The organism is Sediminibacterium sp. FW305-C-49 (assembly GCF_058231085.1).
This window is the reverse complement of sequence record NZ_JBIQXS010000001.1, coordinates 1,622,380-1,680,050: the sequence shown is the minus strand read 5'-3', so window position 1 is coordinate 1,680,050 and position 57,671 is coordinate 1,622,380. Positions and strand designations below refer to the sequence as shown.

The window sequence follows — 57,671 nt, the reverse complement described above, 5'->3', positions numbered from 1 at the left end:
GCCAAACTCTTTATCGTAGATAAATAAACCCTGTCTGTCGATTTCTGCAATACCCTCCTTCGTCATATAAGGTTTAATGGTCTCATAATGTTCTTTCAGTTTCTCCAGCTCCCATTTTTCCATAGGTGCGCCTGCATCGCCATCTTCACAGCAGCCACCCTTACACCTGGTAAGATCGCACACAAACTGCTCTTCTATGACTTCATCGCTGATGAGTTTATTGTCAATCGCTATCATGGCAACGAAGATAATCAGATTTGACGGCTCGTTCGCAGGTTGTGCGTACAAAGATTTTCATAGAATTAACGGCCTTTTGCGTAACAAAATGCCGCATGCTGCGTAAGTATAGTATACTGGTTACCGAAGGGTAGTTCAGTGTTTGCCTGAGAGCCGCCCATTCCTGGGCGGCTATATTATTGTTTCCACCTGAAGGTATTGATCAGGTGTTTCATGTCCTGTAGAATAAAACGGTTCACAATACCGAGTGAGTCGGCATTGGGTGTAGCGTCAAAATACATGGCTCCCCGAAGAAAATGTTTGCTGGAGTCGGTAAGGTAAAACTGGTTGGCCGTGGCCACATCTCCGCCAACGGCAAAAAACATCCCGCTGATACCATTGGGTGTCACCATCAGTGAATCATCTATAGAATAGGCTTTAGCAGAATGTTTACCCGTGAGAACAAATGCATGTTTCACTAGTGTATCAAAACGGCTTTTGCCAATGGCTTTGTAACTGATATATATTCTTCCTTTAAACTCAGGGAACTCAACATTGATCCACCAGGGATTCTCTGTTGTTTCACCAAAAAAAGTACTGTCTTTTACAATCTGGGCATATTGCGGGTACTCAAATGAATATGGATAACCCGGCTGATCGAATAGCTGGTATTTTTTTTCGGGAAAATAAATCTTGTAATATCCTTTGGGTTTGGGAGTGAAACTACTGTTGCAGGATTGTAATAAAAATGCCAGGGCAAAAAAACCGTGGACCATAGACCATAGACCATGGTCCATGGTTATTCTGCTGTCTCTTCTCATAATTCAAAGCTACACCTTAGCAGCTTACCGGGGTTTTATAGAAACCTTAATTTTCTGTATCCTGTTCTTTTCTACTTCCAGTACCGTGAACTCAAAATCGCCTGTAACGACCACCTGTGCGGGTTTGGGAATATCACCTGCTATTTCGAGTACCAAGCCAGCCAGTGAGTCACTTTCCCCTTTTACTTCATCGAACGTATCGCCTGGTATATCCATTACTTTACAAACATCATGAATCATGGTTCTACCTTCGAAGATGTAGTTGTTATCATCAATTTTTTTATACCCGCTGTCTTCTTCATCGAATTCGTCTTTTATTTCCCCGATTACTTCTTCAAGAATATCTTCAAGTGTTACAATTCCACTGGTTCCGCCAAATTCATCTACCACAACGGCAAAATGTATTCTCTTTTGCTGAAACTCCTGTAAAAGATCTTCTATCGGTTTTTGTTCATGAACAAAATAAGGTGGACGTAATAAACTATGCCATTTGAATGCATCATTTTCATTGATGTAAGGCAGGAGATCTTTTGTATGAATCATACCCACTACTTCATCGAGGTCTTCTTTATATACCGGAAACCTGCTGTAATTTAATTCTCTGATGGTTTCAATAAGTTCATTAAATGAAGTGTTGTATTCAATTCCACTTACATCCATCCTTGTTTTCATGATCTGTTTTACAGAGATATTACTGAACTTGACAATACCTTTTAAAATATTCTTTTCATTCTCTGAGGCAGTTTCATTGGTAGTAAGGTCAATGGCATGATCAAGTTCTTCCAGGCTATAAGAGCTACCAGATTTATTGGTGAGTTTTTTCTCAATAATATCGGAGTATTTTACCAGTCTTTTACTCAACCCTGCGAACGTATAAGCGACCCCTTGTACCACGCCACCAAAATCTTTTGCAAAACGAATATTGTTTTGTGTGGCCAGTACTTTAGGCATTACTTCTCCGAACAATACCAGCAGGAAACTCACTGCGAGCACTTTGATTAAAAATTCTACCCAACCTGCATTGAACTGTTCAAAATTGAACATATTATCGATCAGCAGGTTCGATATGATAATGATGGATATATTGATAAAACTATTGGCAATAAGTAAAGAGGCCAGTAATGTTTTTGGTTCTTCCAGCAGGTCTACAATTCGTTTATATGCGGGCTGCTGTTTCGATTTCAGCAGGTTGATATCTTTATAGGTAAGTGAAAAAAAAGCAACTTCGGAGCCCGAGAGTACAAAAGAAAGAAATAGCAATACCAGTAAAATCATCACCAGCACTGTTGTGCCTTCCGGATGAAGTGCCGACAAGAAATAAGTATTCAGTAAATTGATGAATGCCGGATGGTGATCCAAAGCGGGTGGTTTAAGTTTACAATCAGCAGCCGGAGCTGCTCTTTACTTCATCGCAAAAATATCAATTCCATACAATCAAAATGGAAGTGATTCTCCGGGATCTGCAAGTGGAGGAGCATCATCGCCGGTATAGCCTTCCAGACCCTCAGCTCCGCCATTGGGTACATGACCATCACCACGTTTATCGAGCATAATCAGGTTATCACCCACTACTTCGGTTGCAAATTTTTTATTGCCTTCCTTATCTTCCCAGCTACGGGTACGTAAACGACCCTCCACATAAATAAGACTCCCTTTGTGCAGGTATTTCTGTGCCAGTTCTGCCAGACCTCTCCACAATACCACCGTATGCCATTCTGTTTGAGAAACCAGTTTCCCTGATCTGTCTTTATACGTTTCTGTAGTAGCCAGCGGAAATTTGGCTACGGCAATATTGCCTTCCAGGTGTTGGACATCAGGGTCTTTTCCGAGATTACCAATCAGCATTACTCTGTTTACACCTCTCATACAATTGTTTTTTTGTTCGTCGCAGATTAATCACTCTTAAAAATAACTTTTTTTAAGCAACAAAAGAACGAGGTTCAAAAATTTAAGATTTAGCCCTGCCAGACTGGTATTGGGTAATAAAACGTGGGAAAGCCAACCCGGATAGTCCTTTCGGGGTTTGCCATTCGCCGGTTGATAGAAGCGGGGCCGGAACTTTCTTCAATACTATCCTGATAAAACACCCGCTGATCTGTTGATGTGTCAACTGCTGAACCAGAGAGGGAGAAATTTCCAGCACAGTTAATTGCCGAATGGCCAGTTGCTCTTTTAACCAGTCTGTTACCAAAGCAGGTGTCCATTGCTGGGATTTATCTGTTTCTACCAGGTAAAATTCAAAAAGTCCCTGCCATATATCTTTACCCGTTCTCTGACGTACCCAGGTTTTCCCTTCAAACTCAAAAATAAAATAACTGAAATGCCTGTTTCTTCTTGTCAGCACTTTTTCCTTTACAGGTAGCCGGTTTACCATGCCGGTCTGAAAGGCCGAGCAATTTGTCTGCAGCGGACAATGCGAACAAGCCGGTACGGCTGGTTTACAAACGGTAGCACCGAAATCCATAATCGCCTGGTTATACTCACCCGGTGCCTTTTTATCCAGCACCTGTTGAGCCAGTGCTGAAAATACCTGTTTACCTGCTGTACTATCGATAGGCGTGTCGATTCCGTAAAAACGGGAAAGCACGCGAAACACATTACCGTCTACAACGGCATAAGGTAGATTGTAGGCAAAAGAAGCAATAGCCGCTGCTGTATAAGGACCAACACCCTTTAATTGTATAATATCATCGTACTCCTCCGGAAAAACACCTTTATATTTTTGTACAATTTCCCGGGCGGTAATTAACAGATTCCGGCATCTATTATAATAACCCAGTCCTTCCCATAATTTAAACACTTCCTGGTCGGGTGCTGTGGCCAGTTTAAACACAGTAGGATATTTTTTAATGAATCGCTTATAATAATTCCAGCCCTGCTCAACCCTTGTTTGTTGCAGTATTATTTCACTTAACCAGATACGATAAGGGTTTTTCTCCCCTTTCCAGGGCATTTCGCGGTTGTTTTCACTACGGTTCCACTGTAGTAATTTTCTGGTAAACTGTCTATTCATGTAGGTAACAAAGATTCTGAAAAGAGCGTTTGGCTGAAAATAAAGTTATTAAATGATACATTTAATTTATATGTGTACTACTGGTTCTGGGAATTACATTTTTGAATCATTTATCTATCAATCAGTAACGTCTATAAAAATTAAACAATCTTTCTTGCAAATACCAGTTTTTTTATCTTATTTTAAGTCTGATTCATTAAACAATTCTATTTCCAATGAGAAAGTCAGACCTCATCAACCAGATTTCCGATAAAACGGGTATACCGAAAGTGGATGTGCTGGTTACCTTAGAAACCATGTTTAAAGAGGTAAAAGAGAGCCTTTCGAATGGCCAGAACATTTATATCCGTGGCTTTGGCAGCTTTATTACCAAAAAACGTGCAGCCAAAATCGGGCGTAATATCAAGAAGAATATTGCTGTAGAAATACCAGAACATTATATCCCTGCGTTCAAGCCGGCAAAAGAATTTGTCAGTGAAGTAAAAAGCAAGCGGAAGTCGGACTAACTTCGCCGAAATTTTCCGACTTGTGAAAAAACAGCAATTATTGTTAACCGGCGGCGGTTTAGTCTTATTTATTTTACTCTATTTTGTAAGTCCTACTGTAGCCCCTGATAAAAAACATGTTCATGCCGAAGGTGATACTTCACATACACATGAAAATCAACCTATTAAGTTTGAAGACCTGCTTGTAAAAGCCAAAGAAAAGATCAGTCCTGAGCAGGTTGTCCGCATCAGTGCCCTCGAAAATGCGGTGGTAAGAGGCGATATAAAAGAGCAACAAATACATGTTTACCACCAGTTGGCCAGGTTCTGGGCCGATTCGGCACGCATCTTCGAACCCTATGCCTGGTACACCGGCGAAGCTGCCAAGTTGGAAAATTCTGAAAAAAGCCTCACCTTTGCCGCCCATCTGTTTTTAAATAATCTGATGACAGAAGGTGAGCCCGCCATGCAAAACTGGCTGGCAACACAAGCAAAAGTTCTTTTTGATAAGGCCCTTGTACTGAATCCGGCAAACGATTCAAGCAAAGTTGGTTTGGGTGCCTGCTACCTGTTTGGCAATATTTCAGATAACCCGATGGAGGGTATTATGAGTATCAGATCGGTAGTAGAAAAAAATCCTGATAACATCTTTGGTCAGATGATGCTGGGTTTGGGCGGAAAGAAAAGCGGACAATATGATAAAGCCATCGAACGCTTTTTGATTGTACTTAAGAAGGATCCGGAAAACCTGGATGCTATTTTCAATCTGGCAGAATGTTATGACATCCATAACGAGAAAGCCAATGCCATTAAATGGTATGAAATAGCCAGAGAGAAAGTTCCGGTACCAGCAGCAAAAGAAGCACTGTCTAAAAGAATAGCTGAATTGAAACGATAAATTTATTTTTTAACTGTATAAAATTACTTTGGTATGCCTTGTGGTAAGAAGAGAAAGCGTCATAAGATCGCTACACACAAACGTAAAAAGCGTCTGAGAAAGAATCGTCATAAGAAGAAGAACAAATAGTTCCTTCTATCGACCTTAATAGAAAACGGGTCTGGTCTGGCTATGCGCAGTTCCAGACCCGTTTAACACTTATCTGGAAGCAGCCTTACCTTCCGAACAGCAACTTTACCTTTTCCTTCCTTTGGCTGCTCCATCAGATGTTGTGGATGCTGATATACCGAATACCGGTAGGTGATTTTGTATTTAAAAGTTGCACTTTGTGAACAAAGAACTGATTATTAATGCCGCTCCAACAGGCGTGGAAATAGCCTTATTGGAAGACAAGAAACTGGTGGAGCTGCACAATGAAAAAACCGATGCCAACTTTGCAGTGGGCGATCTGTATCTGGGTAAAGTAAAAAAACTGATCCCCGGTCTCAACGCTGCATTTGTAGATGTAGGCTTCGAAAAAGATGCGTTCCTGCATTACACGGATCTGAGTCCGTATGCCCGTTCCATCATTAAGTTTACCCAAATTGCCATGAGCGATAAAGGTGAACAGGCTTTCGACTTTGCTCGGTTTCAGTCTGAACCTGAAATTGTAAAGACAGGGAAAATCAATGAAGTACTGAATGGTAAACCACATGTACTTGTTCAGATTTTAAAAGAACCCATCGCTGCAAAAGGACCAAGACTTAGTTGCGAACTTTCTTTACCCGGAAGATTTGTAGTGGTCACCCCATTTAACGAGATTGTTGCCGTATCCAAAAAAATTCATTCTTCAGAAGAGCGCAAGCGTTTACATAAAATTGTAGAAGCGATACGCCCGAAGAATTTTGGTGTAATTGTTCGTACTGCTGCCGAAGGAAAGAGTACAGCCGAACTACACCAGGATATGTTATCGCTGGTAGAAACATGGAAAACCATTCAGCATAACCTCAAAGGTGCTGTGGCGCCTGTAAGGATCATGAGTGAAGAAACCAAAACCACCAGTATCCTGCGTGATTTACTGAGTGCCGATTTCAATCGCATCGTCGTGAATGACAAAAACCTGTTCCAGGTTACGCAATCGTACATTCAAAGAATTGCTCCGGATAAAACAGATATTGTTTCACTTTATCACAACGGCCTTCCCATCTTCGATCAGTTTGGCGTAACCAAACAGGTAAAATCTTCTTTTGGCAAAACTGTAAATCTTCCCAGCGGTGCTTATCTTATTATTGAGCACACTGAAGCATTGCATGTAGTGGATGTGAACAGCGGTTATAAGAGCGTAAGCAATAACCAGGAAGACAATGCGCTTGAAACCAATCTCGAAGCGGCAGAAGAAATTGCACGTCAATTAAGGCTGCGTGATATCGGTGGAATTATCGTGGTAGATTTTATCGACATGAAACTGCCCGATAACAAACGTAAGGTGCAGGAAGCCATGGAGCAATTCATGAAAGCCGATCGTGCAAAACATTCTGTATTACCTATTTCAAAATTCGGATTGCTGCAGATTACACGTCAGCGGATGCGTCCGGAAGTAAATATCAACACGGCAGAAAGTTGTCCGGCCTGTAATGGTACCGGGAAGATCACATCAACACTGTTGCTTGAAGATGAAATTGAAAAGAAATTACATTACCTCGTTAGCCACTCTCACAAGAACCTGACGATTGTTGTACACCCCATCGTTCACTCTTATCTCACCAAAGGTCTTTTCTCATCCATCATTAAAAAGTGGAAAAAGAAGCATAAAGTAAAACTGAAGGCACAGGCCAACACCAATTACCATCTCACAGAATTCAAATTCTTTGATGAGAGAGAAGAGGAAATAAAATTTTAAACGTGAATAGTGAATGGTCAATGGTGAATATACTATTGATCATTCACCATTAACCATTCACGTTCTTCCTTAATCATCATTTCTTGATGATCCGTTTAAAAAGATCAATACATATTGAATAAGTGTAGCTACTGATGCCAGTGCAGCTACTACATAGGTCATAGCTGCCCATTTAAGTGCGTCCTTTGCACCTTCCTGTTCACGTTGCACCAGAACATTTCTGTTACTTAACCAGACCAGGGCACGGTTGCTCGCATCAAATTCTACCGGTAAGGTAATCACAGAAAATAAAGTGGTGAGTCCAAATAAGATAATACCACCCAATAACAGCATAGGAAATGTATTCACTAATATGACGCCCGCTAATAATACCCATTGTACAATGGAACTACTGAACTGAACAAAAGGTACCAGGCGACTACGCATCATTAACCAGTTGTATGCTGTGGCATGTTGAACTGCGTGACCACATTCATGGGCCGCCACCGCTGCCGAAGCGATGCTGGTGCCGCTGTAGACTTCCGGACTTAAATTGACTGTTTTATTGGCTGGGTTATAGTGGTCGGACAGAAAACCGTCAACAGATATAACTTTTACATCATATATTCCGTTGTCGTGGAGCATTTTTTCGGCAATTTCCTTACCGCTCAAACCGTTCGAAATGGGCAACTGGCTATAATGGGTGAATTTGGCCTTTAACCTGGAGGATACCAGGAAGCTGATACCCAGAAAAATCAAAGACACTAAAATGATCGACATATCCATAGTTATATTTTAGGAAAAAGCTGCAAATAGCCTACCAAACCTAAAAATGACAATTTCCCTACCCCGGGCAGCTATTTTCTGCCAAAAAGACCCCCTTTTTATGACAAAATTCCCATCCCGGTACCAATGGGTCGAATGGCTATGATTAACAATATGTTAAAGCGTTTTACGAAGACAATCGTATATTAAATAATTATGCACAGATGCAAAATTTATTTTGCCATGTGGCCCGGTTTTGTAACTTAGTGCTAGAATTTAATGGGTTAGTAAGTAAACGGGGTCAACAGCAATGTTGACCCTTTTACATGCCCGCCAGTATTGCATTTCAGCGATTTTCCCTTTTTTATTTACGGCTTTTCTTTCCCCTTAAAAAGGATGTTTTCACGCTTTATTTTTTGTTGCGTAAGCACATGATTTTTTTCATGAAAAGAACTCATCAAATCAACATTATCTTTAGCAAATGAGTAAAATAAAAACTGCTTTTTTCTGTAGCAACTGTGGATATGAAAGTGCAAAATGGATCGGAAAATGTCCTTCCTGTTCTCAATGGAATACTTTCACAGAAGAAGTGTTGGACAAAGGAAATAAAACAGCAGAAAAATGGGATGATTATAAACAGGAGAAAAGAACTGCAAGAACAATTTCACTCAATGAAGTAATTACCACCGAAGAAAAAAGAATCAGGAGCCAGGATACTGAACTCGATCGGGTGCTGGGTGGAGGTATTGTTCCGGGTAGTATTATTCTTGTAGCAGGTGAACCCGGTATTGGTAAGAGTACACTTTTCCTGCAAAATGGTTTACTGATGAAACAGCTCACCGTTTTGTACATCAGCGGTGAAGAAAGTGAGCAACAGATAAAAATGCGCGCCGACCGTTTGAAGATTCAAAACGAAAATTTTTACCTGCTCACTGAAACTTCCACACAAACCATTTTCCAGGAAATTAAAAAACTGAAACCACAACTGGTGATCGTTGATTCGATCCAGACACTTCAGTCGAATATCATCGATTCTTCTGCCGGAACTGTTTCCCAGATCCGCGAATGTGCTGCAGAATTTCAGCGCTTTGCCAAAGAAACCAACACGCCTGTTTTCCTCATTGGTCATATTACCAAAGACGGAGCCATTGCAGGGCCCAAAGTGCTGGAACACATGGTAGACACGGTTTTGCAGTTTGAGGGCGATCGGCATTATGCTTACCGAATTCTCCGCACACTCAAAAATCGTTTTGGCAGTACAGCAGAATTGGGTATTTATGAAATGACGGGTGATGGTATGCGCATCGTATCAAATCCGTCAGAAATTCTGATTGCGCAAAGAGAGGAACAGTTAAGTGGTAGTGCCATTGCTGCCACACTCGAAGGTATGCGTCCGCTATTGATTGAAGTGCAGGCATTGGTTACACAAAGTGTATATGGAACTCCGCAGCGTACTGTAACTGGTTTTGATCTAAGACGTTTACAACTCCTGCTAGCCGTGCTCGAAAAACGTGGCGGTTTTCAGTTCGGTATGAAAGATGTGTTTGTAAATATAGCGGGTGGCATAAAAGTAGAAGACCCGTCTATTGATCTTGCTGTGATTTGTGCTTTACTTTCTTCTTATGAAGATATTCCCCTTCCACCACATGTTTGCTTTGCCGGCGAAGTAGGATTGAATGGTGAGATCAGGGCCGTCAACAAAATTGAACAGCGTATTGCAGAAGCAGAGAAACTTGGTTTCGAAAAAATCTTTGTCTCCAAATACAACAAGAAAAGTTTTAATCCGCAAGCTTACAAGATACAGGTGCTTGCGTTAAGCAGGGTTGATGAAGTGTATCAGCAGCTTTTTTAATAGTATGCAGTGGTAGAATGTGAATGGTGAATGGTCAATCGTCAATCGTAATAATCAGGGCACAGCATAAAACGACGATTCACGATTGACCATTAACGATTGACTGATTTCATAAAATTTGCGGGAAATACGCAGGCATCTGCATTTAGTTTCGCCTTGTGGGCGGTATGATACAATCATTATTACAGCTTTTTTATCCGCATCAATGTCTGGGTTGCGGGAGCGATTTTTTGCGTTTAAACCACTTATTATGCAGCCGGTGCATCCATCAATTACCCGAAACCGGCTTTTTTGAACGGGGCAATAACCCTGTGGAAAAGGTTTTTTATGGCAGAATAAGGCTGGAACAGGCGGCTGCGCTCTATTATTTTACCAAAAATTCGCTAGTTCAGAAGTTGATGGTACAACTGAAATACCGTGGTAACCGGGATGCAGGCCTTTTTTTAGGCCGGATGATCGGGCACTCCCTTCGTAATTCGGGCCGATTCACAGATATCGATTTCCTTATTCCTTTGCCCCTGAACCCCAAAAAACAATTTAAAAGAGGTTATAATCAGGCCGAACTGATCTGTTATGGTATTAATGAAGTATGTGGTTTCCCTTTGTTAACCAATACAGTAGTCAGAAAACAGTTTACCGAAAGCCAGACTTCCCAAAACCGCCTAGCCCGCTGGTTAAATATGGAAGGGGTTTTTGAAGTCAGGCATCCGGAGCATCTGGTCAACAAACATATTTTATTGGTAGACGATGTAGTTACCACCGGGGCAACCCTTGAAGCCTGCGGTTCGTATATTCTGGCAGTTCCGGGAACAAGGCTTAGTATTGCCGCTGCGGCTTATACCATTTAAGCTGGCCTGTTCACCTAAAATGCGGAACAATTTGCTGAATTATCTGTTAATTTGAAAAAACTGAACCAATGAAATCCCTTTTAACACTTCTAGCAGTTGTGCTACTTTCGTCTTTTAGTTTACCCGACAATGGCAGCATCCACTCCTTTAAAGTAAAATCAATTGAAGGTGGGACCATCGATTTTTCTAAATTCAAAGGCAAGAAGATATTGATCGTGAATACCGCTTCAAAATGTGGTTACACTCCTCAATACGAAGCACTCCAAAAAGTATACGACGAGTATAAAGACAAATTAGTCATCGTAGGTTTCCCCGCCAATAATTTTGGTGGACAGGAGCCTGGCAGTGATGGCGATATCCAGGAATTCTGCAAAGCACGTTTTGGTGTGAAATTTCCGCTGGCGAGTAAAGTGAGCGTTAAAGGCGAAGACATGGCTCCTATTTATCAGTGGCTGACCAGTAAAGCAAAAAATGGTGTGCTGGACGCAGAAATCAAATGGAACTTTAATAAGTTTCTGTTAGATGAAAATGGTAAAATGATTGCTTATTTTGAAAGTAAGGTGAAACCTGACAGCGAGGATATTTTGAAATTTGTAAAATAAGTCGCCTAAATAAAAAAAAGATTCCGGCTATAATACAGCCGGAATCTTTTTTTATAGAATGTACCAGATAGCGTTCTACTTAAAAGCAATTTGTAACTTGTCTGCTTCAAGCATATTATTTACAACTTCTCTAAATTGAGCATATTCATTTACAGATACCTGCTCTTTTAAATACCTGACTTCACGCGTTGCTATAATCTTATCTCCTTTTATTTCAAAACTTAACGTATAACTTAATGCATCGCATTTATAGGCTAGATTTTTGGGTGTTTCCACTAATTTTTTTCCAGCCGGAAGGGTAAGGGTAATAACTTCCTTATCATAAGGTGTAGCACTGAAGCTCCACAAATTAAGAGGAAATATTCTTTTTTCAGCTGCTACTACTGCCGCCGATGAATAAGCATCTACCCATGGAAATTTCAGGATCAGCATTCCAGCAACTTCTGAAGTAAGTTTTTCAATGCTAAACTGATAAGACATTTCGATGGTATCTTTCAGGTTATCCAGATTGGTCATATTCACATCTAAAAGTTTTACATTTTTCCCGAATTCATTACTAAGACGTTCCGTAAACTGTTTATCGCTGTCAGTTTTACTCATATCTCTATAATTACCTCTTGTATAAGAAGACTCTGCACCTGCAATTTTATAAACACGTTTTACCAGAGCAGTACCATCTTTAAACTGAATAGTAGCAATCCTGTCAATCGTATTACCTGTTCGATTTGCCGTATTGAGTTTAACCAGTTCACTTTTAGATTCATTTCCCTTCAGAATATAAAGTGCATTGGCGTTAACAATATTATTCGACATACTTCCGAATGGCAGGTGATTATCGGTTAGTTCTATCAGGTACATTTTACCATTAATATTGAGTTGAGCGATACAATGGTTAAAACCAATAGTGGGTAAAACGAGTTTGTTGTCTCCCTCATCACGCGTATCTACCAATACCAGGTTTGCGTTCAGTCCTGCTTCACGACACATACTCATAAACAATACTGCCAGGTCTTTGCAATCGCCCAAGCGACTGTTAAGGGTTGTACTTGCTCTTTGAGGAGTAAGTGCACTATGCAGAAAGGGAACATCACTATAATTAAAATTCTTTTCAATGAATTCGTAAAAAATCTTTGCCTTTGTTAATTCGTCTGCTTTTTCTTTCCCTTTGAGTAGTTCTTTTACCTTTTCCATGATTGCATAATCAGCCTTGGTTTTAATAGTACTAAGGTCATAATACCAATTATTAATATAAGACCAGTCAGGAATAGAGCTCACCACAATACGTTCAGCGATATCGTAAAATGCGGGCATATTCGACTCAGACTCAATAGCAGGATTGTTGTTTTTTTCCCACTGATACATTTTGTAGCCGGGTTCTACCGCAGTAATAAGGGGTTTAAGACTGCTGTTCACTGCTTTATAGTTAAATTTCTTACTATCCGGTATAATCATGCTAAATGAAGATATGAGAACAGGATACCAGGTATTCATGCTGAAATCCTGCCAGAAATGTTCAGCTAATTTTCCCGTTACTGCATTCTCCAGTTTATAACTAATATATATGGCATCACCAATTTCAAGAGAAGAGAATACAATCTGATCACCATTTCTATCTGCCTGTACCCGACTGCCATCCTTTTTTAAAATGTCTGCATACTGAAAAATCAGCCTCTGGCTATAACTATTATACGATAATGTGAGTTCTTTCCAGCTATCTATGCCCGACTGATTCAATACTTTGATCAGGTATTGATGACGCTCTTCAGAAGCACCGTTCTCGGGATATATTACTTCCTGTAATTCTTTCAGTAAATAAATACTGTTAGCAGAAGGATAATCAGTGGCGCCTGGCGATGTTTTATACAGCGCCTGGATATCTCTTTCTTTAAAATATACAAATGGATCTTTTTTCCCTTCCAGTTCAACCAGTTTACGGCGTGAAGTGTAGTTACTAGGCTCATAACTGATTGATTTACGAAATGCACTGATAGCTACCTGATTTTTACCGGCTGCATTCTCAATCATTCCTAATGTATTATAGAATCCACCTACATAGGGGGCTAGTTTAATAGCTTTTTCCTGCCATTCTCTGGCCTTTACATAATCCTGCATCTCGTAATATTTCTCAGCCATTTTTACATATAACCTTATACTGAATGGTTTTTTATCGATCAATGACTTAATTAACCGAATCGCTTCCTCTTTCTCCCCTAGTTGCATTTTATCATTGATAAGTGTTTCATAAAGTGATTCGTTATAATGATCGGTGAGAAAAGACGCCAATAGAGAATCAGCAGCTGCTTTATTCTTCTGTACATTAACCAGGACATTATATTTCCAATTAACAAAATCAGCATTATCCGGATATAGTTGATATGCTTTCTCCAGTGTCTTCAACACAGCTTCCAGGTCATTTTTTTTGATCAGTATTTCTACGGTTTTATAATACGTGTTTGCATTGGCGCCATAGAGATCAATTCTTTTCTGGAGGTATTGCCTCGCCTTATCATATTCCTCTTTTTCAAAAGCTTCTGAGTAGAATAATTGAAGTCCGTATAAACTTTCAGGATCATTTGCTTTGATGGATTCTATCTCCCGTGTAAAATCAGTATTATTATTATCTCTGTTATAATTATTCGTCAATAATTCCGACACAATCGTACTCTGAGGAAATTGTTGTTTCAGTTCTTTTGCGATCTGTGTAGACTCGTAACGTTTATCGTTATGTTTATATATATACGCCAGCATAAGCTGATCAGTAAAACTTAATTTTCCCTGTTGCTGTTTTTGTTCGAAAAAAGTTTCTGCAAAAAAGGGATACCGGGTAACTGAATATGGCGCAGCCTTATTATAGGGCATCGGTTGATGGCTTCCTGAAAGATTTGTGATCAACTGATCATTCATATCTGCAAAGCGCAACATAAAGTTGGCGCTGCTAATTTCACTTGCACCAATTTGCACCAGAATACGATTGGTTCCTTTTTGCAGCTTCACGCCTGCCGCATACACATCTAAATCAGTATTTCTTTCTTCTTCCTCACTTACCACCAGATAATCATTGATCCATACTTTTACCGATCCGGATACCCCTAATAACATTTTCACTTCCTGATCTTTATCACTCTGAATAAAGCTTTGTGAATAAATGACAGCATTGGTTACATCAAAGTGATAGATCAGATCCAACCACCTGTCGTTACGTGCATCGGGAATATTGAACCAATATACCGGTGCACCTGTATTATTTTTAAACTCATAGGTTAACTCAGGATGACTGAGTGCACCATAATCTTTATTAAAACCACTGGCTGAAGTATTATCGAAACTTCCCACACTTGTCCAGTTACGTATATCTGCGAAACTGCTGTACTTTTTTTTGGCCGTAGAAAAATCCTGACGATAGGCTGCTGTTTGTGCCATATTGTCTGTAGCCATTGCTTTTATCGACAATGGTGCTTTTGGGTCGTCTACCATGTACTGCATTATTTTATTACGCAGCGCCATAGACGTTTGGTTATACACATTAAACAACCCTGTATTCCATAGTGCATAAACATAAGGATAAGGTTGCGGTGCATTTTTGAAGAAACGGTCAAAGTGCTGAAGTGCTTCATCATAGTGCTCATTACTCAGTTCCATGATGGTGTACAACAATTCAGCCTGCCCCTCATTATTCTTCGACTTGATCATCGCCTCCAGTTTCGATTTTGTCTCTTCGCGTTTGTTTTGGTTCAACAATGCGATAATAGCATCTACATCCTGGGCATAACTCACTGAACTAACCAGTAACAAAAAAAATATAATCCTTCTTAGCATAAATGAAAAAAATGTTTAATTGTAAAATAAAGTAAATCAGTTTAAAAACACCGCTTCGTTGTATTGATTTTTTTTCATATTCAAATACTTTTCTTAATCATTAAACAATAGTCACTTGTGTATTTTACGATCAGGATAATTTTCTGCAACTCAATACATGGAAATATTAATGCACACTCCTTTTACAGATTATTGTTAAAAACTCATTTCCTTACCCTATCGATCTTTCCATTTTATTGACACAGTTACCTTACTTTCGTTTTCTCCATGCAGTTTAAAGACATTATAGGACAAGAGGCTGTTAAGCAGCACCTGGCAGAAATGGTTCAGCAAAACCGTTTGAGCCATGCATTGCTTTTTTTGGGCAAGGAAGGCAGTGGCGCTTTGCCTTTGGCACTGGCTTTTGCACAGCTGGTGGTTTGTCAGCCCGCTGCCTCAGCACCTGTGGCCGATTTGTTCGGAGGGTTCACACCCATGCAATCCGGGCCCGCCTATATTGCACCTGAGGAAATCAGTACACAAGCTTCATTCGGAAGAGCTGAACAACTCATTCATCCTGATCTGCATTTTTCGTACCCCGTGATTCCGCGTAAGGCCGGAGATAAACCCATCAGCACCGATTACATCAGTGAATGGCGTGAATTTATTCAGCAATACCCTTACGGTAATGTGTATGACTGGTTACAGTTTATCGGAGCGGAAAACAAGCAGGGTAATATAACCGCACATGAGTGTAATGATATCATTCATAAACTAAGTCTGAAGAGTTTTGAGAGTGAGTATAAAGTACTGGTGCTATGGATGCCGGAATACCTGGGTAAGGAAGGCAATAAACTGCTTAAACTGATTGAAGAACCTCCTCCTAATACACTTTTTATATTGGTGGCCGAAAATGATGAGCAGATTCTTCCTACCATCCTCAGTCGCTGTCAACTGGTGAAGATTCCGGTGCCTGATGATAAAGAAATTGAAGAGGCGCTGGTTAACAGGGCCAAAGCCAGTCCGGAAACAGCCCGTCAGATAGCTGCCATTGCTGAGGGTAATTACCGGGAAGCACTTCAGTTATTACAACATGCTGAAGAAGACTGGCAAAGCCTGTTGCGTGAATGGCTGAATGCCACTTTAAAGGGCGGACCATTGGCCCAAATCAAGTTCACGGCGGAAATCAGTGATCTGGGTAGGGAAAAGCAAAAGCAATTTCTTCGCTATTTCAACCACCTGCTGGAAACCAGCGTCAGGATCAGGGTTTTGGGTTCTGACAGGGTGCATGCCGGCGACCAGGAACGCGATTTTGCGGTGAGACTCAACAAAATAGCTTCTGTTAGTCAGCAACAGGCCATTATTGAAGAATTGGACAGGGCCGCCTATTATATTGAACGGAATGCCAATGCCAAAATGTTGTTCCAGGCCCTTACTTTGAAACTCTACCACATCATTCAGAACAAAACCCTAATTTTGAACGGATAGTTCCACCTGAGGCGGGATTAGAGAAAAATGAGGGGTAAGGTATGTGGGGTTGATTTGTTATTGCTTAGTGCTATTCATTATACTTATGGCAAGGCTCATGTTTCGTTACCAAAATACATCATCGTAACACACTGATCATCAGCGATCGGAACGTTGAAGTGAGTGACACAACCATAGCCACATAGCAATACTACAGCCTGTACACAATAATCTTTCCCTGTTTTAGTTATTAACCTGATAATGTATTAACGATATGGGATGTGGATCTTGTGGCACGGGTAAACCGAACGGATGTAAAAGTAATGGCGGTTGCAGCACAGGTGGCTGTAACAGGCTGAATGTACACGACTGGCTGCTAAACCTGCCTTTCAGCGATCCTGAGAGTTCCTGTAAAGTGGTAGAAGTAAGCTTTAAACAGGGTAGTCGAAAAGAATTTTTCCGGAATACCACCCTTCAGTTTTTTGAAAAAGGCGATTATGTAACTGTTGAAGGCGTAAGCGGTTTCGATGTAGGTGAAATTAGTCTTACCGGCGAACTGGTCCGTATTCAGATGAAGAAAAAGGGTGTTGATGAAGGCAATCCGGAAATGAAGAAAATCTTACGCCGCAGTACGGAAAGAGATATTGAAAGTTTTAACATCAGTAAAGCGCGCGAAAAAGAAATGCTGGCCCGTAGCCGTGCGATGGCCCGTGTAATGAACCTCCAGATGAAACTGAGTGAAGTGGAAGTACAGGCTGATGGTAAAAAAGCTACCTTCTTTTATACTGCCGATGACCGCGTTGATTTTCGTGAACTCATCAAACAATATGCTTCCGATTTTAAAGTAAAAGTAGAAATGCGTCAGATTGGTATTCGCCAGGAAGCTGCGAAAGTTGGTGGTATAGGTAGTTGTGGGCGCGAACTCTGTTGCAGCACATGGTTACACGACTTCAAAAGTGTGAATACCACTGCGGCACGTTACCAGAACTTATCCATCAACCAGACCAAATTAAGTGGCCAGTGTGGTCGTTTGAAATGTTGTTTAAATTATGAGCTAGACACTTATCTTGATGCACTTCAGCATTTTCCTGATTATGCCGATCAATTAGACACGGCTATGGGAACCGCCTACCTCATTAAAAAAGATATTTTCAAAAACCTGATGTGGTATGTGTTACCGAATAACACTAAACATTACCCTCTTACCATACAGCGAGTAAAAGAAATAAAAAGATTAAATCAGCAGGGACAAAAAGTTGACGAGCTTCAGCCGGTTGAAGTAACCAGCAGTAAACCTAAAGAAGTGGAGCCTGCTTTTGTAGATGTTGTTGGGCAAATTAGTCTGCGTAGTCTGGAACGTAATGATAAAAGAAGAAAGGATCAGCAGCGTAATGAGAGAAGAGGTGGGGCTGATCAGAGCAATAGACCGCAGGGAAACAGACCACAGCACCCACCGGGTCAAAGACCCCAGGGAAACAAAGACCAATCAGGTGGCAGGCCATCACAGCAGCAAGGGCCCAGAAATCAGGGTCAGAGGCCACAAGGACAAAGACCTCAAGGAAATAACAGACCGCAGGGAAATAGACCAGCTCAGGGAAACAGACCACAGGGAAATAGAGAACAAGCTGGTGAACAAGGAAACAAACCTCAGGAGTAAAATCTCTTCCTAAATAAAAGCAAAAAGCTACCTGATATTGGTAGCTTTTTGCTTTTATCTACTTTCAGTTAATAAAGTTGTGCCATTTCTTTTGCCGTAAACTCCATCAGCGTTTTTATATGTGACGGTGAAAGATCAAATTTCAGTCCAGCTGCAGCATATAGTTCAGGAAGTGTACGGGTTCCGCCCAAAGACAACGCATTAATATAATTATTGAGTGCCTGTTGCGGGTTTTCCTGGTATTGCATCCACAAACCAATGGCACCTAACTGCGCAATTCCATATTCAATATAATAGAAGGGCACTTCAAAGAGGTGTAACTGTCTTTGCCAACCTATTTCGCGGAACATATCCAAGCCCGTATAATCAATACTGTTCGTAGAAAACTCCTGCAATATTTCCATCCACTTAGCAGTTCGATCGGCTACAGTATGTGATGGATTTTCATAAACCCAGTGCTGAAACTTATCTATAATAGCAATCCAGGGAAAAATGGTAATGGTTCTTTCAAGTTGATGTTCTTTCGCTCTTTTCAAATCCTCTTCATTATCAAAAAACGCCTGCCAGTGGTTCATGCTAAACAATTCCATAGCCATGCTTGCCACTTCTGCAATTTCCATGGGATATTCTTTAAAAGCACTCAACTCTAATTCATGTGCCAGAAAGGAATGAATGGCATGTCCGCCTTCATGTACCATGGTGGTTACATCGCTCATTTGTCCGGCTGCATTCATAAAAATAAAAGGTGCCCCACTTTCTGTAAGCGGGCAATTATATCCACCTGGTGCTTTACCTTTCCTGCTCTCCAGATCAAAATGACCAAGGTCATTCATCTTGCGCAAACAATCTGCAAAGAAGGGATTCAGTTGTTCAAAACAAGTCACCGATTTTTCATATAAATCTTTTCCGTTGCTGAAAGGCTTAAGCGGTTCAATTCCTGCCGGCTCTGCTTCAGTATCCCATGGGCGAAGTGTATCGAGTTGTAATTTTTGTTTTTTGCGTTGATAGATTTTTTCAATCAATGGTAATACGTGCAGTTTTACGGCTTCGTGAAACTGGTAGCAATCTTCTTTGCTATAATCAAACCTCCCTAGTTCCACAAACTTATAATCGCGATAATTTTCAAAGCCCGCATTCTTTGCTACCTGGTGTCTTTTTTCAATCAGCTTGCTAAAGAGTTCATGCATGGCGTCTTTGTCCTGTAGTCTTCGCTCCTGTATTTTCCGGTACACTTGCTCACGCAGCGAGCGATCATGACTTTCAAGAAATTTAGCTGCCTGTTGAAGGGTATATTCCTGTCCGTCCACTTCTACCGTCATTTTTCCTGCGATAGCCCCGTATTGTTGCTGCATAACACTCAGCTCAGCCTGCAGGGGAATATTGGCTTCACGAAACAAATCAATATTCTTTTTTACACTACGCAGGTAAGTGAAATATTTGGTTTGGTCCAACGACGTTGTATAAGGGCTATCAACCAATTTACGGTTCAATTGATCGGCATATGGCTGTAATTTGGGCTGTATTTCCATACAGAAATAGGTGAACGCTTCTTCCAGTTTTGGATCAGTGGTATCACAGGTCATACGTATCTGTCGCCAGCTGGCGTCTTCACTTATAACGGCTTCTATTTCACTCATATCTTTCAGCCATTGTTCCAGGTTTTCTTTGCTGTCAATGGAACGATCCAGCAGGTTTTTAAAAAAAGGCTCGAGCAAATCCCAGGTGGTCACTACAAAATCCTTTGGAAGAAACCGACGTTCCAGCTTTTTGATATCCGCACTTAAAGTCATATACATTGATTTTTACAGGGCAAAAGTACCTGCAAAACTTCTTGAAAGCTTTAAAACTTTCCAAAAGTTCAGGGGCGGGGCATTTATCGTATTTTTGCAGACTCAACGAAAGGAACTTTTTGTGAACGATATCATACAATTATTACCTGATAATATTGCCAACCAGATAGCAGCGGGTGAAGTGATTCAACGACCCGCCAGTGCTGTAAAGGAATTATTGGAAAATGCGGTAGATGCCGGTGCTACCGAGATTAAACTGATCGTTTCAGATGCCGGTAAGGCGATGGTACAGGTGATTGATAATGGTAAAGGCATGAGCGATACCGATGCCCGTATGGCTTTCGAACGGCATGCCACCAGCAAAATCAGGCAGATTGAAGATTTATTCCGCATAAAAACCATGGGCTTTCGCGGAGAAGCACTTGCTTCGGTAGCTGCAGTAGCTCAGGTAGAAATGAAGACCCGGAGGGCCGATGATGAGCTGGGTACCTATATTGAAATTGAAAACAGTAAAGTTGTTAAACAGGAAGCCTGCTCCTCTCCTGTCGGTACCAGCATCAGTATGAAAAACCTGTTTTTCAATGTGCCTGCCAGACGCAATTTTCTGAAAAGCAATGCGGCCGAACTCAGGCATATCATGGACGAGTTTATTCGTGTATCGATGGCTTTCCCTGATATTTTCTTTTCATTGACCAGTAACGGGCAGGAAGTATTTCATCTCGAACCGGGCACCCTCAAACAAAGGATTGTTCAGATACTGGGAAATAATTACAATGCCAAACTGGTACATGTAGCGGAGAAAACCGACTACATGAATATTTATGGTTTTGTAGGCAAACCCGAAACAGCCCGCAAGACCAGGGGCGATCAGTATTTTTTTGTAAACAGCCGTTTCATTAAAAGCGCCTACCTGAATCATGCAGTGAATGCTGCTTTTGATGAGATGATTCCGAAAGATAGTTTTCCGGGGTATGTTTTGTTTATTGATCTCGACCCTTCGCAGGTAGACATCAACGTACATCCTACCAAACAGGAAATTAAATTTGAAGATGAGAAAATCATTTATGCATTTGTACAGGCAGCAGTAAAACATGCGCTTGCTCAATTCAGCATAGCACCTTCATTGGATTTTACACTGAATGCCGATATACAGGGACTTGATGCAGTTTCAAAACCTTTTACGACCGACAAGAAAGATGCTGTTGCCTCTTCCAGCCTGTACCAGACTTTTACCCAAAAAAATCAGGCTCATTTTATTGAACGGGAAAATAAAGGTGAATTAAAGCACTGGAAAAGTTTTTTTGAAACCCAGCAAGAAGGATCTGTTCCTGCAAAAACAGTCGAAGAATATACAGGTTCATTGTTGCATACACCAATTGCGCGTATGCAAACGATACAAGTATTGCCTGATACTACATTATTACAGCTTCATCATACCTATATCATAGCATCAACCAATAGCGGTTTTATATTGGTGCATCAACAACTGGCACACGAAAGAATACTCTACGACAAATACAGTGTAGCAGCACATGGTCAGCAAATGCCTACACAGAAAAGTCTTTTCCCTGTAACGCTGGAATTACCTGCTGCAGATGCTGCTTTACTGACCGATCTTTTACCAGATCTTAGTAGTATTGGCTACCAGGTTGAGCCTTTTGGTAATAATAGTTTTGTGATCCAGGGTATTCCAGCCGACATTACCGCAGGGAATGAGAAACATGCCATTGAACTACTCATCGAGCAGTTCAAACATTTCAGCACCGATATTAAATTCAGTAAAAGAGAAAAGCTGGTTCGCTGTATGGCCCGTCAGCAGGCTATTAAAGCCGGACAACCACTTTCGCAAAAAGAGATGCTGGTTTTGATTGATGAACTTTTCGCCTGTACTTCTTCAAATGTTACACCCAACGGCGCTCCTACTTACCTGGAATTTAAAGAAGATTATCTTGACAGGATGTTTGGTAAATAGTTACATCCAGGTTTCCTGTGTTGATTCTGTTCTGAATAAAGCGTAGTTACTGATATCGAGTGCTTGCTCGTATGATATATAAGGTATTTCGAATTGCCCCCCGGCGGTATGCAGGAATAAAGTAGCCAATCCTTTTTTACGTTGATAGATAGACCTCCTGATCTGTATATACTGAATGTTCTTCCAGTTCAATACAGCTTCTCCTTTTCCCCATGTACTTTTATACTGTTGTAACCCTTCGGTTGTAGCCCAAAAACGAAAATTCCGGCAATACAATAACTGTAACCCCAGGCTATAGGGCAACCAGATAAACACCAGTAATGCATACCATTGCCAAACCAACGCTAAACATCCTGCTACAACAATTAAAATAGGTAACGTAATAAACAATGTTTTCCGATATGCATATGAGCGATGTATTTTCTGTCCAACAGCTCCAGTTTCTGCTGGTAATAATGGCTGATATACAGGAACAATTTGCCTGATCTGGTCAACATCTGTTATCGGTAATTCAATCAGTACTTTTTTCTTTGTTTCATCCGTGCCTGCGACTTTAAGGTTTAATAATGCAAGACCAATCAGCCTGCGAATAAAATTACTTCTCCACCTGATCATCTGTATCCTTCTGAATGGAATCATTTTTTGTCGTACCTGCAATAATCCCCATCGGATATAATAACCCTTCCGGTCCATTCGAACGGTATAATCATAAAACCGAAGAAACATCCGGATACAGGAAATAATGATAGTTATTACCGTTACTATAATAAATAAAGTAGTCAGCAATTGCCAGGTGTACTTCATTGTTTCCCCATAAGAAACCACATTATTTAACAGCGGTGTATTTTCCAATAATGGTTTTACGTCTTCATATCTGCCAACAAGAAAAGCCAGTACAACAGCTATTGTTTCAATATGATTGGCAGATAAGCTGAGTTTCAGAAGTCCCAGCAAGTCTAACCTGCTTATCAATTTTGTAGCAGGCTTTGTTTCCGTTTCTGTTACTGCTTCGCTTTCATCTACCTGGTTCAATATTAGTGTCCGCAAGGCTATTGCATCAGAACTGGGTATAGCGTAAATAGTTACTTCTGCTCCTTCTTTCCCGGCAGTATCAATTATAAGCTTATGCGTTAGTGTTACCGAATGCAAGAAACTCTGTTCAAGATGCACGGCCTGAATTCTTTCAAGGGGAACAGTAATAGCTGTTTTGTAAAAAAACCCTTTTCGTACAATCAGTTGTCTATCTTTAATACTAAACCTGAAATAGAGATAATCCAGCACTGTACGTATCAATACAAACAGCAGTATAGCACCACCTGCGATTAACCATTTCAATCCCGGGCTCCCTTTTTTTCCTCCTAAAAGCAACGCAATCAATGCAGGCCATATTACTGTAATAACCGTACGAAAGATTTTAAAAAACATCATCACCAATGCCAGCGGTGATTGTCGCTGTGGTGTTTCAAATGTTTTCATTGGTACGTAACGCCTGAATTTGTTGAATAACGAGTTCTTTTAACTGTTCGGCTTCAGTTTGCGGTAAACCCTGTATAGTTATATCTTTCCCTTCTGAGGCGGCCGTGTACAGACTAAGTGTTGCCAGTCCGAACTTTCTTTCGATTGGTCCCATGTTTACAACACAGTGCTGTAAGCGATTAAAGGGCACCATATGCAGGTTTTGAAATATCCACCCTGTTTTATACAGAATATCTTTTTCCCTTACCGCATATTGCTTTCTTTTAAATGAGCCTGTACCAATTATTACAGTAGCCAGCAAAAGCAATAAGTAAATGCCTGATGCAATTGAAATAGCGATGGGGTTTTGCAGTTTTTTACTCAATACAAAAATGGTTATAAGAATTCCCAATACGATCACAAACAGGAGGAGCCAACTGATCCTTAATACTTTCAGGTAATCAGGATGAATGGGTTTAAAGGGTATAGTCTGCACTTCCGGTAAACCCTCAGTGTTGATAGGCAGGTTAGAGAATGACATATTTAAAATTAAGCTATTTCTAAATATGTCGCGATAAAGAACGAAATCTTACTGAATAGGAAAAGTACAAATTAAATGATACTCCATTAAATTCTTTCCGCTGCTCTTAACCATCGTTCTGGAATATCATTGTTGGAAGCTATATGGTAGTCGCGGTAACTACAAGCTACATATTTACCATCGTGCAACTGCATCCACCAGCGCCCGGTTTTCTTACTTTGAAGAAAAACGGTCTCCACTTCTGCAAAAGCCATGGTAAACTCATTAAACGAATTTCGATCTTCCAATGATGCTTCCAGTTTTCCTTTCTGGATACCATCCATGATGTACCAGATCATATGGGATATCTGTTTGGCTGTTAGCGCATGTACATCCTGTTGTGGAATATAGCCGTAAATACCAATGGTTGAACAGGTACTGCTCATTCCGGCATATTGCATGAGCGTACAGGCTTCTTCGCCATTAAATCCATTGGGAGTAATATGATTGGCAGGTGCATGTGCATTTTGAATGCCTGCAATATCGAAACTAAATAATTCACTATTTCTGATTGCGGGTTCCATTTCGCTTATATCTTCTTTTACTTTTCCTACACGGTAACAATCAAAACGGAGTTTATCAATGGTCTCCAGCATTTGCGGGTGCATAAAATAGCTTTGAAAACCGATATGGTTATAATGTTTCAGGTGATTAGGCATTCCGGTAAACATGTCTACAAGGAAATTATCGGCTGGTAACACACTATCCATATCCATATCAATCCTTGCATCCACACAGACAGCGTCAATAATTTTTCCATCAATGGTATGTGCCTGGTATTGAGCCGTGGTTACATCATGCGAGCCTCCGAGAATCAGTACTTTTTTTCCCAACAGCAATAACTCGTGTACCACCATTCTCAATGCCGCATAGCTATCCTGCATGGTAGCGCCGCATTTTACATTACCCAGGTCGGCTACAGCCACTTCTGTATGCCAGTGATATAATTTATAAAATTCAGAGCGAACTGCATCAGGACCATCGGTATTCACGAATTGTATACCGGCTCCCCGCATTTCGCCGCAACCTACCAATACCAAGTCTGCATGATCAATATCGGGAAAGGCTTCATCATACACTGCAATATGTTTACCTAGTTGGGTGTCTTTAAAGCCTTCATCATTGGACAATTGAGCAATATTCACCGGCTCCAGAAAATCTATAATCGTTTGTAGCGACATGCGTAGTTTTTTCAGAGCAATAACGTTAATTAGCACTGAAAATTGTGTTCGAGAAAAGTCAAAAAGACTGGAAGTCAGGAAGTCCGAAAGTAGGCTAGTCGGTGTATTTATAACCTACACCTCGTACTGAATGAAAATAACGGGGGTTACGACTGTCTTCTTCAAAATATTTCCGGAAACTCAGGATGAAATTATCAATGGTTCTTGTAGTGGGATACACGTTATAACCCCAAACTACCTGTAGAATTTTTTCTCGGGTTACCACATCCCCTTTATTCTCGATGAGTAGTTTTAGCAACATGGCTTCTTTCTTACTCAATTCTATATGCTGCCCATTCCAGCTAATGGCATCCTGTGCCTTAAAATCAATTTTATTCTCACCAAATTCATAGCTGTCACCTACGGTTTCTTTTTCCAGCATTTTCTTGTTCTTCTCAATCAGTTTTTCTACCCGCAACAACAGTTCTTCCAGGTTAAAGGGCTTGGTCAGGTAATCATCTGCCCCTTTTTTAAGTCCGAGTACACGATCGGTACTACTGTTCTTTGCACTTAAAATAAGAATGGGCACTTCATTATTATTTACGCGGATGCTTTCTGTTACAGCTATTCCATCTACTTCAGGCAGCATAATATCCAGTACAATGAGGTCAAAATATTCGTTTGCTACTTTTTTCAGCGCTTCAGTCCCATTAAATGCCGAACTCACCTCATAGCCCTCCATTTCGAGATTTAGCTTTAACGCCTCATGAAGATTCTCCTCGTCTTCTACCAGTAATATTGTTGCCTTGGAATTTGTCATACCTGTTCTAATGTGACCACAAAATTACTACCCTGTGGCTGATTATCTGTCACAGAAATGTAGCCATTATGGCTTTTTACGATCCGGCTGCAGAGATAAAGCCCCAAACCAGTGCCTTTTGCGCTGCGTGTATTTTCATTGCCTATCCGGTAAAATTTGTCAAAAATTTTTCTTTTTTCTTCTTCAGCAATACCAATACCCTCATCTGTTACAGTTAACTGTAGTTCCTTTCCGTCTGCCCGCAATCCGATTTTAATCAGACTTTCTTTGGGTGAATATTTCATGGCATTTTCCAATAGGTTATTCACCAACATTTGCAATAATAATTGCTCTCCATTCAGGTAAAGGCCTTCTGTTATATTTTCCTCAATTGCTCTTTGCGGGAAGCGATTTCTGAAATCATCAATACATCCTTCCACCAGATCTGAGAAATTAATCTCTTCTTTATTGGTTGCATATGCACCCGCTTCCAATTGTGCAGCCAACAGAATATTATTACACAACATATTCAGTCTGTTGGCTTCCTGCAATGTGTTGGCTATCAATTTTTGCTGTTTGTCTTCTTCCAGTTTTCTTTTTTGCAGGGTTTCAAGATTGAGTCTTGTAATGGCTATCGGTGTCTTCAATTCATGTGTTACCGCCATCATGAAATTCTGTTGTTGCTGCGACAGCAACAACTGTCTGCGTGTGGCCCTGAAAACAAATACAGCACCTACCAATATCAGTGCAAGAAATGTAACACCTTCTCCTATGTACTGAGCAGTTTTTCTTTTTTTTGCCGCTTCTATCTGTGCAACTTTCTCAACATATAGAGGATCATCTTTAACGAGTTCAAGTAAACGTACGTTGGTAATATTACTGTTCTGCTTTTCAAGTGCAATAAACCACCAGATTAATGCGGCAACTATATATGACAGTAGTATCCAATAAACTACTGTTACAACAGTAAGCTTTTTACTGGTTTTTGCATTCATGGTTGTACTTTTTCTACACGAATACCTGCACTCAATACATAACCCAATGGGTCTTCCCGCATCGCCTGTTGCAGTTTAAAGGTATATGTACCTTTTTTTAAACGAATGGGGGCCTGGGTAATACGGGCTCTTCTGTCGAATATATCATCCATACCAGTCCCCAGCCAACCTTTGGTGTTATCGGCCAGACTAATATCCAGCAACTGGGTTTTGGGTGTATCGTTGGGTGACTGCGTTGTGATATTTAACCAGATATTATTATAACGGTAAGCATCTGTATGTCTGATCACTACATAAATATTGTAGAAGGAGCTGGTATCAGATATGTCGAATTTTATCAATGGCTCCCGGGTTACAGGCCATTCATGACTTGCAAATCTTTCTGCTCTTTCAAACACATTATTGGTTCCACAGGCTACCAGAAAAATACTTAGAAATAATAGTATATAATATGCCGGCTTCACTTGTTAAGATTAAAACTTGATTAATACTGGTGACGAGTGTTTATTACAACACATTTAATATCTGCTCTTTGGCTTTTTCAAGTTCATCTTTCATCAGGATGACTGTTTGCTGTATCTGTGAATCATAGGCTTTTGAACCCATGGTATTGATTTCACGTCCAAATTCCTGCAAGATAAAAGAGAGTTTTTTCCCTTTACCCGCTTCTTTATCTGCAAGGATAGAGCGGAAATAATCGCAGTGATTTTTTAAACGCACCTGTTCTTCACTGATATCTATTTTTTCAATGTAATAAATCAGTTCCTGCTCCATACGGTTGGGATCGTAATTTTCTTTACCTACATTCTCTTCCAATATTTTTACGATACCTTCTTTAATCTTTGTTCTGCGTAATGGTTCCAGTTCGGCAATCGTTTTTTGATGTGCTTCAATATTACCTAAACGCAATAACAGATCTGATTCAAGTGAACGGCCTTCATCTTTTCTGTGTTCATTCAACTCATTGATGGCTGCTTTCAAAACTGCTTCAAACCCCTTCCATTCTTCATTACTCAACATTTCTGTTGACGGAGTGATCACATCCGGTAATTTCAGAATCGTACTGAGGATATCTCCTTTTTGTAGTTGTAACTCATCTGCCAGTTCTGCAACAGGCTGGTAATAGGCTTTTGCGAGTTCTTTATTAATAGAAACAGGTTTGCTGGCTCCGTTTTGTTTAATGGTAATAACACATTCTACACTTCCTCTTTGTAATCCTTCGTTCAACAGGTTCCTGATTTCAAACTCAAATGGTTTTAAAAGTGCAGGAATATTCAAACGCAAATCAAACTGTTTGCCATTTAAGGAACGAGCTTCTACCAGGTAGGTTTTATCGCCAATGGTTTGTTCCGATCTTCCATAACCTGTCATTGAATATAGCATAGTCATTCTGTTGGATGGTAAAAGTAGTTGAAATGGATGAAAACTGAGCAGGAGAGCCCACACAGCTTCTCTTGAGGAGAAAATTGAATCAGAGGAAAATTAAACAATTATTTATTGACAAGATTTGGTATCGAAAAAACGATTAAGCCGTTAAAAATCAATACCTACCCATTTACGCTTACTCTTAGCGTATTTTTCAAAATTGAATTTATAGAGCTTGCCGGGTCTGTGTGGTACATCCTGTTCCATTTCATTGATATCGATCAACAGATCCATGGAGGCAAATTTTTTACGGAAGTTTCTCCGGTCTAAGCTTACACCCAATATGGCTTCGTATAAGTTTTGCAATTCACGTAAAGAAAATTTTTCTGGCAACAGGTTAAACCCCAGTGGATGTTCCTGTATTCTTTTCTGTAACCATGTATGACATTCATCCACAATCAATTTATGATCGAATGCCATTTCCTTAATGGTGTTTACATTATACCAGTCAAGGTCGTTGTCGTGTATTATTAATTCGTGATGGTTAATATTTAAGAGTGAACAGTAAGCAATGGTAACGACTCTTCCTCCAGGGTGACGTCCTGGTCCACCAAAAACTTTTACCTGCTCCAGAAAAACATCACTCATTCCGGTTCTTTGTTTCAGTATACGATATGCAGCTTCATTCAGGTCTTCATTATCCTGCACTATATCGCCGAGTAAGGAGTATTGGCCATTATAAATTTCAAGATCACTTTTAATCAGGAGTACCTTCAGCTTGTTTTCTTCAAACCCAAAAATCACACAGTCAACAGTCAGCGGTACTTTAGGATATGTTTGTACCAGTTGAACTGCATCTTTTACCATATGGTTTGTCGGGGCCACGGCAGCGCTTGTTTTCTTCATTGGAGTGCTCTTCAATTTTCGGCGTCCCAGTCGCCTTTCTAAGGGTGGGGCAAGATACAAAGTTTACAAATAAGCTGTATCGGTCAACAAATCAAACCCTTTTATCCGATTAGCAATTAACTTTATCTTGTAAAATAGCGCTATGTATTCTTCCGACTTAACACGTCAGTTACAAAATCTTACTACTGATCTATTAAAAGAATTGAGTCTTCCCGGGTCACCTGTTTTAGCTGAGCATATGAGTCAATTAAAACAGGTTTTACAGTTTCATGAGTATCGCTATTATGTATTGAACGACCCCTTGATTGCCGATCAGGAATATGATCTGTTGTATAAAAAGCTGGAAAAAGCGGAGAAAGATCAACCTGAACTGGTAACACCCGATTCCCCCACCCAACGTGTAGGCAACAGCCTTAACAGCCAGTTTGTAACAGTAAGTCACCTGGTCCCAATGCTGAGTTTAGACAACAGCTATAATGCAGAGGACCTGATTGATTTTGACCGGAAAGCAAGGGAATTAACTGGTTTGGATGAGATAGAATACTGTATAGAGCCCAAATTCGACGGGGCCAGTATTTCTTTGATCTATGAAAACGACCAGTTGGTTCGTGCGGCTACCAGAGGTGACGGTGTGGAAGGGGAAGAAATCACCAATAATATCCGGCAGATACGTTCCATACCACTGTCTGCTCAATTTTCATCAGCAGGTATTCAGCAGGTGGAAATAAGAGGTGAGGTAATCATGAGCAAGCACTCTTTCAATAAATACAATGAACTACTGGCTAGCAGAAGCCTGTCTCCTTTAGCCAATCCACGTAATGCTGCTTCCGGCAGTTTACGCATGAAAGATCCAAAAGATGTGGCAGAGAGGGGATTAGATGCTTTTTTATACCATATCAGTTTTTACACAAAAGCGTCCGGAAGTCCGGAAGCCCGGAAGTCTGAAGAATTATTGGCAACACATAGCGGCAATCTTTCCCTGTTGTGGCAGCTTGGGTTTCGTTCTCCGGAGAAAGAAAAAAAAGTGGTGAAAGGTATCCAGGGGGTGATTGATTATTGTCTGTCTTTTGAAGCAGGAAGAGATGATCTTCCCTATGAAATAGACGGCATGGTAGTAAAAGTGAATGATCTTCATTTACAGGAACAAATGGGCATGACTTCACATCACCCACGCTGGGCCATTGCGTTTAAATTCAAAGCCAGACAGGCCACTACAAAACTGCGCAGCGTAGAGTTCCAGGTTGGAAGAACAGGTGCAGTTACTCCCGTGGCCAAGCTCGACCCCGTTTACCTGGGTGGTGTTACCGTAAGTAGTATTTCCATTCATAATGAAGAGTATATCAAAGAAAAGGATCTGAAAATTGGCGATACTGTGTTGATCGAAAGAGCAGGAGATGTCATTCCCCAGATTGTTAAATCACAAAGCGAATTAAGAGACGGGTCTGAACAAACTATTCTTTTTCCAAAACAATGTCCCGTTTGTAACAGTGAATTATTCAAGGAAGACGGCGAAGCGGTATGGCGTTGCATCAATATAGAATGTGAGGCGCAGGTGGTAGAGAAGATGATTCATTTTGTGAGCAAAGATGCCATGGACATCAAAAGTTTTGGTGAAGCCAATGTGCGGAAGTTTTATGAAATGGGTTTATTAAAAGACATCCCTGGCATTTATACCCTTGACTTTGCAAAAATTGGTCAACTGGAAGGTTTTGGAAAGAAAAGTCTCGATAACCTTACAGCCGCTATTGAAGCTTCTAAACAACAACCTTTACATCGTTTGATATATGGGCTCGGTATTCGTTTTGTAGGTGAAACAACAGCCAAAACACTGGCCAATGCCGTTGAGCACCTCCTCGATTTTAAAAACAAAACTGAAGAAGATCTACAACAATTGGAAGATGTTGGTATTAAAGTGGCTAAAAGTATTCACCAGTTTTTCAGCAACGAACAAAACATCCATATGCTGGAACATCTGGAACAACTTGGACTTGAGCTTAAAAACAAAAAGAAAGAAATTGGGGAAAGTGGTAGTTTACAGGGGCAGACTTTCCTCTTTACCGGCACTTTAAACCAGATGAAAAGAAGCGAAGCCGAGGCACTGGCAGAACAACATGGCGGACAAATTGTTAGTGGTGTAAGCAAGAATCTTAATTACCTCGTTGTGGGTGAAGATGCAGGCAGTAAACTGGAGAAAGCAAAAAAAATAAATACCATTAAAATCATCACGGAAGCTGAATTCCTGGAGTTGATTGCAACACAATAGAACTATGTTACAGAACAGTACACTCAAATTTCTGAAAGACCTGAAGAAAAATAACCACAAAGCCTGGTTTGATGGAAACAGAAAAGTATATGAAGCTGCCAAAGCGGATTATGCCAATCTGGTAAGTGAAGTGATAAAGGGACTGGGAAAGAAAGATGCGTCTATCGCTTCTCTCACCGCCAAAGAATGCATTTTTCGAATCAATCGGGATGTTCGTTTCAGCAAAAACAAGGATCCGTATAAAACCAATATGGGTATGTACCTCAGCAGGGGTGGAAAGAAATCACTTTTCTCCGGTTATTATTTCCATCTGGAACCAGGTGGCAAAAGTTTTGCAGCAGGTGGTTTATGGATGCCTGAAGCTGATGTAATAAAAAAAGTAAGGCAGGAGATTGATTATAACTGGGAGGAGTTCAGCAAGATTATTCAAAACAAGAAATTTGTTTCCACTTATAAGGCACTACAACGAGAAGAAGGTATGGCTTTGAGCAGGGAGCCAAAGGGATATGAAAAAGACAATCCCGCTATTGAATACATTAAACTAAAAAGCTGGGTTGCCACTACTCCATTTACAGATATACAACTTACATCCAGCACATTGGCTAAGGATATTGTAACTGCATTTGAAACGCTACAGCCATTGATTATGTTCCTAAACAGTGGTATAGAGGAATAAATTTAAGCCGCAGATTCGCAGATTACGTTCCTATCAATCTGCGAATCTGCGGCTTAAAAAACTACAACAATCCTTTACCCGACAAATACTCCGCAATCTGCACAGCATTGGTAGCAGCCCCTTTACGAAGGTTGTCGCTAACAATCCACATATTGAGTGTATTGGGTTGCGTTTCATCTCTTCTCAAACGACCAACAAATACTTCATCTTTTTCATGTGCCCAGAGTGGCATAGGGTATTGCTGGTTGGCAATATCATCCTGTACAATTACACCAGGTGCTGCAGCTAAAATATTTCTCAGTTCGGCCAGGTCAAAATCATTGGCAAATTCTATGTTCACGCTTTCGCTATGCCCGCCAACTACAGGTATCCTCACCGTTGTTGCGGTTACACGAATACTGTCGTCCTGCATAATTTTCTTGGTTTCATTCACCATTTTCATCTCTTCTTTGGTATAACCATTGTCGAGAAACACATCAATCTGGGGAATAACGTTCAGGTCGATCTGATATTTGTAGGCCATCTCCCCTTCCACCCCTTTTCTTTCGTTGAATAACTGGTCAACCGCTTTTTTGCCGGTACCGGTTACACTCTGGTAAGTACTTACCACCACACGCTTAATTCCATAACGTTTGTGTAGTGGCTGTAATGCTACTACCATCTGAATGGTAGAGCAGTTGGGATTGGCAATGACAAAATCATCTTTGGTCAATACATCCGCATTTACTTCAGGTACTACCAGTTTTTTGCTGGGATCCATGCGCCATGCAGAGGAATTATCAATGACACGGATTCCGGCCTCTGCAAATTTGGGTGCCCACTCCAATGATGTACTACCACCGGCTGAGAAAATAGCAACAGCAGGTTTGGCTGCAATAGCATCTGTCATGCTCACGATCTTGTACTGTTTTCCTTTAAAGCTTACTTCCTTACCTACAGATCTTTCAGAAGCTACCGGAACAAGTTCCGTAACAGGAAAATTACGCTCTGCGAGCACTTCCAACATTTTGGTACCTACCAGACCCGTGGCACCTACGACTGCTACTTTCATGGTTTTGTTTGTTTTGTTTTAATGTTTGTTCAGTTATGGTTGTTGCTACTAACAAAAAGGCCCTCCGTTTCGGGAAGGCCTCTGAGTATATTGTTCGATCATACACAAACGTTCAGGCACTTCCCGGTCAGAGAGGTTTCTTAATACGTTTTGTATGTTTCATTGTCATCATTACGTTGCGAAAATAGATGCGTTTTGTTTTTTAGCCAAAAGATTTTTACTGACAGGCGTTAGCTATTAGCCATCTGCTATCCTATCCCACCAGATCAATATCAAAATTCACCAACTGTACAAACTCATCGATACGGTTGCTGATATCTTCTTTGCTGATTTCTCTCAACCGCTGGGTTCCGAACTTCTCAACACAATAAGAAGCCATGGCACTACCTACAATGATAGCAGTTTTCATATTCTCGAAAGAAATGTCTTTGGTACGCGCAATATGACCAATAAAGCCCCCTGCAAATGTATCGCCAGCACCTGTTGGATCAAATACTTCTTCTAACGGCAATGCCGGTGCAAAGAATACTTTATTCTCATGAAACAGTAATGCACCGTGCTCCCCTTTTTTAATGATGAGGTATTTGGGGCCCATTTTCATGATGGCAGCCGCCGCTTTTACCAGTGAATATTCACCGCTCAACTGACGAGCTTCACTGTCGTTCACCATCAGCAGATCGACCATGGCCAACGTTTTCTTCAGTTCATCCATCATGATTTCCATCCAGAAATTCATGGTATCCATCACGATGAGCTTAGGGCGTGTTTTCAGTTGTTCAATTACACTGCGTTGTACTGCAGGCACCAGGTTGCCCAACATCAGGAACTCGCAGTCCTGAAAACTTTCAGGAACCACAGGCTCAAAATTCTCCAGTACATTTAACTGGGTTTCGAGTGTATCACGCGAATTCATATCCATATGATAGCGTCCACTCCAGAAAAAAGTCTTCTCGTCTTTTTTTATCTGTACACCCGACAAATCAACGCCACGTGCCGTTAACTGGTCCAGCTCTTCCTGGGGGAAATCGCCACCTACAACAGAAATTTGTTTTACAGGGGTAAAATTGGAAGCGCACCAGGCTATATAAGTACCTGCACCGCCAATGATTTTATCACTCTTTCCAAACGGAGTTTCGATGGCATCAAAAGCCATGGATCCGACAACGACTAAAGACATAGATTAATTTTTGTTATCGGGGTGCGAAACTAGCGTATTTAAGGGGTAAATACTAGCATCCCCACACATAGTTTGATGATCAGGGCTTTGGCTTGTATTTACTGATACAAAAACTAACAAAATATAATATATAAAATGATTTTTTGGCTAACACACGTTAGCTGTTTATCTTCGTATTATGGCCAGAATCAAGACTGATAAAAACATTTCACGCAAAGACGTGATTGTAACCAAAGCTGCATCCCTTTTCAGAGAGAAGGGTTTTAAGGCAGCCAGTATGCGCGACCTTGCTGAAGCAGTAGGTGTGGAAGCTGCCAGCCTGTATAACCACATAAAATCGAAAACAGAGCTATTACATGAACTCTGTTTCAGTGTAGCCAATCGTTTTCTGCAAAAGATTGATGAAGTGGAAGCGGAAAAAATTTCTTCGATTGAAAAAGTGGAAAAATTACTTCGTTTTCATATCAACGAAATGATTCACCATTATGAAGAAGTATATGTGAGCGACCGCGAATGGAAACACTTGGCCGATCCATACCTGTCTAATTTTCAGAACCAACGCCGCATCTATCGCAAACGTTTTGCAGCCATCATTGAATCTGGTATCCGGAACAATGAAGTAAAAAAAATTGATGCACCAACTGCTGTACTCATCATACTGCACGCCATCAGTGGTATTGAAAGCTGGCACAGGTCTACACAGAAGATCAGCGCAGCTGAACTCGAAGAAAATATGGTGACCATTTTAGTGGGCGGATTAACTCAATAAGCGATAGCAGCATGTCGATACATTTTGAGCAACTCAGGGTTAAAGAGATAAGAAAAGAAACAGATGATTGTGTTTCCATTGCTTTTGACATACCCGTTCAATTACAGGAACAGTTCAGGTTTATACAGGGGCAACATATTACCCTTCGCACCATGATTAATGGTGAAGATGTTCGTCGCTCCTACTCTATTTGCAGCAGCCCGCTGGAGAAGGAATTACGCGTAGCCGTAAAAAAAGTGCCGCAAGGACTTTTTTCTACTTATGCAAACGAGCAATTGAAAACCGGAGATCGGTTAGACGTTATGCCCCCCATGGGAAAATTTTTCACCCCTTTACAAAAAGAACAGCAAAAAAACTATGTAGGCTTTGCGGCAGGTAGCGGTATTACGCCTCTGCTGTCCATCATCAGCACTACTTTGCAAACCGAAGCCAACAGCAGTTTTACACTGGTATACGGCAACCGTAACAGACATTCCATCATTTTCAGGGAAGCACTGGAAGCTTTGAAGAATAAATACATGAACCGCTTCCGGATCATTCATATTCTCTCCAGAGAAAAAACAGATACCATTTTAAATGCTGGCAGAATTGATGCTGAAAAATGCCATTCACTGTTTGATAAGTCCATCGATATTTCACAAACAGATGAGTTCTTTTTATGTGGCCCGGAAGAAATGATCTTTTCTGTAAAAGCAGTTCTGGAAGAAAAGGGAGTCGATAAAAAGAAAATTCATTTCGAACTCTTTACCACACCCGGTCAGGAACAAAAAAATAAAACAGTAAAAACCACCGCAACAGATAACCAACCCAAAAGCAGGATCACGGTAAAACTGGATGGCATCAGTTTCGATTTTGACCTGGCAAAAAAAGGTACTGCTATTTTAGACGCTGCTTTACAACAGGGAGCCGATCTTCCCTATGCCTGTAAAGGAGGCGTTTGTTGCACCTGCCGCGCCAAACTGGTTGAAGGTGAAGTAGATATGGATGTGAACTACGGCCTCGAACCTGAAGAAATTGAACAGGGTTTTATTCTCACCTGCCAATCACATCCACGCTCAGAAAAAGTGGTGGTTGATTTTGATGTGAAATAATCTTTTCCCATACATAAACATAGCCCGGGATTTAAATCCCGGGCTATGTTTATGTATAAGGAATAAAGAAAAAAACGCCTCTCATTTTTTCAATACCGGCTCAATGATTTTTTGCCAGATGGCATAACCCTTTGCATTCATGTGCAGGTTGTCTTTAACAAATAACTCGGGATTTACTGAACCATCCGGTAATAACATGGCGTCATGCACATTTACATACAATGCCTTCCTGTCGCGACGCAGATAATCTTTAATCAATTGATTGGCTCTTACAAAATCAGCTTCCATCTTCCACCTGCTTGGACTGGGTTTGATGGATACAAAGACGACTGGTACTTTACCCAGTTTCTTTCGTATGATGGACATCAGGGTTTTAAAGCGAAGTAAAACAGTATCAGGAGTAATCCTGCTTTTATCCCAAGCATCTGCTATATCATTTTCCCCACAATAAATGATAACTTGTTTAGGCGCATAAGGAATGATGATTTCATTGGCATACCTGATCAGGTCAGTCAAAGAAGAGCCGCCAAAACCACGGTTGATGATGGGGTAAGCCGGAAAATAATCTTTGATGTCTTTCCAGAAAGCAAAAGAAGAACTACCTACAAATAATAACTGCTTTTTTGCAGGCATGACTGCACTATCGGCTTTTAAAAAAGCATCAATCTCTTTTCGAAAAGGCAGTACCGTTTGAGCAAATACAATATTTGCCAGGACCATCCATAAAAACAATAAAAATCCCTTTTTCATAGCGGAAAGATAAAGCGCTGTTCAGCAGAATAACCCAGGATGCACTAAAATCATCGACAAAAACTAACGAAACATTAAAAAATATATAATTCGGATACTAACATTCGTTAGCACCAATGATTTCTTTTTGTATTTTTACGCTTCAAACAATGGGTATGGAAAAAGACATGGAGCAATTGTTCCAAGAGAAGATCGATAAAGAGATCCGTATTGAACCAAAGGACTGGATGCCGGAAAAATACAGGCAGACTTTGATTCGCCAGATCAGTCAGCATGCACATAGTGAAATTGTGGGCATGTTACCGGAAGGCAACTGGATTACACGCGCCCCCAATCTCCGAAGAAAAGCCATCCTGCTCGCTAAAGTACAGGATGAAGCAGGTCATGGTTTGTACCTCTATTCCGCCGCAGAAACACTCGGTATCAGCCGCGACGAAATGTATGAGCAACTACATAGTGGCAAGGCAAAATATTCTTCCATCTTCAACTACCCCACCCTAAGCTGGGCCGATATGGGTGCCATCGGCTGGTTGGTTGATGGTGCTGCTATCATGAACCAGGTTCCGTTATGCAGAACAAGTTATGGTCCTTATGCCCGTGCCATGGTTCGTGTTTGCAAGGAAGAAAGTTTTCACCAGCGCCAGGGGTTTGAAATATTACTCACCCTTAGTCGCGGAACAGAAGCACAACGCCGTATGGCGCAGGACTCTATTAATCGATGGTGGTGGCCCAGTATCATGATGTTTGGTCCGAAAGATGATGAGAGTCCAAACACCATACAGAGTATGAAATGGAAAATCAAAAGATTTACCAATGATGAGCTCCGCCAAAAATTTGTAGACATCTGTGCAGAACAGATAAAAATATTAAACCTTAGCATTCCAGACCCTGATTTAAAATGGAATGAAGAAAGAGGTCATTATGATTTTGGCACCATTAACTGGGACGAATTCTGGCAGGTAATTGCCGGTAATGGTCCTTGCAACAAACAACGTCTCGATGCCAGAAAAAAAGCATGGGAAGAAGGTGCCTGGGTAAGAGAAGCCGCATCGGCACATGCTTCAAAGCGGGCGCAACGGCTCGCAGAGAAAAGGGCTTAATTGGATAAGTAGCAGCAAGTAAAGTTTATTTCATTATTACAAATAAAAATTTACAGCTAGTAGCAAAAGCCCGCAGCTCATTGCTCATAGCTCACAGCAAAAAATGAAACAGTACATCAACAAATACTACTACGGCGATTACGGAGAAGGAAAAAACGGTGCTGCCGATATTTCTGCGTCTGGAAAAACACAGCATGAATGGCCCTTGTGGGAAGTTTTCATACGCAGTAAACAGGGTCTCGATCATAAACATGTAGGAAGTCTGCATGCTGCCGATGCACAAATGGCTGTTGAAAATGCCCGCGATGTGTACACCCGCAGAATGGAAGGCATCAGCATATGGGTAGTAGAAAGCAAATACATTCATGCCAGTAATCCCGATGATGCAGGTGCATTATATGATCCTGCAAATGACAAAGCTTATCGTCATCCTACATTTTATGATTTACCAGACGAGTTAACACATATTTAAACGGGTTATTGGAATCATCATGAACGCATCCCTCATTAATTATACCTTACACCTTGCAGATAATGCATTGATCATCGGCCATCGTAACAGTGAATGGTGTGGACATGGCCCCATACTCGAACAGGATATTGCCATTTCAAATATTGCATTGGATGGTATCGGGCAGGCACGTAATTTTTACCAATATGCCGCTTTACTAACTGGCAACAGTGCTACTGAAGATTCACTGGCATACCTGCGGGATGTGATTGATTATAAAAATCTGCTTATTACAGAACTGCCGAACGGCGACTGGGCCCAGACTACTTTACGCCAATTCTTATTCAGTACCTACCAATATTATTTTTACCAGGAACTGGAAAAATCAGCCGATCAGCAACTGGCGGCGATAGCGGAGAAATCATTAAAAGAAGTAACCTATCATTTGCGCTGGAGCAGCGAATGGGTAATACGTTTGGGTGATGGTACAGCGGAGAGTCATGAAAGAATGGTAAAAGCTGTTGCAGAAATCTGGAACTATACGGGTGAATTATTTATACCAGCTTCTTATGAAAAGGAACTGGCTACAAAAGGTGTAGCTGTTGATCTTTCGGTGATACAACCGTTATGGCAACAAAAAGTATCTGATGTTTTTGCAGAAGCAACCATCGCTATCCCGGAAAAAAGTTTTGCGCAGTTGGGAGGAAAAGAAGGAATACACACTGAACATCTGGGTTATATTTTGGCAGAAATGCAGTTCCTGCAAAGAGCTTACCCGGGCGCTGAATGGTAATAAAATGACTGTACTACCTAACCATACCAACGAAACAGAAAAAAAAATCTGGTCATTACTGGCCACCGTAACTGATCCGGAAGTACCGGTATTATCGGTTCTTGATCTTGGTATTATTCGAAAAGTAACGGTAGAACAGATTGATGAACATCATTTCAAACCTGTCATCACCATCACACCTACCTATAGTGGCTGCCCGGCAATGGATGTCATCAGCATGAGTATCCGGATGGTTTTATTACAGGCAGGTTTTAAAGAAATAGAGATCAAACAGGTTTTATCACCTGCATGGACTACCGAATGGATGAGTGCTGAAGGAAAAGACAAACTGAAAGCTTATGGTATTGCTCCGCCACAATATAAACAGGCGGTTTGCACACCGGATGCTTTTCAGCAGGAAGAATCTATCCAGTGTCCGCAATGCAATTCCTGGCACACAACACTGATTTCTCAGTTTGGCAGCACAGCCTGTAAAGCTTTATATAAATGTGAAGATTGTAAAGAGCCTTTTGATTATTTTAAATGTCATTGATAGGTCCTTCTACATCTTGTATGTGATTTACCAACGAGAAGATTGTAAATTTGACTAAACCAGCAGCACATGTCCAGTATACTTTTTCATATTGAAGATGGTATCGCCTACATCACATTAAACCGCCCGGATAAACTCAATTCCTTTAACAGAGAAATGGCATTACTGCTTCAGTCTAAACTGGATGAATGCGCTTCACTGCATGAAGTAAGGGCCGTTTATCTTACCGGTGCCGGTAAAGGTTTTTGTGCTGGACAGGATCTTGCTGAAGTTGTTGATCCAAACGGCCCGGGTATGCAGCGTATTTTGAGTGAACATTACAATCCGATCATCACCCGTTTACGTCATATCCCCAAACCAGTTATTGCAGCAGTAAACGGTGTGGCGGCAGGTGCAGGCGCCAATATTGCACTGGCCTGCGATATTGTAGTAGCGGCGAAATCTGCTTCTTTTATACAGGCATTTTCAAAAATAGGATTGATACCAGATAGTGGCGGCACTTATACTTTACCAAGACTCATCGGCTGGCAAAAAGCAAGTGCCCTGATGATGCTTGGAGATAAAATAAATGCAACCGAAGCCGAAAGACTGGGTATGATTTATCAATGTTATGAAGATGATCAATTCATGGAAGCTGCTAAACAAATTGTATCAACCATTGCAGTAATGCCCACGAAAGCATTGGCATATATTAAACATGCACTCAATCATTCTGGCAGCAACGATCTTGAAACACAGTTATCACTCGAAGACGATTACCAGCAGAAAGCTGCTGCAACGGCTGATTTCAAAGAAGGTGTACAGGCTTTTCTTGAAAAAAGAAATCCGGTATTCAAAGGCATATAAAACAATACTATGAGCAATCCGTTCAGACAAGTGGTAGATCATATGATGGTGCATGATCTGTTTTCTCAATGGTTGGGTATTGAAGTGCTGGATGTACAGGAAGGCTACAGCCGCATCTGTATGACTGTTCGTGCAGAAATGATCAATGGTTTTGGCATTGTGCATGGTGGTATTGCTTTTTCACTGGCCGATAGTGCTTTTGCCTTTGCCTGTAATAATCGCAACAATCTTTCTGTTGCACTCGATACTTCCATCAACTTCACCAAAGCCGTGAATGTGGGTGATCAGTTAACTGCTGAAGCAAAAGAAATCCATAACGGAAGAAGTACGGGTTTGTACCATATTACCATCCACAATCAAAAAAATGAACCGGTAGCCCATTTTAAAGGCACCTGTTTCAGAACCGGTAAAACATTGATATGATCTGTCAGTTCAAAGAACATATTCCCGTTATTCATGAAACTGCATTTATTCATCCCCAGGCTGTGGTTACCGGTAATGTGATCATTGGTAAACATGTATATGTAGGGCCGGGTGCCGCTATTCGTGGCGACTGGGGACAGATCATTATTGAAGACGGATGTAATGTGCAGGAAAACTGTACCATTCATATGTTTCCGGGTGTTACGGTTTATTTGAAAGAGTCTGCCCATATTGGCCATGGTGCCATAATACATGGCGCCACCATTGGCAGAAACTGTCTTGTTGGAATGAACAGTGTAATCATGGATCGTGTGGTATTGGGTGATGAATGTATTGTTGGGGCATTGAGTATGATAAAAGCCGATGAGCAGTTTGAAGCCCGAAGCCTCATTGTTGGCAATCCAGCCAAAAAAATAAAAGAAGTGAGTGATGAGATGATCGCCTGGAAAACAAAAGGAACTGAATTATACCAGCAATTGCCGGCAGAAATGCATGCCCATTGGAAAATTTGCGAGCCACTCCATCATATTCCCGGTCATCATTCAGCACCAGTAGAAAATAACCCTCCTGTCTATAAAACCTGGAATGAGGAGCGGAAATCCTGATACCGCCTACATTTTCGTACCTTTGCCTTCCACCAAAGTTTTGATTGAATAGTGTCTGAGAAAAATAACTTCATCGATTATATCCGCATCTTCTGCCGCAGTGGACATGGTGGTGCCGGCGCCAAACATTTTATGCGAAATAAACTCACTGCCAAAGGTGGGCCAGATGGCGGTGATGGTGGTCGTGGCGGACATATCATCCTGCGTGGTAACTCGCAGATGTGGACCTTATTACACCTTCGTTACTTTAAAAATGTACTGGCTGAGAACGGTGAAGGTGGCAGTAAGAATAATTGTACCGGTCATGATGGAAAAGACATCATTCTCGAAGTGCCACTCGGCACCGTAGCCCGTGATGAAGAAACAGGGAATATAGAAGCCGAAATACTCGAAGACGGACAGGAAATCATCTGGATGAAAGGTGGCCGTGGTGGTCTGGGTAACAGCAATTTTGCCACTCCAACCAACCAGGTGCCTGAACATGCACAGCCAGGTGAGCCCGGTGTAGAGGGATGGAAAAATATTGAACTGAAAGTATTAGCCGATGTTGGTCTGGTAGGTTTTCCGAATGCAGGAAAATCAACACTGCTATCGGTGATCACTGCCGCTAAACCCAAAATTGCCAATTATGCGTTTACTACTTTAACACCGCAATTGGGTATGGTGGCTTATCGTGATTCTAAATCATTCTGTATTGCAGACTTACCAGGTATTATTGAAGGTGCTGCAGAAGGAAAAGGATTGGGTCATCGTTTCCTCCGTCACATTGAACGGAATGCTGTTTTATTATTCCTGATTCCGGCAGACAGTGCAGATCATAGAAAAGAATTCGAGATCCTCAGAAATGAGCTGGAACAATACAATCCGGAGATGTTGCAAAAAGATTTTATCATTGCCATCAGCAAAAGTGATATGCTGGATGATGAGTTGAAAGAAGCCATCAGTAAAGAGTTGCCAAAAGGTATTCCGCATCTATTTATTTCCTCTGTTACACAAACCGGTTTAACTGCTTTAAAGGATCTGCTATGGGAAACTTTAAATAAGCCTGTTGCAGAAAACTAACAATCGTTAAGATATTCCATTTATTTATATGTTAACACCGTTCACCCAAAAATCATTTTTGGGGCGGGTTACCTTTCTTATCTTGCAGGTATTAAGGATGTACACAAGCATTTTTTGATGTACATCCGGGATTATTACGAATCCTGACTTCTTCGCTTCTGCCGGCTCGCTTTTACGAAACTTTTACTTGCACTACGAAAATCTTCTGCTCAGACAGGGGATTAGCCATCATTTTATTAAAAGTTTAAAAAAGACAACATGAAAAAGCAATCTGTACAAGCCATCGTAAAAGGAATCATCCTGAGTGGTATTTTAACTGCCGGTACATTTATCCAGGCAAGTGCCAACAATTCTGGCGAAGCCGTAGCTGCAAAAGCTTCTGCTGAATTCAAATTTGCTGGTTCTTCAAAAGAGCTGGCATCATTCAACATCAAATTCAACAACCCAACCGGTGAAAAATTCACCCTGCTGGTCTTGGATGCAAAAGGTGATCTGTTCTTCAAAGAAAGTTACGCTTCAAAAGACTTTGCGAAAAGATTTGTATTGGCGAAAGAAGATGCAGAAAAATTAACTTTCCGTATCCAGAGTGGTAACCAGAGCTTCGATCAGAACATCAACCTGTTCCAGAGCGAAACTGAAGCCAGAAAAGTAACCGCTCAACAATAATTTTTTCCTACCTAGCTAAGAGCTTTTAAGCTTTTAGCTAGGTATTGACCTCTACACGACTCTTGCTTTATTGAATTACTACGTTTTTGCTTTTACGAAATATTCATTGCGATACGAAAACCTGTGCAAACAGGAGCGCTAATCATTAATTAATCACGCAAAAAGAATATGAACATGAAAAAAGCAATCATTACCGGTTTATTGTCTGTTGTTTTATTTACCGCAGTTGACGCCCGTAACAATGAAAAAACAGATGCCAACAAAGCAAAAATTGAAGTGAATTACACAGGTTTCTTCAACAACGACCTGTCCTTCAATGTAAGATTCGACAACCCCAGTGGTAACAATGTTACACTGACCGTTATCAATGAAGATGGTGAGAACCTTTTCAAAAGCAATTTCTCCGACAAAAAATTCGAAAAGAAATTTGTGTTGCTGAAAGATGCTGATGTGTACAAACTCACTTTCCTGTTTCAATCAGGTAAAGAAGTGTACAAAGAAAGCTTCGACATCAATGTAACTACCCGTGAGGTTTCTGATGTGGTGGTGAAAAGAAACTAAGAAGAAAGAAACAAGAAGCAGGGAACAAGATACAAGAGAATGGATACATGAGAATTGTGTGGGACCGGTGAGCTGAAATGCTTACCGGTCTTTCTTTTTCACGCATGTTGACAAATTATCGGAAGTTGGTAAGGCTTTGCGTATTATTTTCAGGTATGCAACCACAACAATGTCTTTTCTGCGGACACCTGGTACAACTGGTACATGTGCATGGACATTACCAGTGCCCCGTTTGTACCACCAATGCCCTGCCCTGTTGCGATGGCGACAACTGTACTACCAACCAGTTACTGGCAGTAACACAAACTACCCATCATACACATACCAGCGAAAATGTATCGCATCAATAAAACCAATTCATCAAACCCTGATTTTATTCTACTGGTTCAACAGTTAGATGCTGAGCTTGCTGCAAGGGATGGTGATGAGCATGCTTTTTATCACCAGTTTAATGGCATACAGCAGCTTGATCATGTTGTGGTTTTATATGATGGCAATACGCCTGTTGCCTGCGGGGCTTTCAAAGTAATAGAAACAGACACTGTTGAAATAAAGCGCATGTATACTTTACCTCAACAGCGTTCAAAAGGCCATGCATCGCGCATACTGGAAGCATTGGAAGCATGGGCGCGGGAAGAGAACTACTCCATTGCTCTTCTCGAAACCGGTAAACGACAACCTGAAGCCATTGCATTGTACAAAAAGAATGGTTACCAGATTATCCCAAATTACGGACAATACGCAGGTATTGAAAACAGTGTTTGCTTTCAGAAAAAGCTGGGCAAATAAAAAAGCCACCCCGGTTTAGCGGGATGGCTTTTATTATTTGATAGCAATTACTATCCAGCCGCTTCCGACTGCATACTTCTCGCTACTTTCTTTCTGTCTTCTTCATTCAATACGGTTTTACGCATACGAATGTTTTTAGGTGTTACTTCAATACACTCATCCTGCTGAATATATTCCATACACTCTTCCAAAGTAAACTGCAGTTTCGGTGTAATACGTACACTGTCATCGCTACCGCTTGCACGGTGGTTGGTAAGCTTTTTGGCTTCCACTGCATTTACGTTCAGATCGCCTGGTTTAATATGCTCGGCAATAATCTGACCCACATATACTTCTTCTCCTGGATCGATAAAGAAGCTACCCCTATCCTGTAACTTATCTATAGAGTAAGCAGTGGTAACACCCTGGAATTTGGCAATCAACACACCGTTATTTCTTCCGGGGATCGGGCCTTTCCATGGTTTATATTCGTTAAAGCGGTGTGCCATTACAGCTTCACCCGCTGTATTCGTCAACATCTGTGAACGCAGACCAATCAACCCTCTTGATGGAATATCAAACTCAAGGTGTTGCATTTCACCCTTGCTTTCCATTACCAGCATTTCACCTTTACGCTGTGTTACCAGGTCGATTACTTTACCGCTGAATTCACTGGGAACATCTACTACCAGAATCTCATATGGCTCATGTTTCTTGCCATCTATATGTTTCACCAGTACCTGAGGATTACCTACAGTCAGCTCATATCCCTCACGACGCATGGTTTCTACCAATACACCCAGGTGAAGAATACCACGACCATATACCAGAAAACTATCTGCACTGTCTGTATCTTCTACTCTCAGCGCCAGGTTCTTTTCAGTTTCTTTCATCAAACGGTCACGCAGGTGACGTGACGTAACAAATTTACCATCACGACCAAAGAAAGGTGAGTTATTGATGCTGAAAGTCATGCTCATGGTTGGCTCATCCACACTAATAATCGGCAATGCTTCAGGATTCTCTGCATCAGCAATGGTATCACCAATGTTAAAATCTTCCAGACCAACAACCGCACAAAGGTCACCAGACAATACTTCGGTTACCTTACGCTTACCCATTCCTTCAAACACATACAATTCTTTTACACGTACTTTTTTAATAGTACCATCCGCCTGCACCAATGCGATCTGTTGGTTTTCTTTGATAGAACCACGGGTTACTTTACCGATGGCAATACGACCGAGGAAAGAAGAATAATCTAAAGATGTAATCTGCAATTGTAAAGTACCCTCATTTACTTTGGGTGCTGGTACATATTTAATGATACCATCCATCAGCGGAAGAATATCTTCTGTTGGTGTTAAGCTATCATTGAACCAGCCATTCTTACCACTACCGTAGAAAGTAGGGAAGTTCAACTGCTCTTCGGTTGCATCTAGGTTAAAGAATAATTCAAATACTGCATCATGCACTTCATCAGGACGGCAATTCGGCTTGTCAACCTTGTTAATTACCACGATCGGATGCAGGTTCAGTTGTAAAGCTTTTTGCAGTACAAAACGCGTTTGTGGCATTGGACCTTCAAAAGCATCCACCAGCAATATTACACCATCTGCCATTTTCAATACGCGTTCCACTTCACCACCAAAGTCACTGTGACCCGGTGTATCAATCACATTTATCTTGATACCATTGTAGGTAACCGCTGCATTTTTACTAAAGATGGTAATACCTCTTTCTTTTTCGAGGTCATTACTATCCATGATCAATTCACCAGTTTCCTGGTTATCCCTGAACACTTTGGTAGCATGTAGAATCCTGTCTACCAGCGTTGTTTTGCCATGGTCAACGTGTGCAATAATGGCAATGTTTCTTATTTCCATGTAAAATTTTAAGGCTGCAAAGGTACGGCTTTAAGGCCGGAGGGCAAAGCCTGAACACAAACTTAACGGGAAGCTGCTCCAATACAGGCTAAATATGCTATAACTGCATGAAATTCAAAGAGAAACACAAACCGTATTAGAAGATATCTGTTAAAAACCGGCTTTACAGAACTATCCTTATCTTCCTGAAAACATTCCTTGCTATGCGACTGCTTAAAAAACTGATGGTATTGCTGGCTATTCTTCTACTGGTCTATTTCCTGGGACCTAACCCAAAAACACCTGATTATTCAACTGAACTACCTCGTATTCCGTCAACAGACAGTGTTGTTGATTATGTGGCCTCCATCGAGGCAAGGCATAAAATAAAACCCGATAATGAGGCGAGAATAGTATGGGCCAACGACTCTGTACATGCTAAAACAACATATGCCATTGTGTATTTACATGGCTTCAGTGCCAGCCAGGAAGAAGGTAACCCTGTTCATCGAAACCTGGCCAAACAGTTAGGCGCCAATTTGTATCTCTCCCGTTTATCTGGTCATGGTATTGATACATCCGATGCCTTATTACACATGACCGCCACCAGTTTATGGGAAACAGCCAAAGAAGCATATGCCATCGGAAAGCAGTTGGGAGATAAAGTGATATTGATGGGTACTTCTACAGGTGGAACCCTGGCGCTACAACTCGCAGCAGCTTATCCTGACATTGCAGGATTGATTTTATTGTCGCCCAATATTGCTATCAACGATCCCAATGCATGGCTCACCAACAATCCCTGGGGTTTGCAGATTGCCCGGTTGGTAAAAGGTGGTAAAATGAATATCATTCCCAATAAAACAGATGAATACAAAAAATACTGGAACCAGACTTATCGACTGGAAGCCGTAACTGAATTACAGGAATTATTGGAAACATCGATGACGAAAAACAGTTTTCAGAAAATTCATCAACCACTACTCACACTATATTATTACAAAAATGAAAAAGAGCAGGACCCTGTTGTAAAAGTATCGGAGATGAAAAAAATGTTTGAAGCAATAAGTACCCCTGCAGGTTTAAAAAGAATGGTTGCCATTCCAAATGCAGGAAGTCATGTCTTGGGTTCTCCGATACAGTCGAAAGATATTGTTACGGTGGAAAAAGAAGCGGCTGCATTTTTGAGGGAGGTGATAAAGGTGAATGGTCAATAGTGAATGGTGAATAGCTTGGATTGAGCGGTGTTAATATTTTAGCTTACACCCAAAATTCGCGATTAACCATTCACCATTGACTTATCAGCTATTCCCTATCTTAGCCTGTCAGAAACAAACGATTGCCTATGCCAAGCAGTAAAATTGCTGGAATTGGTATGTACGTACCCAAAAACGTTGTTACCAACCAGGACCTCACGAAATACATGGATACCAGTGATGAATGGATCCAGGAAAGAACAGGTATCAAAGAAAGAAGGTATGCTCACCGTACCCAGGAAACCACTACTACCATGGCTGTTGAAGCTGCCCGTATTGCCATGGAAAGAGCAGGCACCACTGCCAAAGAAATTGACTTTATCGTATTTGCTACTCTATCGCCAGATTATTATTTCCCGGGTTGTGGTGTGCTACTGCAAAGGGCCCTGCAAATGGGTGAAGTAGGTGCGTTAGATGTACGTAATCAATGCAGTGGTTTTGTATATGCATTGAGTGTGGCAGATCAGTTTATTAAAACGGGTATGTATAAAAACATTCTCGTAGTGGGTAGTGAGAAACATTCCTTCGGACTCGATTTTTCTACCCGTGGCAGAAATGTATCTGTCATTTTTGGAGATGGTGCAGGCGCTGTTGTATTACAGCCTACTGAAGAAAAGGGGCGAGGCATTTTAAGTACACATTTACACAGCGATGGGGAAGCTGCTGAAATATTGGCCATGTACAATCCCGGTACACATGCCAACTACTGGGCCGATAAAAACTATGCAGATTTTGATGATGCAGAAATTGGTCAGATGTTTATGAGTCATAACATGATCAACAATGCCCAGAATTTTCCCAACATGGATGGCCCGACTGTATTTAAAAAAGCAGTAGTGAAGTTTCCGGAAGTTATCATGGAAGCCTTGCAGCAAAATGGATACCAGTCATCCGATATCAATATGCTCATCCCCCACCAGGCTAATCTGAGGATCAGCCAGTTTGTACAACAGAAATTAGGATTAAAGGACACACAGGTGTATAATAATATCCAATCGTATGGAAATACAACTGCCGCATCGGTTCCCATTGCCTTGTGCGAAGCATGGGAAAAAGGATTGATTAAAGACGGCGATCTTGTTTGTCTGGCTGCATTTGGCAGTGGCTTTACCTGGGCCAGCGCATTGATGAAGTGGTAAATAACTACCGAGTTTAACAGGATTTTACAGAAAGAAAATGCAATATTGCAGGCTTCGAATCGACTGATCCTGTAGCAAGGCAATATTTATTTTAATGACGGAGCTGATGGAAAGAAAAATTGTATACCTGGTAAACCCTATTTCAGGTACTTCAAAAAAAGACGGGATCAAAAAACTGATTGAGAAGGAAACAACTGCCAAAGGAATTCCTTTTGAAATCATGCATACCAATGCCGGTGGGCACTACCAGTTACTCAGGGAAAAAATTCGCGCTGAACATATCACTGATGTGGTCATTATTGGCGGCGACGGTACCGTTAACCAGGTTACCCAGGCTTTACATGGATTAACTGTTCAATTTGGTATCATCCCGGTAGGTTCCGGAAATGGCCTCGCATTGGCTGCACGTATTCCTACCAAGCCAGAACTCGCATTATCCTTAATTTTCAATGGAACTTCCCGGCCTATTGATGCTTTTATGGTGAATGAGCATTATTCCTGTATGCTGAGTGGCATAGGTTTCGATGCACAGGTAGCGCATGATTTTGCCAGCAAAGCTTCCCGTGGGTTACTTACCTATACACAACAAAGTATCATCAATTATTTCAAGGCTACTCCTTACCAGTTTGAGATTAAACTTGATAACTTTTCTTTCTTTTCAGATGCATTTTTCATCAGCATTGCTAATAGTAACCAGTTTGGCAACAATTTCAAAATTGCTCCACAGGCAAGTCTGCATGATGGTATGCTGGATATTGTGATTGTGCAGAAAATGAATAAAGCCAAATTACCTTTTGCCATTCTACGTCAGATAAGAGGTAATAATAAATTACAGCAACTGGTAGAAGATATGACCAGGAAAAATATTCTCTATTTCCAGACATCACAGATCACCATACGAAACTTAAAACATGCCCCTCTTCATATTGATGGTGAGCCCAGAGAAACAGCAGATGAATTTTCAGTGCATATCATGAAAGATCATTTTTCACTGATACAGCCCGACTAAACTATTTCATCAACGTTCGTAATCGTCTGAATTCTTTTTGATTGTCCTCTGCGCCCAATGCCATGGCTATATCACGCCTTTCTGCAGCTGTAATATGAAAACTCAGACTAGCCGGCGCTTCTTTTCTTGAAGGAACATACTGAAAACAAATCCGGTGAAATTGCGGACCATAGGCTTCAAAACTATATTCAAGCTGGTCGTGCTGGTAATAGTCCTGCAACTTGTACCAGTTATTCTGGAGCAATAAAAAAGGTTTGGTAAAAGTACCGATGAGGCTGGTGCCTTCCAAAGGGCGATCCCAATCGCTAAGACTTCTGTCCCGCAATTGAAGCAGCACAACTTTACTGGTATTTTCTTTCAGCCAGTCATGAAATACTTCTATAAAACGCAGTGATGTTTCCTGACCAAAATTATCACGCAGTCCCGCATCCATCACATCAATTACCGGATTGGTGGGCAACCATACATTGGGTAATACATAAGGGAAAGTGGCATTCATGCGAAGGGCTGACAGGATTCCGATATTCCCCGCATTTTGTTGGTGGAAGAAACTCTGAAAGTCGATGGCATCCGCATCAAAAGCATGTATGTTAACCGAATCGGTAATAGGTCGCATCATGAAACGTGCCGGATGTGTGGCTATAACGAGTTTTCGTCCATCACGTGTAATCACGGCATTAAAAAAGATCAGCGGTATCTCTGCTTTTTGTTCAGGCGCTTTGTAATCATCCAAGGTTTTATCGAGATACCCACGGGTATTTTCATTGAACCTCTGTTCAAAAGCATATCCCCTGTCTTTGGTGTACCTGTAACCATGTTTCATAAATGGTTTGGCCGGCCCCATCAGATCACGCGTAACAAAGGATGAAAATAAGGGGCTCAGCAAATCATTGGAAATATCTTCTACATACTGCTTATCCTGCAGATTAATATTTGTGCCATTTTGTTTTCGGTGATACAGTTCCCTGAAATAAGCAGCACCCAACATGCCACCCGATGCACCACTGATCAGAAAAGTACGTTTCATCAGTTCACCACCAAACATGCTGTCGAGTTGTTGCAAGGCGTTCATGGTAAAAGTGGCGCTTCTGATACCACCGCCGCTGGTGTTTATGAGAAACATAACGGGTTTATCGCTACCCTGTTTTGCTTTCCATCGATCAAGCATACGGATATATACTTGTTTATCTGCTTCGACATCTGCATCATTTGCCAACTGCATCACCGATTCTCTTGAATAAACAGGTCTTCCGGTTGTATCGGCATAATTCACACCATATGCTTTATTACGCAGGTCGATGATGTCTTTTTGATATAAAAAATTCACCAGCAAATACAATACTACCACTACAGGAATACTCCAGCTATGCAAAAATGTAGAGATAGCTCCCGATGCTGCAATCAGGATGGCGAAGAAAACAGTAATACTGGCAGCAGCAGGTAACTGAAATAATCTGGCGTCAGAAATATAACCAATGCCAATCAGAAAAAAGAAAGCGATAGTAATAGCAATAACTGCAGCAAAATGGTGTCGCTTAAAAACAGCATCCAGAAAAGCAAGGCTGTAATGTCTTATATCTCTTGGTTTTCGTAATGATAATTTTGCACTGAAAAACCAATCGATCCGCATTTCTGTTCGCTCTTTTGGGAGAGGATTATTTTTAGACGCAAGTGCATACTGAACATTGGCTGTATCAATTACAGAAGCCATACTTCTGTAAATGGTTTTATCGGCACCAAAAAAATAAGCAAAAGCAATGAGTATAGATAAGATGATACCTGCTGCAAAACCCACTACCATCCAGATAATATCAATTGTTCCAAACAATTCCTGGTAACGTGCATAAGCCACGGCTTTTATAAAATAGAATACCAGGAAAATCAGTGGTAGCACTGCATTATTGATACAATACTTTAAGAAAGGCTGGGCTGTAGTAGCCAGAAAACGGAAATACTTGCTGAATAAAATAAAAGTGGTGATGTTCCAGCTCATGATAAAAATGCCGAGCGCAAATCCAACAATGGCAGTACTGAGCACATTGATTTTACCGAAATATTCCGGGGCGAGGAACAGCGAATCGGCGCCATACGTGCGCATAAACCCACCAGCCACGGTAGAGAACAGGATATACCAAAACAGCAGGAACACCTGGTACCTGCGAAAATGAAGCAAGAATAACTGAACAGGTAATGAAAACCAGAAACCCGATAAATATTGTTTCAGTTTGTCCATTTCATACAGCATTGCGATTGAAAACGGATGCGTTCAATCTTTGTTTCGCCGGGTTTAATTACTCGTACTGCGCTTACGCAATAGAAACAGCATTGCCACCAGTGATAACAGTAAACACATACCGGTTAACTGGTGTATCTGTGCCATCCATTCAAATGTACCCCATTTACCCGGTATGATTCCTGTACTGGTTAAGATAGTTAAAATTCCCAGTAAGACCTGTAAAAAGGTAAGGTATAGCGGAACCCTTTTTATGTTTTCAAAAAGCAAGGATCCTTTATGTTTAGCCAACTGAATAGTCCATACAATCATCCATACCAGAATAATATAAGCGAGGCCACGATGAATAAAATGAATCAGTATTTTATTATCAATAAAATTCAGCAGGAAGGGTTTATGAGAGAACAAAGATGCCGGAACCCAGTCTCCGTTGATCTTTGGCCAGCTCGCAGCTACATTGGCCGCTTTATGACCTGCCATCAATGCTCCATATACCAATTGCAGTACCAATAACCCAATTAACCATAGATTGGTTTTTCGCAATAAAGGATTAACGGTCCTTTGCTGCTCATTGACCAACAATTTCAATGCAAACCAGCATGTGTAACAAAGTAAACCCAATGCAAAAATAAAATGCAGTGCCAGTCTGGTAGGTTTTACATATACGGCATCACCTGTAAGTCCACTCGCCACCATGATCCAACCCACGGCTCCCTGTAATGCGCCCAGCAGAAATAAAACCACCAACGGACGAACCATATCTTTTTTAAAATGCTTGCGCACGATAAACCAGATAAAACCACCAGCAAATACAAGCCCTATTAATCTCGCCCACAAACGATGAAACCATTCCCAGAAGAAAATGAATTTAAAGTCCGACAAACCAAATTCAAAATTGAGCAGTTGAAATTGAGGTGTGGCTTTATATTTTTCAAATTCAGCGAGCCAGGCCTGTTCATTTAATGGAGGCAATGTTCCGGTTATGACATCCCATTCTGTAATCGATAAGCCACTGCCCGTTAAACGGGTAATCCCTCCCAATGCTATCTGTATAATGGTCATCAATACCCCTAACAACAACCATCTTGCAACCAGCTTTGAGGACCTGTCATTCACCTGCTCCATATATATTTTCTTGGTTATGGCAAAGTTATTGGGTTATTAAAAGCATCAGCCATTTTGTTTGACTGATTTTTATTTCTCTTGCCTTCACTCCCCTTCTCCCTTTCTCTTTGTTAATTCTGTCTGGAAAATATGTGATGTCCTTTTCAACAAAGAGAAAGGGAGAAGGGGAGTTTTCGTAGAGATGTGTACTAAAACAAAAAAAAAGTACTCATTTCATCAAGTTTCTGGAATTTTATAGCCATGCTCCTACCCTTTTACCAGGAAAAATTGACCGAAGCAGGCTGCGATGAAGCGGGACGTGGCTGTTATGCAGGACCTGTTTTCGCCGCTGCCGTAATCCTGCCAAAAGATTTTCAACATCCCTTACTCAACGATAGTAAACAGGTAAATGCCAAACAAAGACATATGCTCAGGACTATTATAGAGCAGGAAGCCATCAGTTGGGCCGTGGTTTCGGTTGGAAATGAAGAAATAGACCAGATCAATATTCTGAAAGCTTCTTTTAAAGCCATGCACCTGGCCATCGCACAACTTAACACCAAGCCAGCTTTGTTATTGATTGACGGAAACAGGTTTATCCCTTATCAGAACACACCGCATCATTGTATTGTGAAAGGTGATGGCAAGTACAGCAGTATTGCTGCCGCCAGTATTCTGGCTAAAACCCATCGCGATGATTACATGATACAATTACATGAGCAGTACCCGCAATACGGATGGAACAACAACAAAGGATATGGAACCGCTGAACATCGCAAAGCCATTGAGGTGCATGGCCTGTGTGAGCATCACAGAAAAAGTTTCAATATTATGCCACAACAATTAAGCCTCCCCATCTGAGTATTATTCATTCCATTCTCCGGCTCCTTCGCGAATTACTTCATAGCTGTCTTTGGTACAGTCGATCACGGTAGAAGGTATCATACCTCCATTACCACCATCCACCACAATATCAACCAGCTTTTCAAATTTTTCATACATAATAGCAGGATCGGTGTATTCTTCCACCATCTCGCCTGGAAGCGAGGCCGATAAAATAGGGTGACGAAGTTCATGTACAATCTGGCGGGCAATATTATTATCAGGCACCCTTAAACCAATAGTGCTTTTTTTACTCTGTAAAATTTTAGGCACTTCCTTACTAGCAGGCAAAATAAAGGTATAGGGACCAGGTAAATAGCTTTTTAGTAACCGGTACAAAGGGGTAGAAATACTTTTTGTGTACTGGCTCAAATCGCTGAGATCGTAACAAACGAAGCTCAGTTGTGCCTTATTGGGGTCTACCTGTTTAATTCTTGCAATTCTTTCTACTGCTTTGTGCTGAAAAATATCGCAGCCCAGTCCATAAATTGTATCGGTTGGATAAATAATAACACCACCCGAAAGCAGGCATTCTGCAATCATACGCAGATGTCTGGGGTTAGGATTGTCAGGGTGAACTTCCAGCAGCATAAATAAATATAAGCTAAAATGACAGAAGATAAAATTGCTGGCTCCTTACACACACAACTATTTGAGTATCGATGGCTGAAATTCCTTAACTAAAACAGTTTACATAATTACAATTGTACTGATTATGCTTTTATTAACAATGAGTTCCTCTTATTTTTGCAAAAACTTCAACCATGCGTTTACAGGCAGTTGATATCGTTGACAAAATCAGCCCTGCAGATTTTAAAAAGCATTATTACCTGCCCAAAAAACCGCTGGTCATCCGTGACATGGCCAAAGACTGGTCGGCTTACGATAAATGGAACTGGGACTATTTTAAAACACTGGTAGGCGATAAGAAGGTAGGCCTTTACAATAATATCAAAAGCGACGCCTATACGCCTATCAATACAGCAGATGACTACAAAACTTTTGGTGAATACATTGATATGATCAGAACAGGTCCTGCTGCCTGGCGGATTTTCCTGTTCAATATTTTTGAACATGCCCCACAACTCACAAAAGATTTTACCTGGCCCGATGAATTCATGAACGGGTTTGTAAAAAGATACCCCATGCTGTTTGTGGGTGGCGCTACCAGCATTACACATATGCATTTCGATATCGACATGAGTCATATACTGCATACCCAATTCGCAGGCAGGAAAAAAGTTCTACTGTTTCCGTTTGAAGAACAATACAAGCTTTATCGAAAGCCTTTTGAAGTATTGAGTCTTGCAGATTTCAGTCATTATCATCACCTAAATGGTTCTCCGGATTACACGCAATTCCCTGCATTAAAACTGGCTAATGGTTATGATATTACACTTGAGCATGGTGATACATTGTATATGCCGGCAGGATACTGGCATCATATGGAATACCTCGACAGTGGATTTGCTATGAGTTTAAGGGCTATGCAGTCATCAGTTGGCGGCAAACTCAATGGTGTATGGAATTTGTTTGGCATGCGTAATATCGACACACTGATGAAAAAAACCATACCGCATCCCTGGTATAACTGGAAGAAGAAAAAAATATTCGAATATGCTGAAAAAGAGCTTCGGAAAGAAACATATTAAACCCTGCAAAAAGAAATAGAAAAAGGCGGCCTTGTGCCGCCTTTTTCACTTGTAACCCCTAATGAAAACTGAATACGAGAAAAATTACAGGCATTTCTGCTGCTTTTTCTCTACCCACCGTAAATGTAGTGCAGTACGCAAAAAAATCCAACGTTGAAAACACCCAAATTAATAGGGTGTTTTCACTGGTCATAATTCGGTGAAAACATCAAAGATAAATTCAGCAGAAAACAGAGATTTGCAGCATAAAAAAATGTAATTTACCTTCCAAATCTGTATCAGCCCCATAAGATACAAGTTTTGTATTGTTGTTAATTGTTTTGATATGATTCAGATTGCCCTGGTCGACGACCATGTATTGTTAAGAAACGGGCTTGCCTCACTAGTTAACTCTTTTAGTGGATACAAAGTATTGTTTGAAGCCAGCAGCGGCAAACACATGATTGAATTATTGGACCCCAATAATTTACCTGATGTAGTACTGCTGGATATTACTATGCCCGATATGAACGGTTATGAAACTGCTTTATGGCTCACTACACATTATCCGCAGGTAAAAATACTGGCACTCACCATGCTGAATGATGAACGTTCCATCATCCGTATGTTTAAAAATGGGGCTAAAGGCTATTTACTGAAAGATAGTAAACCCCAGGAACTCAAAGCCGCACTGGATGGCATTGTTACCAAAGGTGTGTACCTGAATAAGCTGATGTGCGATAATATCATGCACACCATGAAAACTTCTCCTGAAGAAGATGCCGATATTCAAAAATTCACAGAACTCACCGACCAGGAAAAAGAATTTCTGGGTTGGGCCTGTACCGATAAATCTTATCGCGAAATCGCTGAACTCATGGGTACCAGCTTACGTAATGTGGATGAAACAAGAGATACACTTTTTCAAAAATTGCAAACCGCCACAAGGGTTGGACTTGCACTTTTTGCCATCAAACATGATATTGCCAGATTATAATTTTTGTCTCTCTTCGATCGATTTTGTTGAATAAAAAAAGTCCCGGTCAGCAAGCCGGGACTTTTCATGAATGATTTGTTGATCAATTAAACAATCTCCCACACTTCCTTACCACGTAACAATTTGTCAAGATCACCTTTTCCTTTGGTGGCAATAATTTCTTCCAGTTGCATGGCCATTACGTCTTCATAACAGGCTCTGTCTGTCTCGTAAAACACACCAAATGGTCTTGGGAAATGACCACCTTGTTGATTGGGGTCATCAAACATGCGAATCAGTGCCTGGGCTTTATAAAAATCTCTTTCATCGTGTATCCAGAGATCATCTGTACTGGTAGAGCCATCAGACAAATCAACCACCACCGGTTTCATTCCGTCCATTTTAATTCCCTTCTGCTGGCTGGCACCAAAAATCAGTGGTTTACCCTGCTCAAGAAACAATGCTTCATCAGGCTTAGAGCCTTTCTCTGTGAAAATTTCAAAAGCCCCATCATTAAAGATGTTGCAGTTCTGGTATATCTCCAGCATCGACGCTCCCTTATGTTGGTGAGAGCGTGTTAGCATCGTCTGTAAATGTTTAGGGTCACGATCCATACTCCTTGCAATAAAGCTGGCATCAGCTCCCATAGCCAGTGCCAATGGGTTGAAAGGATGATCGATACTGCCGTATGGC

The 57,671-nt window shown here is 41.0% G+C and carries 55 protein-coding genes (2 of these 55 only partly in view); 31 read left to right on the top strand and 24 right to left on the bottom strand.

Features of this window, described 5'->3' with window-relative positions:
• The 5 genes from ACH3Z1_RS07140 to mutY form a co-directional block, all read right to left on the bottom strand.
• Window positions 1–237 carry the 5' portion of a DUF3109 family protein gene (locus tag ACH3Z1_RS07140; RefSeq protein WP_490821186.1) on the bottom strand. Its footprint begins 357 nt before the window's first position, so only the first 237 of its 594 coding nucleotides appear in the window; its start codon is at window positions 235–237; its stop codon lies off the left edge, out of view.
• A 176-nt stretch (window positions 238–413) separates the two neighbouring features.
• On the bottom strand, window positions 414–1,037 hold the full coding sequence (gene gldD, locus ACH3Z1_RS07135; protein WP_490821185.1) for a gliding motility lipoprotein GldD: 624 nt from the start codon (window positions 1,035–1,037) through the stop codon (window positions 414–416).
• A 24-nt stretch (window positions 1,038–1,061) separates the two neighbouring features.
• Window positions 1,062–2,396 carry a gliding motility-associated protein GldE gene (gene gldE / locus ACH3Z1_RS07130; RefSeq protein ID WP_490821184.1) on the bottom strand — a complete coding sequence of 445 codons (1,335 nt, stop codon included), beginning with the start codon at window positions 2,394–2,396 and terminating at the stop codon, window positions 1,062–1,064.
• Window positions 2,397–2,471: 75 nt separating this feature from the next.
• Window positions 2,472–2,903, bottom strand: coding sequence for a single-stranded DNA-binding protein (locus tag ACH3Z1_RS07125; protein WP_490821183.1), 432 nt, complete (start codon window positions 2,901–2,903; stop codon window positions 2,472–2,474).
• Between the two features lie 82 nt (window positions 2,904–2,985).
• The gene (mutY, locus tag ACH3Z1_RS07120; protein ID WP_490821182.1) at window positions 2,986–4,050 is read right to left on the bottom strand and encodes an A/G-specific adenine glycosylase; all 1,065 of its coding nucleotides are present in this window, start codon (window positions 4,048–4,050) and stop codon (window positions 2,986–2,988) included.
• Window positions 4,051–4,265: 215 nt separating this feature from the next.
• On the opposite strand from mutY, the gene ACH3Z1_RS07115 reads away from it, so the two are divergent.
• From ACH3Z1_RS07115 to ACH3Z1_RS07105, 3 genes are all read left to right on the top strand, one after another.
• Window positions 4,266–4,556 carry an HU family DNA-binding protein gene (locus ACH3Z1_RS07115; protein ID WP_294991008.1) on the top strand — a complete coding sequence of 97 codons (291 nt, stop codon included), beginning with the start codon at window positions 4,266–4,268 and terminating at the stop codon, window positions 4,554–4,556.
• A 22-nt stretch (window positions 4,557–4,578) separates the two neighbouring features.
• Window positions 4,579–5,433: a tetratricopeptide repeat protein gene (locus ACH3Z1_RS07110; RefSeq protein ID WP_490821181.1), complete on the top strand. Its 855-nt coding sequence runs from the start codon at window positions 4,579–4,581 to the stop codon at window positions 5,431–5,433.
• Between the two features lie 328 nt (window positions 5,434–5,761).
• The gene (locus ACH3Z1_RS07105; RefSeq protein WP_490821180.1) at window positions 5,762–7,312 is read left to right on the top strand and encodes an Rne/Rng family ribonuclease; all 1,551 of its coding nucleotides are present in this window, start codon (window positions 5,762–5,764) and stop codon (window positions 7,310–7,312) included.
• 69 nt (window positions 7,313–7,381) lie between these two features.
• On the opposite strand, the gene ACH3Z1_RS07100 is transcribed toward ACH3Z1_RS07105, so the two are convergent.
• Window positions 7,382–8,071, bottom strand: a complete 690-nt coding sequence (locus ACH3Z1_RS07100; protein WP_490821179.1) for a zinc metallopeptidase — start codon at window positions 8,069–8,071, stop codon at window positions 7,382–7,384.
• 466 nt (window positions 8,072–8,537) lie between these two features.
• Here ACH3Z1_RS07100 and radA point away from each other — a divergent pair, with 466 nt between their 5' ends.
• The 3 genes from radA to ACH3Z1_RS07085 all read left to right on the top strand — a co-directional run bounded on the left by radA (window position 8,538) and on the right by ACH3Z1_RS07085 (window position 11,358).
• On the top strand, window positions 8,538–9,908 hold the full coding sequence (gene radA, locus ACH3Z1_RS07095; protein ID WP_490821178.1) for a DNA repair protein RadA: 1,371 nt from the start codon (window positions 8,538–8,540) through the stop codon (window positions 9,906–9,908).
• A gap of 311 nt (window positions 9,909–10,219) precedes the next feature.
• The gene (locus tag ACH3Z1_RS07090; RefSeq protein ID WP_490821177.1) at window positions 10,220–10,756 is read left to right on the top strand and encodes a ComF family protein; all 537 of its coding nucleotides are present in this window, start codon (window positions 10,220–10,222) and stop codon (window positions 10,754–10,756) included.
• A gap of 68 nt (window positions 10,757–10,824) precedes the next feature.
• Window positions 10,825–11,358: a glutathione peroxidase gene (locus ACH3Z1_RS07085; RefSeq protein WP_490821176.1), complete on the top strand. Its 534-nt coding sequence runs from the start codon at window positions 10,825–10,827 to the stop codon at window positions 11,356–11,358.
• Window positions 11,359–11,433: 75 nt separating this feature from the next.
• Here ACH3Z1_RS07085 and ACH3Z1_RS07080 read toward each other — a convergent pair whose 3' ends face one another.
• Window positions 11,434–15,174, bottom strand: a complete 3,741-nt coding sequence (locus tag ACH3Z1_RS07080; protein ID WP_490821175.1) for a DUF3857 domain-containing protein — start codon at window positions 15,172–15,174, stop codon at window positions 11,434–11,436.
• Window positions 15,175–15,441: 267 nt separating this feature from the next.
• Here ACH3Z1_RS07080 and ACH3Z1_RS07075 point away from each other — a divergent pair, with 267 nt between their 5' ends.
• A complete protein-coding gene (locus tag ACH3Z1_RS07075) occupies window positions 15,442–16,641 on the top strand; it encodes a DNA polymerase III subunit (RefSeq protein WP_490821174.1) in 1,200 nt (399 codons plus the stop codon).
• Between the two features lie 253 nt (window positions 16,642–16,894).
• Window positions 16,895–18,277, top strand: a complete 1,383-nt coding sequence (ricT, locus tag ACH3Z1_RS07070; RefSeq protein WP_490821173.1) for a regulatory iron-sulfur-containing complex subunit RicT — start codon at window positions 16,895–16,897, stop codon at window positions 18,275–18,277.
• Window positions 18,278–18,345: 68 nt separating this feature from the next.
• Here the strand turns inward: ricT and ACH3Z1_RS07065 are convergent, their stop codons facing one another.
• Window positions 18,346–20,067, bottom strand: a complete 1,722-nt coding sequence (locus ACH3Z1_RS07065) for a M3 family oligoendopeptidase (protein WP_490821172.1) — start codon at window positions 20,065–20,067, stop codon at window positions 18,346–18,348.
• Window positions 20,068–20,188: 121 nt separating this feature from the next.
• On the opposite strand from ACH3Z1_RS07065, the gene mutL reads away from it, so the two are divergent.
• Complete coding sequence (mutL, locus tag ACH3Z1_RS07060; RefSeq protein WP_490821171.1) at window positions 20,189–22,039, top strand: DNA mismatch repair endonuclease MutL; 1,851 nt, start codon at window positions 20,189–20,191, stop codon at window positions 22,037–22,039.
• Here the strand turns inward: mutL and ACH3Z1_RS07055 are convergent, their stop codons facing one another.
• The 8 genes from ACH3Z1_RS07055 to ACH3Z1_RS07020 all read right to left on the bottom strand — a co-directional run bounded on the left by ACH3Z1_RS07055 (window position 22,040) and on the right by ACH3Z1_RS07020 (window position 29,299).
• Entirely contained in the window at window positions 22,040–23,515 is a 1,476-nt protein-coding gene (locus ACH3Z1_RS07055; protein ID WP_490821170.1) for a PH domain-containing protein, read from the bottom strand.
• Window positions 23,502–24,035, bottom strand: a complete 534-nt coding sequence (locus tag ACH3Z1_RS07050; protein WP_490821169.1) for a PH domain-containing protein — start codon at window positions 24,033–24,035, stop codon at window positions 23,502–23,504. The genes ACH3Z1_RS07055 and ACH3Z1_RS07050 overlap by 14 nt, the downstream gene beginning before the upstream one ends.
• A gap of 86 nt (window positions 24,036–24,121) precedes the next feature.
• Window positions 24,122–25,255 carry an arginase family protein gene (locus tag ACH3Z1_RS07045; protein ID WP_490821168.1) on the bottom strand — a complete coding sequence of 378 codons (1,134 nt, stop codon included), beginning with the start codon at window positions 25,253–25,255 and terminating at the stop codon, window positions 24,122–24,124.
• A 94-nt stretch (window positions 25,256–25,349) separates the two neighbouring features.
• The gene (locus tag ACH3Z1_RS07040; RefSeq protein ID WP_490821167.1) at window positions 25,350–26,054 is read right to left on the bottom strand and encodes a response regulator transcription factor; all 705 of its coding nucleotides are present in this window, start codon (window positions 26,052–26,054) and stop codon (window positions 25,350–25,352) included.
• Window positions 26,051–27,028: a sensor histidine kinase gene (locus tag ACH3Z1_RS07035; protein ID WP_490821166.1), complete on the bottom strand. Its 978-nt coding sequence runs from the start codon at window positions 27,026–27,028 to the stop codon at window positions 26,051–26,053. The genes ACH3Z1_RS07040 and ACH3Z1_RS07035 overlap by 4 nt, the downstream gene beginning before the upstream one ends.
• Complete coding sequence (locus ACH3Z1_RS07030; RefSeq protein WP_490821165.1) at window positions 27,025–27,492, bottom strand: gliding motility lipoprotein GldH; 468 nt, start codon at window positions 27,490–27,492, stop codon at window positions 27,025–27,027. The genes ACH3Z1_RS07035 and ACH3Z1_RS07030 overlap by 4 nt, the downstream gene beginning before the upstream one ends.
• A 43-nt stretch (window positions 27,493–27,535) precedes the next feature.
• Window positions 27,536–28,411: a YicC/YloC family endoribonuclease gene (locus ACH3Z1_RS07025; protein ID WP_490821164.1), complete on the bottom strand. Its 876-nt coding sequence runs from the start codon at window positions 28,409–28,411 to the stop codon at window positions 27,536–27,538.
• Between the two features lie 150 nt (window positions 28,412–28,561).
• Window positions 28,562–29,299 (bottom strand): NrtR DNA-binding winged helix domain-containing protein, encoded by a 738-nt coding sequence (locus ACH3Z1_RS07020; RefSeq protein WP_490821163.1) that lies wholly within the window; start codon window positions 29,297–29,299, stop codon window positions 28,562–28,564.
• A gap of 142 nt (window positions 29,300–29,441) precedes the next feature.
• On the opposite strand from ACH3Z1_RS07020, the gene ligA reads away from it, so the two are divergent.
• Both ligA and ACH3Z1_RS07010 read left to right on the top strand, forming a co-directional pair.
• The gene (gene ligA / locus ACH3Z1_RS07015) at window positions 29,442–31,562 is read left to right on the top strand and encodes an NAD-dependent DNA ligase LigA (RefSeq protein ID WP_490821161.1); all 2,121 of its coding nucleotides are present in this window, start codon (window positions 29,442–29,444) and stop codon (window positions 31,560–31,562) included.
• 4 nt (window positions 31,563–31,566) lie between these two features.
• On the top strand, window positions 31,567–32,238 hold the full coding sequence (locus ACH3Z1_RS07010) for a DUF2461 domain-containing protein (protein ID WP_490821160.1): 672 nt from the start codon (window positions 31,567–31,569) through the stop codon (window positions 32,236–32,238).
• 61 nt (window positions 32,239–32,299) lie between these two features.
• Here ACH3Z1_RS07010 and ACH3Z1_RS07005 read toward each other — a convergent pair whose 3' ends face one another.
• Window positions 32,300–33,289, bottom strand: coding sequence for an aspartate-semialdehyde dehydrogenase (locus ACH3Z1_RS07005; RefSeq protein WP_490821159.1), 990 nt, complete (start codon window positions 33,287–33,289; stop codon window positions 32,300–32,302).
• Between the two features lie 253 nt (window positions 33,290–33,542).
• Window positions 33,543–34,466, bottom strand: a complete 924-nt coding sequence (locus ACH3Z1_RS07000; RefSeq protein ID WP_490821158.1) for a PfkB family carbohydrate kinase — start codon at window positions 34,464–34,466, stop codon at window positions 33,543–33,545.
• A gap of 178 nt (window positions 34,467–34,644) precedes the next feature.
• On the opposite strand from ACH3Z1_RS07000, the gene ACH3Z1_RS06995 reads away from it, so the two are divergent.
• Both ACH3Z1_RS06995 and paaE read left to right on the top strand, forming a co-directional pair.
• Window positions 34,645–35,235 carry a TetR/AcrR family transcriptional regulator gene (locus ACH3Z1_RS06995; RefSeq protein ID WP_490821157.1) on the top strand — a complete coding sequence of 197 codons (591 nt, stop codon included), beginning with the start codon at window positions 34,645–34,647 and terminating at the stop codon, window positions 35,233–35,235.
• An 11-nt stretch (window positions 35,236–35,246) separates the two neighbouring features.
• Window positions 35,247–36,326: a 1,2-phenylacetyl-CoA epoxidase subunit PaaE gene (gene paaE / locus ACH3Z1_RS06990; protein WP_490821156.1), complete on the top strand. Its 1,080-nt coding sequence runs from the start codon at window positions 35,247–35,249 to the stop codon at window positions 36,324–36,326.
• An 81-nt stretch (window positions 36,327–36,407) separates the two neighbouring features.
• Here the strand turns inward: paaE and ACH3Z1_RS06985 are convergent, their stop codons facing one another.
• The gene (locus ACH3Z1_RS06985) at window positions 36,408–37,076 is read right to left on the bottom strand and encodes a GDSL-type esterase/lipase family protein (RefSeq protein WP_490821155.1); all 669 of its coding nucleotides are present in this window, start codon (window positions 37,074–37,076) and stop codon (window positions 36,408–36,410) included.
• 155 nt (window positions 37,077–37,231) lie between these two features.
• Here ACH3Z1_RS06985 and paaA point away from each other — a divergent pair, with 155 nt between their 5' ends.
• The 12 genes from paaA (at window position 37,232) to ACH3Z1_RS06925 (ending at window position 44,904) form a co-directional block, all read left to right on the top strand.
• Entirely contained in the window at window positions 37,232–38,176 is a 945-nt protein-coding gene (gene paaA, locus ACH3Z1_RS06980; protein WP_490821154.1) for a 1,2-phenylacetyl-CoA epoxidase subunit PaaA, read from the top strand.
• A gap of 103 nt (window positions 38,177–38,279) precedes the next feature.
• Entirely contained in the window at window positions 38,280–38,648 is a 369-nt protein-coding gene (gene paaB / locus ACH3Z1_RS06975) for a 1,2-phenylacetyl-CoA epoxidase subunit PaaB (RefSeq protein ID WP_490821153.1), read from the top strand.
• A gap of 19 nt (window positions 38,649–38,667) precedes the next feature.
• Window positions 38,668–39,420 (top strand): 1,2-phenylacetyl-CoA epoxidase subunit PaaC, encoded by a 753-nt coding sequence (paaC, locus tag ACH3Z1_RS06970; protein WP_490821152.1) that lies wholly within the window; start codon window positions 38,668–38,670, stop codon window positions 39,418–39,420.
• Window positions 39,421–39,424: 4 nt separating this feature from the next.
• Entirely contained in the window at window positions 39,425–39,952 is a 528-nt protein-coding gene (gene paaD / locus ACH3Z1_RS06965; RefSeq protein ID WP_490821151.1) for a 1,2-phenylacetyl-CoA epoxidase subunit PaaD, read from the top strand.
• A 69-nt stretch (window positions 39,953–40,021) separates the two neighbouring features.
• On the top strand, window positions 40,022–40,798 hold the full coding sequence (locus ACH3Z1_RS06960) for an enoyl-CoA hydratase-related protein (RefSeq protein WP_490821150.1): 777 nt from the start codon (window positions 40,022–40,024) through the stop codon (window positions 40,796–40,798).
• 9 nt (window positions 40,799–40,807) lie between these two features.
• Window positions 40,808–41,221, top strand: coding sequence for a hydroxyphenylacetyl-CoA thioesterase PaaI (gene paaI, locus ACH3Z1_RS06955; RefSeq protein WP_490821149.1), 414 nt, complete (start codon window positions 40,808–40,810; stop codon window positions 41,219–41,221).
• Window positions 41,218–41,826, top strand: coding sequence for an acyltransferase (locus ACH3Z1_RS06950; RefSeq protein ID WP_490821148.1), 609 nt, complete (start codon window positions 41,218–41,220; stop codon window positions 41,824–41,826). Before paaI ends, ACH3Z1_RS06950 begins: the two co-directional genes overlap by 4 nt.
• Window positions 41,827–41,877: 51 nt before the next feature.
• Window positions 41,878–42,888 (top strand): GTPase ObgE, encoded by a 1,011-nt coding sequence (obgE, locus tag ACH3Z1_RS06945; protein ID WP_490821147.1) that lies wholly within the window; start codon window positions 41,878–41,880, stop codon window positions 42,886–42,888.
• A 258-nt stretch (window positions 42,889–43,146) separates the two neighbouring features.
• Window positions 43,147–43,554: a hypothetical protein gene (locus tag ACH3Z1_RS06940; RefSeq protein WP_490821146.1), complete on the top strand. Its 408-nt coding sequence runs from the start codon at window positions 43,147–43,149 to the stop codon at window positions 43,552–43,554.
• 174 nt (window positions 43,555–43,728) lie between these two features.
• The gene (locus ACH3Z1_RS06935) at window positions 43,729–44,115 is read left to right on the top strand and encodes a hypothetical protein (RefSeq protein ID WP_490821145.1); all 387 of its coding nucleotides are present in this window, start codon (window positions 43,729–43,731) and stop codon (window positions 44,113–44,115) included.
• 155 nt (window positions 44,116–44,270) lie between these two features.
• Complete coding sequence (locus ACH3Z1_RS06930) at window positions 44,271–44,465, top strand: hypothetical protein (RefSeq protein ID WP_490821144.1); 195 nt, start codon at window positions 44,271–44,273, stop codon at window positions 44,463–44,465.
• Entirely contained in the window at window positions 44,449–44,904 is a 456-nt protein-coding gene (locus ACH3Z1_RS06925) for a GNAT family N-acetyltransferase (protein ID WP_490821143.1), read from the top strand. Before ACH3Z1_RS06930 ends, ACH3Z1_RS06925 begins: the two co-directional genes overlap by 17 nt.
• Window positions 44,905–44,954: 50 nt before the next feature.
• Here ACH3Z1_RS06925 and typA read toward each other — a convergent pair whose 3' ends face one another.
• A complete protein-coding gene (gene typA, locus ACH3Z1_RS06920) occupies window positions 44,955–46,769 on the bottom strand; it encodes a translational GTPase TypA (RefSeq protein ID WP_490821142.1) in 1,815 nt (604 codons plus the stop codon).
• Between the two features lie 203 nt (window positions 46,770–46,972).
• Here typA and ACH3Z1_RS06915 point away from each other — a divergent pair, with 203 nt between their 5' ends.
• The 3 genes from ACH3Z1_RS06915 to ACH3Z1_RS06905 all read left to right on the top strand — a co-directional run bounded on the left by ACH3Z1_RS06915 (window position 46,973) and on the right by ACH3Z1_RS06905 (window position 50,152).
• Window positions 46,973–47,965, top strand: coding sequence for an alpha/beta hydrolase (locus ACH3Z1_RS06915; protein WP_490821141.1), 993 nt, complete (start codon window positions 46,973–46,975; stop codon window positions 47,963–47,965).
• A 128-nt stretch (window positions 47,966–48,093) separates the two neighbouring features.
• Window positions 48,094–49,143 carry a 3-oxoacyl-ACP synthase III family protein gene (locus ACH3Z1_RS06910; protein ID WP_490821140.1) on the top strand — a complete coding sequence of 350 codons (1,050 nt, stop codon included), beginning with the start codon at window positions 48,094–48,096 and terminating at the stop codon, window positions 49,141–49,143.
• 106 nt (window positions 49,144–49,249) lie between these two features.
• A complete protein-coding gene (locus tag ACH3Z1_RS06905) occupies window positions 49,250–50,152 on the top strand; it encodes a diacylglycerol/lipid kinase family protein (RefSeq protein ID WP_490821139.1) in 903 nt (300 codons plus the stop codon).
• 1 nt (window position 50,153) lies between these two features.
• On the opposite strand, the gene ACH3Z1_RS06900 is transcribed toward ACH3Z1_RS06905, so the two are convergent.
• Window positions 50,154–52,385: a patatin-like phospholipase family protein gene (locus ACH3Z1_RS06900; protein ID WP_490821138.1), complete on the bottom strand. Its 2,232-nt coding sequence runs from the start codon at window positions 52,383–52,385 to the stop codon at window positions 50,154–50,156.
• Window positions 52,386–52,439: 54 nt separating this feature from the next.
• The gene (locus ACH3Z1_RS06895) at window positions 52,440–53,510 is read right to left on the bottom strand and encodes a COX15/CtaA family protein (protein ID WP_490821137.1); all 1,071 of its coding nucleotides are present in this window, start codon (window positions 53,508–53,510) and stop codon (window positions 52,440–52,442) included.
• 240 nt (window positions 53,511–53,750) lie between these two features.
• Here ACH3Z1_RS06895 and rnhB point away from each other — a divergent pair, with 240 nt between their 5' ends.
• Window positions 53,751–54,350, top strand: a complete 600-nt coding sequence (gene rnhB, locus ACH3Z1_RS06890; protein WP_490821136.1) for a ribonuclease HII — start codon at window positions 53,751–53,753, stop codon at window positions 54,348–54,350.
• Window positions 54,351–54,353: 3 nt separating this feature from the next.
• Here the strand turns inward: rnhB and ACH3Z1_RS06885 are convergent, their stop codons facing one another.
• Window positions 54,354–54,962, bottom strand: coding sequence for an L-threonylcarbamoyladenylate synthase (locus ACH3Z1_RS06885; protein WP_490821135.1), 609 nt, complete (start codon window positions 54,960–54,962; stop codon window positions 54,354–54,356).
• Between the two features lie 173 nt (window positions 54,963–55,135).
• Between ACH3Z1_RS06885 and ACH3Z1_RS06880 the strand changes: the two genes are divergently transcribed.
• Window positions 55,136–56,023, top strand: coding sequence for a cupin-like domain-containing protein (locus ACH3Z1_RS06880; protein ID WP_490821134.1), 888 nt, complete (start codon window positions 55,136–55,138; stop codon window positions 56,021–56,023).
• Window positions 56,024–56,348: 325 nt separating this feature from the next.
• A complete protein-coding gene (locus tag ACH3Z1_RS06875) occupies window positions 56,349–56,999 on the top strand; it encodes a response regulator (protein ID WP_490821132.1) in 651 nt (216 codons plus the stop codon).
• An 86-nt stretch (window positions 57,000–57,085) separates the two neighbouring features.
• Here the strand turns inward: ACH3Z1_RS06875 and ACH3Z1_RS06870 are convergent, their stop codons facing one another.
• Window positions 57,086–57,671, bottom strand: partial view of a 2-oxoacid:ferredoxin oxidoreductase subunit beta gene (locus ACH3Z1_RS06870; protein WP_490821131.1) — the 3' portion only. The gene runs 455 nt beyond the window's last position; only the last 586 of its 1,041 coding nucleotides appear in the window; its start codon lies off the right edge, out of view; the stop codon is at window positions 57,086–57,088.

Bases quoted from the DNA above. Each gene is read 5' to 3' on its own strand.
- ACH3Z1_RS07000 (WP_490821158.1), bottom strand. From the start codon at position 34,466: ATGTCTTTAGTCGTTGTCGGATCCATGGCTTTTGATGCCATCGAAACT.
- ACH3Z1_RS06895 (WP_490821137.1), bottom strand. From the start codon at position 53,510: ATGGAGCAGGTGAATGACAGGTCCTCAAAGCTGGTTGCAAGATGGTTG.
- ACH3Z1_RS07065 (WP_490821172.1), bottom strand. From the start codon at position 20,067: ATGACTTTAAGTGCGGATATCAAAAAGCTGGAACGTCGGTTTCTTCCA.
- ACH3Z1_RS07025 (WP_490821164.1), bottom strand. From the start codon at position 28,411: ATGCTATATTCAATGACAGGTTATGGAAGATCGGAACAAACCATTGGC.
- ACH3Z1_RS06875 (WP_490821132.1), top strand. From the start codon at position 56,349: ATGATTCAGATTGCCCTGGTCGACGACCATGTATTGTTAAGAAACGGG.
- radA (WP_490821178.1), top strand. From the start codon at position 8,538: ATGAGTAAAATAAAAACTGCTTTTTTCTGTAGCAACTGTGGATATGAA.
- ACH3Z1_RS07035 (WP_490821166.1), bottom strand. From the start codon at position 27,028: ATGAATGCAAAAACCAGTAAAAAGCTTACTGTTGTAACAGTAGTTTAT.
- ligA (WP_490821161.1), top strand. From the start codon at position 29,442: ATGTATTCTTCCGACTTAACACGTCAGTTACAAAATCTTACTACTGAT.
- ACH3Z1_RS06900 (WP_490821138.1), bottom strand. From the start codon at position 52,385: ATGGACAAACTGAAACAATATTTATCGGGTTTCTGGTTTTCATTACCT.
- ACH3Z1_RS07050 (WP_490821169.1), bottom strand. From the start codon at position 24,035: ATGTCATTCTCTAACCTGCCTATCAACACTGAGGGTTTACCGGAAGTG.
- ACH3Z1_RS07125 (WP_490821183.1), bottom strand. From the start codon at position 2,903: ATGAGAGGTGTAAACAGAGTAATGCTGATTGGTAATCTCGGAAAAGAC.
- ACH3Z1_RS06885 (WP_490821135.1), bottom strand. From the start codon at position 54,962: ATGCTGCTGGAAGTTCACCCTGACAATCCTAACCCCAGACATCTGCGT.
- paaC (WP_490821152.1), top strand. From the start codon at position 38,668: ATGAACGCATCCCTCATTAATTATACCTTACACCTTGCAGATAATGCA.
- paaB (WP_490821153.1), top strand. From the start codon at position 38,280: ATGAAACAGTACATCAACAAATACTACTACGGCGATTACGGAGAAGGA.
- ACH3Z1_RS07005 (WP_490821159.1), bottom strand. From the start codon at position 33,289: ATGAAAGTAGCAGTCGTAGGTGCCACGGGTCTGGTAGGTACCAAAATG.
- ACH3Z1_RS07010 (WP_490821160.1), top strand. From the start codon at position 31,567: ATGTTACAGAACAGTACACTCAAATTTCTGAAAGACCTGAAGAAAAAT.
- ACH3Z1_RS07080 (WP_490821175.1), bottom strand. From the start codon at position 15,174: ATGCTAAGAAGGATTATATTTTTTTTGTTACTGGTTAGTTCAGTGAGT.
- ACH3Z1_RS06940 (WP_490821146.1), top strand. From the start codon at position 43,147: ATGAAAAAGCAATCTGTACAAGCCATCGTAAAAGGAATCATCCTGAGT.
- rnhB (WP_490821136.1), top strand. From the start codon at position 53,751: ATGCTCCTACCCTTTTACCAGGAAAAATTGACCGAAGCAGGCTGCGAT.
- ACH3Z1_RS07075 (WP_490821174.1), top strand. From the start codon at position 15,442: ATGCAGTTTAAAGACATTATAGGACAAGAGGCTGTTAAGCAGCACCTG.
- ACH3Z1_RS06960 (WP_490821150.1), top strand. From the start codon at position 40,022: ATGTCCAGTATACTTTTTCATATTGAAGATGGTATCGCCTACATCACA.
- typA (WP_490821142.1), bottom strand. From the start codon at position 46,769: ATGGAAATAAGAAACATTGCCATTATTGCACACGTTGACCATGGCAAA.
- ACH3Z1_RS06950 (WP_490821148.1), top strand. From the start codon at position 41,218: ATGATCTGTCAGTTCAAAGAACATATTCCCGTTATTCATGAAACTGCA.
- ACH3Z1_RS07020 (WP_490821163.1), bottom strand. From the start codon at position 29,299: ATGAAGAAAACAAGCGCTGCCGTGGCCCCGACAAACCATATGGTAAAA.
- ACH3Z1_RS06915 (WP_490821141.1), top strand. From the start codon at position 46,973: ATGCGACTGCTTAAAAAACTGATGGTATTGCTGGCTATTCTTCTACTG.
- ACH3Z1_RS07045 (WP_490821168.1), bottom strand. From the start codon at position 25,255: ATGTCGCTACAAACGATTATAGATTTTCTGGAGCCGGTGAATATTGCT.
- ACH3Z1_RS06910 (WP_490821140.1), top strand. From the start codon at position 48,094: ATGCCAAGCAGTAAAATTGCTGGAATTGGTATGTACGTACCCAAAAAC.
- ACH3Z1_RS06905 (WP_490821139.1), top strand. From the start codon at position 49,250: ATGGAAAGAAAAATTGTATACCTGGTAAACCCTATTTCAGGTACTTCA.
- ACH3Z1_RS06995 (WP_490821157.1), top strand. From the start codon at position 34,645: ATGGCCAGAATCAAGACTGATAAAAACATTTCACGCAAAGACGTGATT.
- gldD (WP_490821185.1), bottom strand. From the start codon at position 1,037: ATGAGAAGAGACAGCAGAATAACCATGGACCATGGTCTATGGTCTATG.
- ACH3Z1_RS07085 (WP_490821176.1), top strand. From the start codon at position 10,825: ATGAAATCCCTTTTAACACTTCTAGCAGTTGTGCTACTTTCGTCTTTT.
- ACH3Z1_RS06930 (WP_490821144.1), top strand. From the start codon at position 44,271: ATGCAACCACAACAATGTCTTTTCTGCGGACACCTGGTACAACTGGTA.
- ACH3Z1_RS07100 (WP_490821179.1), bottom strand. From the start codon at position 8,071: ATGTCGATCATTTTAGTGTCTTTGATTTTTCTGGGTATCAGCTTCCTG.
- paaE (WP_490821156.1), top strand. From the start codon at position 35,247: ATGTCGATACATTTTGAGCAACTCAGGGTTAAAGAGATAAGAAAAGAA.
- paaD (WP_490821151.1), top strand. From the start codon at position 39,425: ATGACTGTACTACCTAACCATACCAACGAAACAGAAAAAAAAATCTGG.
- ACH3Z1_RS06935 (WP_490821145.1), top strand. From the start codon at position 43,729: ATGAAAAAAGCAATCATTACCGGTTTATTGTCTGTTGTTTTATTTACC.
- ACH3Z1_RS06880 (WP_490821134.1), top strand. From the start codon at position 55,136: ATGCGTTTACAGGCAGTTGATATCGTTGACAAAATCAGCCCTGCAGAT.
- ricT (WP_490821173.1), top strand. From the start codon at position 16,895: ATGGGATGTGGATCTTGTGGCACGGGTAAACCGAACGGATGTAAAAGT.
- ACH3Z1_RS07055 (WP_490821170.1), bottom strand. From the start codon at position 23,515: ATGAAAACATTTGAAACACCACAGCGACAATCACCGCTGGCATTGGTG.
- paaA (WP_490821154.1), top strand. From the start codon at position 37,232: ATGGAAAAAGACATGGAGCAATTGTTCCAAGAGAAGATCGATAAAGAG.
- ACH3Z1_RS06985 (WP_490821155.1), bottom strand. From the start codon at position 37,076: ATGAAAAAGGGATTTTTATTGTTTTTATGGATGGTCCTGGCAAATATT.
- mutY (WP_490821182.1), bottom strand. From the start codon at position 4,050: ATGAATAGACAGTTTACCAGAAAATTACTACAGTGGAACCGTAGTGAA.
- ACH3Z1_RS06925 (WP_490821143.1), top strand. From the start codon at position 44,449: ATGTATCGCATCAATAAAACCAATTCATCAAACCCTGATTTTATTCTA.
- paaI (WP_490821149.1), top strand. From the start codon at position 40,808: ATGAGCAATCCGTTCAGACAAGTGGTAGATCATATGATGGTGCATGAT.
- ACH3Z1_RS07115 (WP_294991008.1), top strand. From the start codon at position 4,266: ATGAGAAAGTCAGACCTCATCAACCAGATTTCCGATAAAACGGGTATA.
- ACH3Z1_RS07040 (WP_490821167.1), bottom strand. From the start codon at position 26,054: ATGACAAATTCCAAGGCAACAATATTACTGGTAGAAGACGAGGAGAAT.